We start from the raw sequence: 41,972 nt of genomic DNA, 5'->3' as shown, positions 1-41,972 counted from the left end.
GGAGCGCGGCGTGAACGTCCGGTTCGGCATCCACCCCGTCGCCGGCCGGCTGCCCGGGCACATGAACGTGCTGCTGGCCGAGGCCAAGGTGCCCTACGACATCGTCTTGGAGATGGACGAGATCAACGACGACCTCGCCGAGACCGACGTCGTGCTGGTCATCGGGGCCAACGACACCGTCAACCCCGCCGCCGCCGAGGACCCCGCCAGCCCCATCGCCGGCATGCCGGTGCTGCGGGTCTGGGAGGCCCACCACGTGATCGTGTTCAAGCGGTCCATGGCCGCCGGGTACGCCGGTGTCCAGAACCCGCTGTTCTTCCGCGAGAACACGCAGATGCTCTTCGGCGACGCCAAGGACCGCGTCGACGACATCCTCCAGGCCCTCACACGAGTGCCGGCCTGACCCCAAGGGGGCCAGGCCGGCAGGTCGGTCGGATGAGTCAGTGGGTCAGCAGCCCCAGTAGGAACGCTGGACGCGGACCTTCTTGCCGTTCTTCAGCGTGAGCACGACGGAGAGGTTCCTGGCTGTGCTCGGGATGTGCCGGACCAGGACCCTCTTGTTCGTGAAGCTGCGGACCCGCTTCAGGTTCGTGTTGCCGGCCTTGATGACGGCCGACTTCGCCTTCCGCTTCGTCAGCCTGTTGAACTTGACCACCGCGGAGTGGGAGGAGCATGACACCGCTGACGGCAGGCTCGCATAGCGCGCGCCGTTGCCGACAGCTGCACCCGACGCTGCCCCCTTGACCGGCTCCGGCTGCACGACCGTGAGCGTCCAGGCACCACCGCTGGGAGAGAACAGCGCGATCTTGACGGTGATCTTGTCACCGGCGGCGAAGGCGACCTTGTCGACGTCGATCGTGTTGGCGGCCTCCTCCTGGGTGTTGTCCGGGATGTAGTCGGCGCCGACGCATGTTCCGTTGCGGTAGACGTAGAGCACGCCGCCGTCCGTGCCGATCACGGGGCTGGTCAGGACGACGCGGCGGTTGCCCGCGATCTGTGCCGTCAGGTTGACCGTGTCGACGGGCGTGGTCGCGGTCCCGCCCCCTGGGGTCGTGCACGCCTCGGTGACGTCGTCGGGCTCGGTGATCACGGTGACGGGGTCAGTGGCCGTGATGGTGCCGGTGAACGTCTGGTCAGCGTGGGCCGGCGCTACGACGAACGCGACAGAGGCGACCGCAGCGGCAGCCGCCAGAGAAAGTTTCTTCATGGACCGCAGAGTAAAGGCCGAACGGCACGTCCCGGGCCGTTTCGGCCGGATCGGCTCGGTCGGTCACTCCGCACGGGCTACGGCTCGAGCGTCCCGTGCTCGGCGTCGTAGGTGTCCTCGGTCAGCTTCGTCTTCGCGAGGCTGATGACCGAGGCGATCGTGCCGCCGGGGGTGTCCCAGTACTCGGCCTCGTCCACGGCGACCCTGATGAGGACGGCGTTGGGGTCGCCGGGGCCGCCCGGCAGCCACGCCTCGGCGAAGGTGTTCCAGAGGTCGTCGAGCTTGGCACGGTCGTCGATGACCGCAGCGCGGCCCGTCATCGCCACCCAGGCATCCCGCGAGGAGAACGTCAGCGAGACGCTCGGGTCGCGTGCGATGTCGTCGACGTGGCGTGTGTCGCGGGCACTGATGAACCACAGCTCGGCCGTCGCGTCGACCTCCTGGCGCGCCATCGGCACGCTGCGCGGACCGTCGGGCCCGAACGTGGTCAACATGGCGATGGGCAGGTCCTTCATCAGCTCGATGAACCTCGTGCGATCGTCGGTCACGGCACTCCCTCTTCCTCAAAGCGTCTGGTCGCGACCGCTGGTACCCAGCGACGCGCTCGCGCATGGTCGGCGGCACCGCGGCGTACGGCGAAGCCGCCGACCTGCCCGGCGGCGCCCGTCTCCACCGGCCCCCACTGGCCCGAAGCGGGAGGCCGAATGCCCTGCCGGTTCGGGGCGCACGACCCTTCCGGCGTACGGCTGACGACGCCGACCGTAGTGACGCCGGCGTCGTGTGACGTCGGCGAGCGTCATGACGACAGGAGGCGGTGGCATGACGACCACGATGGCCACGAGTGAGGTGTCCACGCGCCCCTCCACCCGGAGCCGGGCCCTCACCTGGGCGCTCGTCCTCCTGGTGCCTGTCGCCACGGTGCCGCTTCTCATCGTCGGCGACGTGCTCACCGGCCCGGCGGTGATGAACGGCTCCGCGCGCGGCACCGCCCTGGTGATGCTGGGGGTGTCGCTCCCTGTCCTGGTCACCGGCACGCTCGCAGCGCAGCGCGGTTCGCTGATGGGCCGCGTCGCCGCGCTCGGCGCGCTCGCTCACCTCACCTACAACGCGATGTTGCTCGTCTACGCGACACCGTTCAACGCGCTCTTCCTCGTCCACGTCGCCTTGCTGGGCACGGCGCTGTGGTCGCTGGTCAGTGCGCTCGTCGACCCACTTCCGCGGCTCGAGCCGCCACCGGGCCTCCCGGTGCGCGGCATCGCCACCTTCATCCTCGTGGTGGTCGGTCTCAACGCCGCCGCCTGGCTGGCGCGCATCGTTCCCGAGCTCGGCACACACCCGCCGGCGTTCCTTGCGGGGACCGGCCTGACGACCAACCCGATCTATGTGCAGGATCTGGCCGTCTGGCTCCCGGCACTCGGGCTGGTCGGCGTGATGCTCGCCCGACGCCACCCGCTCGGAGTCGTCCTCGCCGGCGCCGGCCTCGTCTTCTGGGAGATCGAGGCCGTCACGGTGGCGGTCGACCAGTGGCTCGGCCACCGCGCAGCGCCGGCCTCGGACGTCGCCACGACGGGCGGATCGGTCCTCTTCGTCGTGGTCGCTGCGGTCACCGTGGTCCCCCTGACGCTCTGGTGGCGGGCGGTGCGCGGCGCCGCCGGTCGCCGAGGTGCCGGCCCGAGCGGCCGCGGCGGCTGACAGACTGGCGGCCGTGAGTGTCACGCCCGACGAGATCGCCGCCGCCGCGGGCCGCACCATCGCCCGTCGTACCCCGCTCGACCGCTCGGAGCGGCTCTCCGAGCGCTACGGCGTCGAGGTGCTGCTCAAGCGGGAGGACCTCCAGCTCGGCCGCTCCTACAAGGTGCGCGGTGCCTACCACCTGATGAGCTCGCTCGCCGCCGACGAGCTCGAGCGCGGCGTCGTCTGCGCCAGCGCGGGCAACCACGCCCAGGGCGTCGCCATCAGCGCCGCGCGGCTCGGTGCGCAGGCACACATCGTCGTGCCGACCAACACGCCGCGGCAGAAGCGGGAGCGCATCCTGGCCCTCGGCGGCTCCCACGTCACGCTCAGTCTCGTGGGCCGCACCTACGACGAGGCCAGTGCCGCGGCCCACGAGCTGGCCGAGCGCACGGGGGCGACGTACGTCCACCCCTTCGACGACCCCCGCACCATCACCGGCCAGGGGACGGTCGGCGTCGAGCTGGTCGAGCAGGCCGGCGCTCCGCTCGACACCGTCGTCGTGCCCGTCGGCGGCGGTGGGCTGCTCTCCGGCGTCGCCACCTGGGTGCGGCACACCTCACCACGGACGCGGATCATCGGCGTCGAGCCCGTCGGCGCCGCCAGCATGAGCGCGGCGCTGGCCGCCGGCGCCCCGGTCCGGCTCGATGAGCTCGACACGTTCGTCGACGGAGCCTCGGTCGGACTGGCCGGCGCCACGACGTACCCCCTCGTCCGTGACCTCGTCGACGACGTCGTCGCCGTCGAGGTCGGCGCGATCTGTGCCGAGATGCTGGAGCTCTACCAGGTCGACGGGATCATCGCCGAGCCCGCCGGAGCGCTCGCGACGGCCGCGCTGGAGCAGGTCGCCGACGCGGGCCTGCTGGGCGGCAGGGTCGGAGCGCTTGTCTCAGGCGGCAACAACGACGTGTCGCGGTATGCCGAGGTGATCGAGCGCGCGCTCGTGCACCAGGGGCTGCGGCACTACTTCCTCGTGAGCTTCCCGCAGGAGCCCGGCGCGCTGCGCGGCTTCCTCGACCACGTGCTGGCCGAGGGGGAGGACATCGTGGTGTTCGACTACATCAAGAAGTCCAACCGCGAGACCGGACCGGCGCTGATCGGCATCGACCTCGACCACGCCGACGGCATCGAGGGCCTGTTGGAGCGCATGACGGCGACCAGTCTCGTCATCGAGAAGATCCCCTACGACAGCCCGCTCTTCACCTTCCTGCATTGACGCGCTCGGACGCTGGGGACTCGCTCGCGAACAGCGCCGCCCCGACGACGCCCGCCTTGTTGAGCAGCGTGGCGGGAATGATCTCGGTGTCGATGTCGATCAGCGGGAGGAACTGGTCGCTGTCCTTCGACACCCCGCCGCCGACGAGGAAGAGGTCGGGGGAGAAGAGCCGCTCGAGCGTCCGGTAGTACTTCGTCAGGCGCTTCGCCCACTTCTCCCAGCTCAGCTCCTCCCGCTCGCGGGCGCTGTTGGCGGCCCGCGACTCGGCGTCGTGACCGTCGACCTCGAGGTGGCCGAGCTCGGAGTTGGGCACGAGGATGCCGTCGTTGATCAGGGCGCTGCCGATGCCCGTGCCGAGCGTCGTCACGATCACGAGGCCGCCACGGCCGGCGGCCGCCCCGTAGCGGACCTCGGCCAGACCGGCCGCGTCCGCGTCGTTGACCACGTGCACGTCGCGGCCGGTGGCCTCGGTGAAGAGCTTGTCGGCGTCGGTGCCGATCCAGGCCGGGTCGATGTTCGCCGCCGAGTGCACGACCCCGTGACGTACGACGCCCGGCACCGTCACGCCGACGGGGCCCTCGCTCGCGGGGAACTGCGCGAGGAGCTCGACGAAGATCTCAGCCACCGCCTCCGGCGTGGACTTCGCCGGCGTCTTGATCCGCACCCGCTCGGCCGCGAACTCCCCTTTCTCGAGGTCGACCGGAGCGCCCTTGATCCCCGTGCCGCCGAAGTCGATGCCGAACGCCCCAGTCGTCATGGCTCCAAAATAGGCGGCGCCACCCACACTCGCACTGTCACGCTAGGGGCGTGCCCACTCAGCTGACCGCCGCCTGCCACCTCGAGGGGCTCCGGGAGGCGATGCTCGCCTTCGTGCGGTACGCCGACCGAGCCGGCCTGTCCGCGCAGGTGCCGACCTGTCCGGGCTGGACCGTCCGCGACCTGATCGCCCACCAGGGCATGGTGCACCGCTGGGCGGCCGCCAACCTGCGCGGCGAGCGCGTCGATCCCGACACGCTGGAGCGAGCGGGCCTCGCCGACCCCGACCCGCTGGAGTGGCTGGCCGACGGCGCGATCGAGCTCGTCACGGCCTGGACCAAGGCGGCCGACGACGTGCGCACTGTCGTGTTCCTCCACGACGCTCCCGGTCCCAAGCCGTTCTGGGCCCGTCGGCAGTGCCACGAGACCACGATCCATGCCGTCGACGCGCTCTCGGCGGCACTCGGCAGGCCGCCGCGCGTCGACGAGGTCTGGATGAGCCCCGACCTCGCCGCAGACGGGGTGGACGAGCTCCTCTGCGGGTTCCTCACCCGGTCGAAGTCACGGCTGCGCACCGACCCGCCCGGCACGCTCGTCGTCGCACCGGACGACCGCGACGAGTGGTGGGAGGTCAGGATCTCCTCCCAGCCGGCGGTGAGCGGCCGGCGTACCGGCCCCGCGCCGCAGGACGCCGACTGGATCCTCACCGGCTCGGTGGTCGAGCTCTACCTGCGACTCTGGAACCGCGGGGCCGACGCCGTGGACGTCCCCGAGTGGACCGAGCTCGCCCGGGTCACCTGGTGAACGACGGCGTCTGGAGCGTTCCGGCGTCGGGCGGTTGGCCGAGCCTCTAGGGTTGACCGCCGGGGAGGTCCGGCATGGGTAGGCGTCACGGGGTGCGGCTGGTAGCCGCGATCCTCGGGCTGCTCGCGCTCGCGGCGTGCCAGGACACCGACGGATCGCCGTCCGCTGGCGCGGAGACCCACGCGTCCGGCCCCGCGACCGCAGGCTCGGCTGATCCTTCCGGGTCGTCCTCCGGGTCGTCCTCCGCCTCCGCGAGCACCCTGGCCTCCCCGATGGCGACGTCGTCCTCCGCCACCGCGGTGGCGGACCCGGCCCACGCCGTCGCGCCGCCCGGGCCGCGGTCCGGACCGCTCGTGCCGGCGGACGTGCTCGTCCTGGCCCAGGACACCATCCCGACCGCGGTCGTCGACCGGGTGCGCCACACCAAGGGCGTCACCGGCGTCGCGCAGATCTCGATGGCGAACCCGTCGGTCGAGGACCGGCTCATCAAGGTCGTCGCCGTCGACCCCGCGACGTACCGCAACTTCACGCCGCTGCTCTCGGCCGACAACCCGGCGCTCTGGGAGCGCATCGCCGGCGGGGAGGTGGCGGTCGACCCCAGCCTGCACAGGACGCTCGTCCCGAACGACGACGGCTACCTCAAGCTCGGGGCAGACGCGGACGCTCCCCGCATCCACGTCGGTGCCTGGGCGCCTCAGATCGCCGGTGCGGTCGACGCCGTCGTCAACCAGAAGTGGGGCAAGGCGCTCGGCATGAAGCCCGGCAACGCCCTCCTCGTCACGACCACCTCGACCGCACCGGACCGCGTCGTGGGCCCGATCCGCTCCCTCGTCGGCCCACGGGCGTCGGTGCAGCGGCTCGACGCCGTCGCCAAGTACGGCCTCGACCCCCAGGCCGTGCAGATGCCGGTGCTCTATGGCGCCGTCGCGCAGGCGGTCGGCGACTACACCTACTCCGTCGTGGGGGGCCGCGTGATCCCCTCGGCGACCTGGGTGCGCAGCCACATCACGACGCAGGTCGTCCCGATCCTCGGGCCCGTGACCTGCAACAAGGCCATCTTCCCGCAACTGAGGGGCGCGCTCGGCGAGGTCATCAGCCGGGGGCTGACCGGCAAGATCCACCGCAACCAGTACGCCGGCTGCTACTACCCGCGGTTCATCGCCGGCACCCAGTCGCTGTCCAACCACGCCTTCGGCCTCGCGCTCGACCTGAACGTCCCCGGCAATCAGCGGGGGACCGTCGGGCAGATGGACCGCAGCGTCGTCGCCATCTTCGAGAAGTGGGGCTTCACCTGGGGTGGCCGGTGGCACTACACCGACCCCATGCACTTCGAGATGAACAGAATCGTCCACCCGGGATGACCGAACGTCCGAGCCACACGGGTCGCTCGCTGACATAGGCTCACGATGTGAGCACACTTGACGACGCACGTCCCGGCTTCGATGAGTCCATCAGACCGCAGGACGATCTCTTCGGGCACGTCAACGGCACCTGGCTCGAGACCATCGACATTCCGGCGGACAGGTCCAGCTGGGGCCCGTTCGTGCAGCTGGTCGACGTCGCCGAGGAGCAGGTCCGCGCCATCATCGAGGAGCTGGCGGCCACCGACGCCGCACCAGGCTCCGAGGCGCAGAAGATCGGTGACCTCTTCGCGGCCTTCATGGACACCGACGCCATCGCGGCGGCCGGCCTGGCGCCGGCCCGGCCCCTGCTGGACGCCGTGGAGGGCGTCCGCGACGTGCGGGACCTCGCCGCCTTCCTCGGTGAGCTGGAGCGGATCGGCGGCCGCGGGCTGTTCGGCTCCTACGTCGACACCGACGACCGCAACTCCGACCGCTACGTCGTCAACCTGCTCCAAGGCGGCCTCGGGCTTCCCGACGAGTCCTACTACCGCGACGAGAAGTTCGCGGAGGTCCGCGAGAAGTACGTCGCCTACCTGGAGCGGCTCCTCGGCCTGGCCGGCGTGCCCGAGGCCGGCGAGAAGGCCCGCACCATCCTGGCGATCGACACCGCCCTGGCCGCCGGACACTGGGAGCGCTCGGAGACGCGCAACGTCCAGAAGACCTACAACCTGCGGACCTTCGAGGAGGTCGCCGCTCTGACGCCGTCCTTCGACTGGGACGTCTACGTCACCAACGTCTCGGCCGGTCGCACCAGCGCGGCTGAGCTGCTCTTCGAGACCACGGTGCGCCAGCCCTCGTTCTTCGAGCACCTCGAGGGCGTGCTGACCAGCACGCCGATCGAGGACTGGCGAGCCTGGCTGACCTCGCACGTGCTGCGCCTGGCGGCCCCCTACCTGACCGACGACTTCGTCGAGACGAACTTCGACTTCTACGGCCGCACCCTCAGCGGCACCCCCGAGCTGCGTGCCCGCTGGAAGCGCGCGGTCGCGCTCGTCGAGGGGGCGCTCGGGGAGGCGGTGGGGCGTGAGTACGTCGCCCGTCACTTCCCTCCGTCGTCGAAGGCGCAGATGGACGAGCTGGTCGCCAACCTGCTGGCGGCGTACCGCGTCTCCATCGCCAAGCTCGACTGGATGACCGAGGAGACCAAGCAGCGGGCCTTCGAGAAGCTCGACACCTTCCGGCCCAAGATCGCCTACCCCGAGAAGTTCCGCGACTACTCGGCGCTCTCGATCGTGCCCGGCGACCTGCTGGGGAACGTCTTCGCCACGTCGGCCTTCGAGACCGACCGCCAGCTCGGCAAGATCGGCTCGCCGGTCGACCGCGACGAGTGGTTCATGCTCCCGCAGACCGTCAACGCCTACTACAACCCGGGCACCAACGAGATCTGCTTCCCGGCCGGCATCCTGCAGAAGCCTTTCTTCAACCCCGAGGGCGAGCTCGCGGAGAACTACGGCGGCATCGGCGCGGTCATCGGCCACGAGATCGGGCACGGGTTCGACGACCAGGGCGCGCAGTTCGACGGCCTCGGCAACCTCAACGACTGGTGGACCGCCGACGACAAGGCCGCCTTCGAGCTGCGCACGAAGGCCCTCATCGAGCAGTACGACGCCTTCGAGCCCCGCGACGTGCCCGGTGAGCACGTGAACGGTGCGCTCACCGTGGGGGAGAACGTCGGCGACCTCGGGGGGCTGACCATCGCCCACACCGCCTTCCTCATCGCCAAGGAGGACGCCACCGTCCAGGAGCGACGGGCGCTGTTCACCAACTGGGCGTTCTGCTGGCGCACCAAGCGGCGCAAGGAGCAGGCTCAGCAGTTCCTCACCATCGACCCGCACAGCCCGCCGGAGTTCCGCGCCAACATCGTGCGGAACCTGGACGAGTTCCACGAGGTGTTCGCCACGATGCCCGGAGACGGGCTCTGGCTCGACCAGCCGGACCGGGTGCGGATCTGGTGAGCCGACTCGCTCCTCCTCGATAGCCATCCTCGATAGCCCCTCCTCGACGGCTGAGTGCCCACGCCCGGCCACCCTGCTCTCCCGTCCTGCTGGAGCGCCGGGTGGCCGGGGCCGTTCCTCAGCGAGCGACCGGTCTCATCGCCGGACCGGGACCGCGACGACCACCTCGTTCGAGGTGTAGTGGAAGTAGCCGCCGTGGGTGACTCGGTTGGTGCAGGTGATGAGCACCAGCCGACGGGCCATGGACTGGGCGAACAGCCCTCGGCGCAGGTGGCCCTTGCGGACCTTCGTGACCGTGGTGACCCGCCACTTGGTGGTGACGCCGTGGTCACGGGTCATGACGACGGTGCCGCGGTGCACGCCCCAGAGACGCTTGAACGCACCTGGTCGGTCGTGGTCGTCCGAGACGTGGCCGACGAGGACGCTCGTCCCTGCGACCGCGTCGAGCGATGCGCCACCGGACCACACCCCGCCGATCCCGATGTTCGCCGGGGGCGGCAGCTCTGAGCCGCGGAAGGCCGTCGGCGTCAGGGTGGTGCTCAGGCCGACCCTCGGGATCCGCACGCGGGCCGGTGCGCCCGCACGCTCGAGGGGGTCCGGGAGCGGACCGTGGCCGCCTGCGGTCACCGTCGGGTGTGCGGGCACCGGCACTCCTCGCGGGCGAACCGCGCTCGTCTCGGCTGGCAGGCCGGGACGCGTCCAGCCCGTTGCGACTGTGCTCGCCGAGGGAGCGAGTGACTCGCTGTAGGTGTAGCAGCCGGCGCGGGAGACCCGGTGGCTCCCGACGTCGTAGAAGCCGTCGCCTCGCACGCTGAACGAGCCTGAGCCCGCCACGCGCGCCCTCGCCCAGGAGAGTCCACGGCACCTGCCAGCGCGGGCCGCGATCGGGCCGAGCAGTCGCCAGCGCCCCGTCACCGTCGCGCCACCGGTCCTGGTGACCTGCACCCGGTCGACCAGGACGACGCCCGCTGTTGCGACCTGATGGTTGACCTGGGTCGACAGGGCCGGTGCCGCCTTGACGAGCGTCGTCTCTGTCGGAATGCCAGGCGACGTCCAGTCCGTGGCCGGCGAGCTCGGGCCTGCCTGGAGCCGCTCGACGTAGGTGTAGCAGCCGGAGCTGCGCACGGTGTGCCTGCCGACGCGGTAGGCGCCGTCACCGGTCGCCGTGAAGGTGCCCGAGGCGGCGGTCGGGGCCTTCGCCCATGCGGCGCCGGCGCAGGCGCCCCGCACCGGTGGGACCGGTCCGAGGAGCCTCCATTCGCCGGTGAGGTCCTCGCCACCGGTGTCGCTCACCTGGACCGTGTCCTCGAGCGTCGTCCCGATGCTGGCCACCTGATGGTTGACCTGGGTCGAGAGGCGAGGGCTGGTGGTCACCAGGTTGTCCCTCACCGTCACGGTGGAGGCGGCCGTGCTCGCGCCGGTCGCCGTCACGCAGGACACGGCGGTCATGAGGTCGTAGCCGTCGGGCGCCTTGGTCTCCTGGAAGCAGACCTGGGCGCCCAAGAAGACCGTCATCGTCGGGGTGAAGCCGTCCGCTGCGGCGCTCGTCAGCGTGCGCGGCAGCTCGGCCGACTGGGCCGTCCGGTCGCCGTTGCCGTCGATCCATCCGGTGAACTCAGCACCGCCGAGGGCGGCGCCCGTGGCCGCGTCGATCTTGCGGGCTCTCGCATAGGCCACCTGCGCCGGCGCGTACGTCGTCCTCTCCGCCGTGATCGTCCCCGACGACACCCCGACCCTCTGCGTGCTGTTGCCCGCGTCGTGCAGCCGGTAGCGGTAGTCGGCCGGCCCGCTGACGGTCATCGTCGCGCTCATTGCGCCTGGGTTCGTCTGCACCCACGTCAGCGTCGTCGGGCTGGTGCCGGTCGTCCCGGTCCAGACGGTGGAGGTCCCACCTCGGAACGTCGCGCCGTTGAGCGTCACCCTGATCGGGTGGCCCGGCACCCACTGCCCGGACGCCGACCGGACGCCGACGCCGGTGACGGTGCCCCAGCCGCCGGGCCGTCCGAAGGGGGTGGTCGCGCCTGTGTAGGTGATCTTCAGAGCATTGGTGTCATAGCCCTGCGTGCCGGCCGCGAAGGCGGCCGCCTCTGCGAGCATCCGGTCGTGCAGGGCCTTGACCGCCGAGTACGTCGACGCGGAGTCGGCCTTCATCTGACTGATCGAGTCGCGCATCGCCGACGGATACCGGTTGACGCCCAGATCCAGGCCGGTCGCCCACCACAGGGCCGCCGCATAGTGCGCGTCCGTCGTGGCACGTCCCATGTACGTCGACAGCAAGTAGCCGACACGTGGGTTGGTCCTCAGTGACGAGGCCGGCGTGCCGGGCGGCCACGGGTGGCTGGCGCCGGTGTCGAAGCAGACCCCGTAGGTGCCGTTGCCGAGCCGCGCGACACCCAGCTGCTGGCCGCGGGAGGTCACGACGCCCCGGAAGCCCGGGTCGGTGACGCGCCCGCCCAGGTTGATCACCGGCGCCGCCGCCGAGCCGGTCGACGCGAGCGTCACCGACACGACCGTCACCATGCCGCACACCGCCGCCACCGCCGCGATCACGGCCGTGAGGCGTCGCGGCCTCCAGGGCCGGCGCACCCGCCAGCCCATGCCCCGGCGATGCCGGGCAGTCTTCTCCTTCACGATGAGCCCTTTCAGTGGGGCTCCTTCTCCACGTCCGAACCGGCAAGTGAGTCCGCGGAGAGGAGCCAGTTGTCTGGCAAGATGCACGTGCCCTTTCAGTGGGTGGCGGGCCGGCGGGGTCCGAACCGGCAAAGTCGAGTGCCCTGCCGGCCCGCGTGCGCAGGTCGGCCGGGGCTGGAGGCCTCGGCCGGGCTGGTGCCACGTGCGAGCGCCCACACTGGCACGGCGCGCGCCGACGAGCTGGCCGCTCTCCACAGGGGCTGGCTCTCCACAGAGGCTGGGGACGGGCGCCTTCATCGTCGGCGTCGGCTGATAGACAGGTGGCCATGACCGTCACCACCCTTCGCGACCGCGCCGAGGAGCACCTGGGGGCTCTTGTCGGACGTCCCGACGCCGAGCTGCGGGAGGACCAGTGGTCCGCGATCTCCGCGCTTGTCGAGGAGAAGCGACGGGCGCTCGTTGTCCAGCGCACCGGATGGGGCAAGTCCGCCGTCTACTTCGTCGCCACCCTCCTGCTCCGCGAGATGGGCGCCGGCCCGACGGTGATCGTCAGCCCTCTTCTCGCGCTGATGCGCAACCAGATCGCGGCCGCGGAGCGGGCAGGCATCCGGGCGGCGACCATCAACTCCACCAACATCGAGGACTGGTCGACCATCGAGGAGGCCATCCACGCCGGCACGGTCGACGTCCTCCTGGTGAGCCCGGAGCGGCTGAACAACCCCGGCTTCCGCGACGCCGTGCTCCCGCGGCTTGCGGCCGAGTGCGGGCTGCTGGTGGTCGACGAGGCCCACTGCATCTCCGACTGGGGTCACGACTTCCGCCCCGACTACCGGCGGATCCGCACGCTCCTCGGTGACCTTCCCGCGGGGATTCCCGTGCTCGCGACGACAGCCACCGCCAACGCCCGGGTGACGGCCGATGTGGCCGAGCAGCTGGGGCAGAACGTCCTGGTGCTGCGCGGCTCGCTCGACCGGGAGACGCTGCGCCTGGGCGTCGTCCGGCTCACGACACCAGAGCAGCGACTCGCCTGGCTGGCCGAGCATCTCGCCGAGCAGCCCGGCTCCGGCATCGTCTACTGCCTGACGGTCGCTGCGACACAGGAGGTGGCGGACTACCTGCGCTCTCGTGGGCACCATGTAGCGGCGTACTCCGGCCGCACCGACACCGCCGAGCGCCAGGCGCTGGAGGAGGACCTGGCCACGGGCCGTATCAAGGCGCTCATCGCGACCAGCGCACTCGGGATGGGCTTCGACGCTCCGCTCGGCTTCGTCGTCAACCTCGGGGCGCCGTCGTCGCCCGTGTCCTACTACCAGCAGATCGGCCGCGCGGGTCGCGGCATCACCGGTCCGGCCTCCGTCGTGTTGCTGCCCGGCGTCGAGGACCGCGACATCTGGGCCTACTTCGCCTCGCTCGCCTTCCCGCGTGAGGAGCTGGTGCGACGCACGCTGGCCTCGCTCGAAGAGGCCGGCCGGCCGCTGAGCACCCAGGCCCTGGAGACGTACGTCGAGCTGAACCGCACCCGACTCGAGACGATGCTGAAGGTGCTCGACGTCGACGGGGCCGTCCGCCGCGTGCAGGGCGGCTGGGAGGCGACCGGCCAGCAATGGCTCTACGACACCGAGCGCTATGCCCGGGTCGCCCAGGCGCGTGAGCGGGAGCAGCGGGCGATGCTCGACTACCTCGGCACGTCCGAGTGCCGCATGAGGTTCCTGCGCGAGCAGCTCGACGATCCCGAGGCCGCCGACTGTGGGCGTTGCGACAACTGCGGCGGTCTCACGCTGTCGATGGAGGTGTCGGAAGCCGCCGTCGCCTCCGCTGGTGAGCGCCTCGCCAGGCCTGGTGTCGTCATCGAGCCGAAGAAGATGTGGCCGACGGGCCTCGATCGGATCGGCATCGCGCTGAAGGGGAAGATCGCGACCCCTCCCCAGGAGGGTCGCGCCATCGCCCGGCTCACCGACCTCGGTCATGGCCAAGCCCTCCGTGAGCTCTTCCGCGAGGAGACGCCCGATGGGCCCGTTCCGGTGTCCCTGGTGAAGGCCGTCATTGAGGTGCTGGGCGAGTGGCGCCCGCAGCTCGACGCGATCATCCATGTCGAGTCCGCCCGGCGGCCCACGCTCGTGGCCGACCTCGCGTCGGGGCTCTCCCGCTACCTCCGGATCCCGATTGCCGGCACCTATGCCATCGTCGACGAGACCGTCGAACCCGACCGCGGCGCGGTCAACTCCGCCCAGCGGGTCGCCGCCGTGGGCCGCCGCTTCTCCCTGCAGGCCGCCGTCGACCCCGGCGCGCGGGTGCTGCTCGTCGACGACCTGGTCGGCACCGGCTGGACCCTCACGCTCGCCGCCAAGGCGCTGCGCGAGGCCGGCGCCGACGCCGCGCTGCCATTGACGCTGGCCGTGTCCGGCTGACGTCCTACGGGGTGGCTGCTCTGGCGACCGCACCGTATGACGTCCGAGCGTCTGGGGCGGGCGCCCGGGAGCGGATGTCATGCGGGGTGGCTGCTCTGGCGACCCCCGCGCATGACGTCCCGGGACCGGGGCGGACAAGGTCATGCGGGGTGGCTGCTCTGGCGACCGCACCGTATGACGTCCCGGGGCCTGGGCTGAGAAGGTCATGCGGGGTGGCTGCTCTGGCGACCGCACCGTATGACCTCCGAGCGGGCGCACCGGCGTCAGGCAGCATCGGCGCGTGACCATCCCCGCGCCCTGAGCGCCTGCGCCACCTGGTCGAAGAAGTCGTCAGGGCAGACGCGCAGCCCGAGCACCGGGAGGCGGAGGACGATGTCTCCGTCGATGGCGATCGAGTTGTGGCGCAAGGAGTCGCCGACGACATTGGTCGCCCATGCGTGCTGGATGCCGTCGACCTCGACGACCACGCCCCACCGCTCCCAGCGGAAGTCCAGATAGTAGGAGCCGGCGGGCGTACGCCGCAGCGATTGCAGATCGGGTTCCGGCAGGCGGCGCTCACGGCACCCTCGCAAGACGTCGAGCTCATGAAGCGAGCCCACTCCGCCTGCGAGGTCGAGAAGCGTCGTCGCGAGAAGAATCCGCCGTCGGTCGCGTCGCACTCGGAGCAGCTCTCGGGTCATCTCCTCGACGCTCGCGAGCGACTGTTGGGAGGTCATCGTCAGAAGAAGAGCCGCCTGGCGGTCCGACCGCGCCCAGAGGGAAGCGCGGATCGCCGCGACCGCGTTGCGGGTGCGACGAGGACCTGGCCCGTCGGCCAGGTCGTCGGCACGCCAACGGCGGGTTTCGCGGATGTCGACACGGCTGCCCCGATGGCGCACACGGGCACCGCGTGGAACGGAGACGCGGATCAGGTCGACGTCGTAGTTCCTGAGTCCGGCGAGCAGCAGCGAGGCCTCACCGTCGATCTGGGCGCGTGGTCCTGCCTCGAACACCGCGACCCAGCAGTGCGCCTCGTGCGGAAGATCGCCGGTGAAGAGTGCCAGACAATGCACCCCGACCTTCCGCCACCGCTCGGCAGCGACCTGGGCTCTGACCTCGCCACGCGTGAAGCCCGCGGCATACGCCTGACGGCGCGTCACGATCATCGCCTGGCCGGCGCCGAGCTGTCGCAGATTCGCCAGCCGCTCGGCGCGGGTGGGCAGCGGGGTCTCGGGGTCGGCAGGTGCGCGGCTCATAGGCGCCACCCTCGCGGAGGTCGCCGGCGGACGGCCGCCGTACCGCTGTGGCCTGTGAGTTCATCGGATGGAGGGAGTCGCTGTGCGTGACGACTGGCCCGGAGCGGGCGACTGGCTGGCCCACCGCGGCGGAGATGTCATACGCGCTGGCGGCTGAGGGAACCACGGTGCATGACGTTTCCGGGCGGAGACGTCAGACGCCCTGGCGGCTGAGGGAACCAAGCCGCATGACGCTGCCCGGCGCAGACGTCAGACGCCTTGGCGGCTGAAGCAACCACGGCGCATGACGCTGCCCGGCGGAGACGTCATACGCCCTGGCTGCCGAAGCAACCAGGGCGCATGACGCTGCGGGAGGAGCTCGGTCAGTGGCTCATCACGGCGGCGGGGTCGACCGGCTTGGCCGCCTTGCTCCGGGGCAGGAAGAGCGCCGGGATGATGCAGCAGCCGACGAGCACCGCAGCGATCAGATAGACGTTGGCGAAGGCCTCGCCCATGTCGTTGTTCGCCTTCGTGAACAGCTGCTCCAAGGCGGTCGGGTCGATCCCGAGCTTGCTGGCGGCCTCCGCCAGGATGTTCGGGTCCTTGCTGCCGCCGGTCGCCGCGGTGATCTTCCCTGCGGCCGTGATCGCGTGGCTGCGGTTGAGGAACGCGGTGAGCAGCACCGAGAAGAGCGCCGTGCCGATCGAGGCGGCGACCTGCTGCGTGATGTTCATCAGCGTCGACCCTCGGGCGATGTTGTGGTCGGTCAGCGTCGCCAGGGCGGCGGAGAAGACCGGCATCATCGTCGAGCCCATGCCGAAGCCCATGATCACGAAGGAGATGAAGAAGTAGGAGTACGGCGTGTGGGCATCGGTGAAGGCCAGCATCGCCATGCCGATGGTGTCCAGCACCAGGCCGGTCAGCACGACCTTGCCGGGTCCGATCTTGTCGGCCAGCATGCCGGCGATCGGCATGGTGACCATGGCACCGAAGCCCTGCGGTGCGACCGCCCAACCGGACTTCACGGGGGAGTAGCCGCGCACCTCCTGGAAGTACAGCGTGAAGAGCAGCGAGGCTCCGAAGAACGCGATCGCGAACAGTGCCATGGTGATGACCGCGACGGTCATGTGGCGGTTCGCGAAGAGCCGCAGCTCGATCAGGGGGTGGATGTTCTGCTTGCGCAGCGCCCACGGGACGAACGCCGCGATGAGCACGAGGCCCACGAGCGAGGTGAGGACGACCTGGGTGGTCCAGATGGTGCCGTGGTCCTGCTTCGCCGCGGGGATCGAGGAGACGCCGTAGAGGAACAGCGCCAAGCCCGGAGAGAGCAGCAGCATGCCGACGAAGTCGAAGCTCTCCGACGGCGTGACATTGTCCTTGGGAAGCACCACCGCCGCGTAGATCAGCGCGGCGATGCCGATCGGCAGGTTGATGAGGAAGATCCAGTGCCACGAGGCGGCGTCGATCAGCCAGCCGCCGAGGATCGGGCCGAAGATCGGGCCGAGGAGCATCGGGATGCCGAGCACGGCCATGACGCGTCCGACCCGCTCGGGACCGGCCGCACGGGTCAGGATCGTCATGCCGAGAGGCATGAGCATCCCGCCGCCGAGGCCCTGCAGCACCCGGAAGGTCACCAGCAGCTCGAGCGAGTTGGCGGTCGCACACAGCACGGAGCCGGCGGTGAACAGGAAGATCGCCAGCATGTAGAGCCGCTTGGTGCCGAACCGGTCCGCGGCCCATCCGGTGAGCGGGATGACGGTCGCGAGGGCGAGCGTGTAGCCCGTCATCGTCCAGGCGACCTCCGCGGTGGTCGCGTCGAACTCCTGCTGGAAGGTCCGGAGCGCCACGGACACGACCGTGATGTCGAGGATCGACATGATGGCGCCGAGCACGACGACGCCTGCGACCACGAGCACGCGGCCGTCGAGCTTGTCCGACTGAGGCGCGGACGAATCCTGGGTCAGGTCTGTGGTCACCTGACGAACCCTAGAGGCGCCCACCGACAGGACCCAATTCGTTTTCGCGAACCGTCGGTGATTCTTCGAGGAAAGCGCGGTCAGGAGGCGGCGAGCTGCTCCTTGATGGCGCTGATGACCCGCTCGTCCTCAGGCTCGACCTGGGGGGAGAACCGCGCGACGACGGAGCCGTCGGCCGCGATCACGAACTTCTCGAAGTTCCACGTGATGTCGCCGTCGTTGCCCTTCTCGTCGGCGGTCCGCGTCAGCTCGGCGTAGATCTCGTGCCGTCCCTCGCCGTTCACCTCGATCTTCTCGGTGAGCGGGAAGGTGACGCCGTACGTCGACGAGCAGAACTCGGCGATCTCCTCGGCCGTGCCGGGCTCCTGGCCGCGGAACTGGTTGCACGGGAAGCCGACGACCGCGAGCCCGTCGTAGCTCTCGACCAGTCGCTCGAGACCGGCGTACTGCGGCGTCAGCCCGCACTTGCTGGCCACGTTCACGAGCAGCGCCGGCCGGCCGCCGGTGAGCTCGCCCAAGGTGGTGGGCGTGCCGTCGAGCCGGGCGATGGGGGCACTCAACAGATCCGAGGAGTCGCTCATGGCCCCGAGACTAGCGGGGCTGTCCGAACCGCCGGGTAGCGTCCCCTGCCATGAGCTTCGTGCCCCTGACCGGACCGGCGGTGCTGACCGTCGGCGTCCGGCCGCGGGACGGCTCGATCACCTTCCGCGACGAGCGCCGGACGCTCTCCTTGCCGATCGTCTCCGCGGTGCCCGTCCTCACCAAGGCGCTCGCGCGGGAGGCGACACATCCCTCGGTCGGGCTGCTCGGTGCCTCCGCCCACTTCGCGCTGCGGTTGGTCGCCGCGGGCAAGTTCGAACAGGAGGGGCAGGGCTGGGCGCCGGTCGTCGTCGGCGACGACGTGCAGCGGCTCAGGCTCCTGGCGGAGTCGAGGGCGTACGATGGCGTCGACAGCGAGGCCGCCGAGGCGCTGATCTGGTCGATGGTCGCCGCGGTCGTCGACGCGATGCCGGCCGGCTCGATGCAGGGTGCACGTCGGCGAGCCTCAGAGTCCGTCACGGCACCCCGTCCGCCGGCCAGGTCGATCTCGGAGCGACTCCAGGACCGGCTCCAGGAGCGCCTTCACCGCCACCGCGCTGCCGTCGAGCTCCCCGGTGCACCGGACGAGGTCTCGATCTCGCTGCGGGTGGAGGCCGACGAGGAGTCACTCACCGACGGCGTGCTGCGCGTGGTGCTGCAGGTGCACGACGAGAGCAACCTCCTGCATGTCGCCGACGCGTCGGCGCTGTGGCGCGACGAGCCGCGCGAGCACGGCTTCGGCCCGCGGACCCGGTCGCAGGTCGCGATGCGGCTCGCCGACGCCGCCCGGGCCTGGCCGCCGCTGCAGCGGATGCGCTTCCAGGCATCGCCGACCGAGATGGTGCTGGAGGGCGACGACATCGGCAGCCTGCTCGCCGACGGCGTGGCGGCGCTCAAGGAGATCGGCGTCGACGTGATGTGGCCGCGGGCGCTCGGGCGCGAGCTGACCGCGCGACCCGTGGTCGACGCGAGCCCGCGGCCCGGCGGAGGCCGTGAGGAGGCGCTCAACACGGGGCTGTTCGGGCTCGAGGACCTGTTCAGCTTCAGGTGGCAGCTCGCGATCGGGGACGAGCCGCTCACCGACGAGGAGATCGAGGAGCTCGCGCAAGCGGCCGCCCCGATCCTCAAGCTGCGCGGCTCGTGGACGATCGTCCATCCGAGCGTCGCGCGCAAGGCGCGGCAGCGGCTGCTGCGGAAGGCGACGCCGGCCGAGGCCCTGGGCGCGGCTCTCACGGGTGTCGCCGAGATCGACTCGACCGCCAGCGACGTCGTCGTCGGGGCGACGCTGGCCAAGCTGCGCGACCAGGTCGCCGATGTCGGGCAGGGCGAGCTCGTCGCCGTGCCGACTGAGCTGCAGGCGACCCTGCGCGACTACCAACGGCGCGGTCTCACTTGGCTCGCCGACCTGACCGGTCTGGGTCTGGGCGGCTGCCTGGCCGACGACATGGGCCTCGGCAAGACGATCACGCTCATCGCGCTGCACCTGCATCGGAGGGCGACCGGCTCAGGAGGCCCCACGCTCGTGGTGTGCCCGACCAGCCTCATGGGCAACTGGGAGGCGGAGGTCGCGCGGTTCGCGCCGGATGTGACGGTCCGCCGGCACCATGGCAGCGCCCGCGATCTCGACGACGTCGGCGACGGCATCGTCCTGACGACGTACGGGACCATGCGCCGCGACGCGCACCTCCTCGCCGAGGTGCCCTGGGACCTGGTCGTGGCCGACGAGGCGCAGCACCTGAAGAACCCGGCCAGCTCGACGGCGCGCAAGATCCGTCTCATCCCCAGCCGGGCTCGCGTGGCGCTCACGGGCACGCCGGTGGAGAACGACCTCTCCGAGCTGTGGGCGATCCTCGACTGGACGGTCCCCGGTCTGTTGGGCAGCCGCAAGGCGTTCCGCAAGGCCTGGGCCGCACCGATCGAGGCGGGCATCGAGGTGACGACGAAGCAGTTCGCCGACCTCGTCGCGCCCTTCCTGCTGCGCCGGCGCAAGACTGATCCCGGCATCGCCCCGGAGCTGCCCGCCAAGACCGAGACCGACCACCTGCTCTCGCTCACGAAGGAGCAGACGGTCCTCTATGAGGCGTATGTGCGCGACACGATGGCGCGCATCGAGCGCCTGCCCGGCGACGACCCCGCGCGGCGTGGCCTCATCCTCATGATGCTCACCGGGCTCAAGCAGATCTGCAACCACCCCGCGCAGTTCCTCAAGCACGGCGGTGAATCCGGGAGCAAGGGCCGGATCGCGGGTCGCTCGCAGAAGCTCGAGCTGCTCGACGAGGTGATCGAGACGGCGACGAGCGAGGGCGGCGCCGTGCTGGTCTTCACGCAGTACGTCGCCATGGCCCGGCTCCTCGAGAGTCACTGGGCCGCGACGGGGGTCGCGCATCAGTTCCTGCACGGGGGGACCTCCGTGCGGGAGCGTGAGCGGATGGTGGCGTCCTTCCAGGAGGGCGACGTGCCGGTGTTTCTGCTCTCGCTCAAGGCGGGCGGCACCGGCCTCAACCTCACCCGCGCCGACCATGTCGTGCACGTCGACCGGTGGTGGAACCCGGCCGTCGAGGACCAGGCCACGGACCGTGCCCACCGGATCGGTCAGACCAAGGCCGTCCAGGTCCACCGGCTGGTCATGAAGGGGACACTGGAGGAGCGGATCGCCCTGCTCCTGGATCAGAAGCGGTCGCTCGCCGAGGCGGTGCTGGGTCGCGGCGAGGCCGCACTCACCGAGCTGAGCGATGCCGAGCTGCGCGACCTCGTCAGCTTGCGACGCCCGGCATCGTGAGCACCGCGTCCGTGAGGGTCAGCCCTCGAGCGTGACCTTCTCCACCGCCAGCGCCTTGAGCGCCATGGCGGTGAGCACGCCGCGCATGTCCTCGTCGGGAAGCAGACCGCTGTGCGGCGTGGAGTTGATCAGCCCAAAAGAAGCGTGAGCCATCGCCCGCGCGGCGTCCACGCTCAGCGTGGGGTCCAGCGCGCGGAGCTGGTCGGCCCACAGGTCGACGTAGGACCGCTGGAGGGCGCGGACGCGTTCGCGCGAGTCTGCGGGGAGCGAGGACCAGTCGCGGTCCTGGACGACGATCAGCGCCCGGTGCCTCAGCGCGAAGTCGACGTGCCAGTCGACCAGGGAGGCCAGAGCAGCCCGAGGAGCCGATGCTCCGGTGACGCGGGACTGGCCCTCGGCCAGGAGCCGCTCGCTGATTGCGACGAGCATCTCAGCGAGCAGCGCCTCCTTCGAGGGGAAGTGCTTGTAGAGGGCGGGACCGCTGATCCCGCACGCCGCCCCGAGCTCAGCGACCGAGACGCCGTGGAAGCCGCGCGCCGCGAACAGCTCGGCGGCTGTGTCCAGCAGCTGCTGGCGCCGGGTCTGGGTCTCGGTCACATCCACGAGGTTAACGGCCGCTCACTGGGAGGCCGGCCCCGTCTCAGCGTCGAGCGGCCCTTGCCCTGGAGGTTAATGATCGTTAACCTGCGATGCGTGACCTCCCTCAGCGACCTCACGGCCGACCTGCGCGAGCGCCTGTCCCTCGTCCGGCAAGGTGGCAGCGAGAGTGCTCGGAAGAAGCACACCGACCGCGGCAAGCTGCTCCCTCGCGAGCGCGTGGACCGGCTGCTGGATCCGGGCAGCCCCTTCCTCGAGCTCAGCCCTCTGGCGGCGTACGGGATGTATGGCCGCGACCATGAGGACAACGCAGTGCCCAGCGCCGGCATCGTCACCGGCATCGGTCGCATCGCCGGCCGTGAGTGCGTGGTGGTGGCCAACGACGCGACGGTCAAGGGCGGCACCTACTACCCGATGACGGTCAAGAAGCACCTGCGGGCCCAGCAGGTCGCGGCGGACAACCGGCTGCCGTGCCTCTATCTGGTCGACAGCGGCGGTGCGTTCCTCCCGATGCAGGACGAGGTCTTCCCCGACCGGGAGCACTTCGGCCGGATCTTCTTCAACCAGGCCAACCTGTCGGCGCGTGGCATCCCGCAGATCGCGAGCGTGATGGGGTCCTGCACCGCCGGTGGGGCCTATGTGCCGGCGATGTCGGACGAGACCGTCATCGTCAAGGACCAGGGCACCATCTTCCTCGGCGGTCCGCCGCTCGTGAAGGCCGCCACCGGCGAGGTCGTCTCCGCCGAGGACCTCGGCGGCGGCCTGGTCCACGCCACCACGTCCGGCGTCGTCGACCACCTCGCCGCCGATGACGCCGATGCCCTGCGGATCGTGCGGGGGATCGTGGACACGCTGCCGCGGCCGGTGGGTCTCGATACGCTCGCTTGCGCTCGCTACTCGACCAACGGGGGCTCGGGCGGCTCGGCCTACTCGACCAACGGGGGCCCGGGCGGCTCGACCAACGACAGGTGGTTGCGGCCGGTCGAGGCCGAGGAGCCGTTGGAGGACCCCCAGGGCCTCTACGACATCGTGCCGACCGACACCCGGACGCCGTATGACGTGCGCGAGGTGATCCGTCGCATCGTCGACGGGAGCCGGCTGCAGGAGTTCAAGCAGCTGTACGGCGACACGCTGGTGTGTGGGTTCGCCCACGTCTACGGCTACCCGGTGGGCATCATCGCCAACAACGGGATCCTGTTCAGCGAGTCGGCGCTGAAGGGGGCGCACTTCATCGAGCTGTGCAACCAGCGAGGGATCCCGCTGGTCTTCCTGCAGAACATCAGCGGGTTCATGGTCGGCCGGGAGTATGAGAACCGTGGCATCGCCAAGGACGGCGCCAAGCTCGTGACCGCCGTCGCCTGCTCCGTGGTGCCGAAGTTCACCGTGGTCATCGGCGGATCCTTCGGAGCCGGGAACTACGGGATGTGCGGCCGCGCCTACGACCCGCGGTTCCTGTGGATGTGGCCCAACGCGCGGATCTCGGTGATGGGCGGCGAGCAGGCCGCCTCCGTGCTCGCCACGGTGGCCGGGCGCCCCGACGACGACGACTTCAAGGCGCCGATCCGCGATCAGTACGAGACTCAGGGCAGCCCCTACTACGCCACCGCCCGCCTCTGGGACGACGGCATCATCGACCCGGTCGACACCCGGCGCGTCCTCGGGATGGGGCTGGCCGCTGCTGCCAACGCCCCGATCCCGGCACCCACCTACGGAATCTTCAGGATGTGACGTCGTGATCGAGCGCCTCCTCATCGCCAACCGCGGCGAGATCGTCATCCGCGTCGTGCGGACCGCCCGAAGGCTCGGCATCGAGACCGTGGCGGTCCACACCGATGCCGACCGGTCCGGGCCGCACGTCCGCGCCGCCGACACCGCGCTCCACGTCGACTCCTACCTCGACGGCCAGCAGATCCTCGACGTGGCGCGGGAGACCGGCGCGACGGCCGTCCACCCCGGCTACGGCTTCCTCTCCGAGAACGCCGCCTTCGCTCGGGCTGTCATCGACGCCGGGCTCGTCTGGGTGGGGCCGCCACCGGAGGCCATGGAGGCGATGGCTCGCAAGGACCACGCCCGTGAGATCGCCGTCGCGGCGGGCGTGCCGGTGGTGCCGTCCTGGAGCGTCGGCGTCGGCGGCGATGCGGGTCTCGATACGCTCGCTGGCGCTCGCTCCTCGACCTCCGAGGCGGCCGGCGATGTGAGCTTCCCCGTCCTGGTGAAGGCCGCGGCCGGCGGCGGTGGCAAGGGCATGCGCGTCGTGCGCAGCGCCGCCGAGCTCGAGGCGGCCAAGGCGGCGGCCGCCCGCGAGGCCGCGAGCGCGTTCGGTGACGACACCCTGCTCATCGAGAAGTACGTCGAGCGGGGTCGCCACATCGAGGTCCAGGTCTTCGGCGACAGCCATGGCGGTGTCGTCCACTTCGGCACGCGTGACTGCAGCGCCCAGCGTCGTCACCAGAAGGTGGTGGAGGAGGCGCCGGCGCCGACCCTCACCGACGACCAGCGGGCCCTGGTGCAGGACTCCGCGGTCGCCTTGGCCAAGCAGGTCGGCTACGCCAACGCCGGCACCGTCGAGTTCCTCCTCGACGAGGCGAGCGGCGAGGCCTACTTCCTCGAGATGAACACGCGCCTTCAGGTCGAGCACCCGGTGACCGAGGAGACGATCCTCGTCAGGGGTCGGCGGCTCGACCTCGTGGAGCTGCAGCTCCGCGTCGCCGCCGGCGAGCCGCTCGGTCTGACGCAGGACGAGGTCGGCACGGACGGCCACTCGATCGAGGTGCGTGTCTACGCCGAGGACGCCTACCACGGCTACCTGCCGCAGGCGGGCAGGGCGACGGTCGTGGAGTGGCCCAGGGCCTTCGGTGTGCGCGTCGACCACGCCCTCGAGAGCGGCCAGGTGGTCAGCACGTCGTACGACCCCATGCTCGGCAAGGTGATCGTCCGGGCGGGCGACCGCGAGGCGGCGCGCCGGGGGCTGATCGCGGCGCTCGACGAGACGGTGATCCTGGGCATCACCACCAACACCGGCTTCCTCCGGCAGCTGCTCGCGACGGACCTGTTCGAGCAGGCGGCGATCCACACGGCGTGGCTCGACGCCAACCCGCTGGCTGCCCCGGACGCGAGCGCGGCGCGGCGAGCCGCCGCGTGGGCGTGGTATCGCCACCAACAGCAGGTCGGCGGCCCCTTCGCCTCCGACGGGTTCCGTCTGGGCGGTCCGGCCGCACCTCTCACGATCGAGCTCGACGAGCTGGTCGAGCTCGAAGGGCCGCCACCGCAGCCGACGCCGGCGGTCGTCAGCCCCCACGGCGTCGAGCTCGCCGATCGCGGACAGCGCTTCGTCTTCACTCGGCCGGACCCGGCCGCCGCCCATGAGACGGTGAGTGACGGCACGGTCGCCAGCCCGATGCCCGGGACGGTCCTCGACGTCCGCGTGGCCGAGGGGGACGCTGTGGAGGAAGGTCAGGTGCTGGGAGTCGTGGAGGCGATGAAGATGGAGCTGGCGCTCAAGGCGCCGTACGCCGGCACGGTGACCCGCGTCGGTGCGAGTGTCGGCGCCCAGGTCGCCCTCGGCGCGCTGCTGTTCGAGGTCGCCGCGAGCGAGCACCCCGCGACCGAGCACTCCGCGACCGAGCAGGCCGCGACGGAGGTGGCCGGCGATGAGTGACGGGCTGCCGATGCCGGTCGGGGAGCCGGGACTCCCGGAGCGGGTGACGATCTACGAGGTCGGGCCACGCGACGGCCTCCAGAACGAGAAGGGCATCGTCGACGTGGCGGTCAAGGCGGAGTTCGTGACGCGTCTGCTCGGCGCCGGACTCCCGGCCGTCGAGGCGACCAGCTTCGTGCACCCGACGTGGGTCCCACAGCTGGCCGACGCCGCCGAGCTCATGTCGACGCTCACCGGATCGCTCGGCGAGGCGGCGACGAGCCTGCCGGTGCTGGTGCCCAACGAGCGCGGCCTCGACCGCGCCCTCGAGCTCGGCCTGCGCCACGTGGCGATCTTCGGCAGCGCGACCGAGACCTTCGCGAGCAAGAACCTCAACCGCACGCTGGAGGGGCAGTTCGCGATGTTCGAGCCCGTCGTGCGCCGTGCTCGCGACGCGGGCCTCGACGTCCGTGCCTACGTCAGCATGTGCTTCGGGGACCCGTGGGAGGGTCGGGTGCCGATCGAGCAGGTCGTCGCGGTCGGGAGGCGGCTCCTCGATCTCGGCGCGAGCCAGCTCAGCCTCGGCGACACCATCGGGGTCGGCACGGCCGGCCACGTCACGGCCCTCGTGGCCGCCTTCGTCGAGGCGGGCGTCGGCACCGACCGGCTGGCACTGCACTTCCACGACACCTACGGGCAGGCCCTCGCCAATGCGTACGCCGGCCTGCGCGCCGGCGTGACGACGTTCGACGCCAGCGCCGGCGGGCTCGGCGGCTGCCCGTATGCCAAGAGTGCGACGGGCAACCTGGCGACCGAGGACCTGGTCTGGTTCCTCAACGGTCTGGGCATCGAGCACGGAGTCGATCTCGACCAGGTCGTGCAGACCAGCGCCTGGATGGCCGGCAAGCTCGGCCGCCCGAGCCCGAGCGCCGTGGTGCGCGCGCTCACGGGAGGCTGAGAACCACCCGCACCGGGCGGCATGGGAGACGCCGCAGCGGGCACACTCCTAGGCATGGGTGCACAGGTGTTCCTGCATGTCGGCGCGCCGAAGACCGGCACGACCTATCTCCAGGACCGGCTCTTCCTCAACCGGACGAGCCTGAGCCGGCACGGCATCAAGTACCCCACCGGGTTGCGTGAGGACATGTTCCTCGCCGCGGTCGATCTCACCGGGATCAAGTGGCCCGGGTTCGTCGGCATGGCCCACGGCGAGTGGGACGCTCTCGTACGCCGCACCAAGATCTCCGGCGGCACGGTGGTCCTCAGCCACGAGATCCTCGCGGTCGCCAAGCCGTCGCGGATCCGGCGGGTTGCCGAGGACCTCGGTGGCCCCGACACCGAGCTGCACGTCGTCTTCACCGCCCGCGACATCGCCCGTCAGCTCACCGCCGACTGGCAGGAGGGGCTGAAGATGTATGGCACCAAGACGTTCGCCGGCTACCTGCGCGAGACGATCGAGGGCGACCCGCGCATCTCGAAGCAGTGGTTCTGGCGGGCTCAGCACCTGCCGCGCGTGCTCAGCAACTGGGGAGCGATCGTCCCACCTGAGCGCGTCCACCTCGTCGTGCTGCCGCATCAGGGCGGCGACGTGTGGGAGATGTTCGCCGGAGTGATCGGCGCCGACCCGCGCTGGGCGCCACGCGAGACCGACCGGCGCAACGCCTCGCTCGGCGCCGGGCAGGCCGCGATGCTGCGCCGACTCAACAAGCGCCTCAAGCGTGCAGGGCTCGACCGGGAGACCCACCGCAGCCTGGTCCTCAACCCGATCGTCTACGACAGCCTGACCGAGAGCGACGGCCTGCCGATCGCGCTGCCGCCGGGCTGCTACGAGTGGGCGAGCGGCGTGGCGAAGGAGTGGGTCGAGTGGGTGGACGCCTCCGGCATCGACGTCGTCGGCGACCTCGCGGACCTGCTGCCGGCACCGCCGACCGACGAGGTCTGGATCGACCCGGACCGGCCCGGCCCAGCGGCCGTGCGCGACGCCGCGCTCGACGCGCTCGTCGGCGTCATCCTCGAGGCCGCCCAGCGACCGGACCCCGAGGCCAGGCTGACCCGGCGGGCCGTGCGGGCCGTGCGGCGGCTGGCCCGGCGCCCGAAGCGCTGAAGCTCACTGCCTTGTGAGGCCCAGCGTGACCCAGGGGTCACTCTGGGCCTCACAAGGAAGGCGACAAGGGCTCAGCGCCGGCGCCAGGGCAGCCGGCGCAGGGCGCTCTCGCGCAGCCGGCGGTAGGCCACGACCCCCGACTCGCCGGAGAGGATGTCGCGCCGCAGCCCCTCCTCGACGTCGACGAAGCGCCGGTCGATGAACTTCGTCAGGTAGAGCACCAGGCCCAGTCCGTGCTCGCCGACGTAGGACCGGAGCGCGGCGTCGCGGACGAGGGCGTCGTACTTGTCGTGCTCGGCGCCCACCGAGATGACGCTGTTGCCATCCGCTCCGGTCGCGCGGGGGCGCTGATGCCAGAACGCGAGCGGCTCGCCGTCGAGGTAGGTGAGCGCCCACTTCGCGAGAACCTGGACGTTGAACGCCCAGTCCTCGACGACCGGAAGGGTCTCGTCGTAGAGGCCGATCTCGTCGTGCACCTCGCGCCGGTAGAGGAAGCCGATCGGCACGAACCGGTTGAAGAGGAGCGAGTCGCTCAGCAGCGGGTCGTGGAGGTGACCCTGGAACATCTCCCGCCCGGTCTCGACGAAGGTGTCGCCGGACTGCTCCTCCCAGACGACCTCGATCCGGGAGACGACCCCGGGGGCCAGCGGGTGGGCGTCCAGATACGCTGCCGCGCGCTCGAGGAAGGTCGGCGCCCACCGGTCGTCGTCGTCGTGGAGCACGAGGTAGCCGGCACCGGCGCTCTGAGCCGCGCGCACGCCGGCGTTCGCGGCCGCCGCCCGGCCGAGCGAGGTCGGGTGGTCCAGCACGGTGATGCGAGCCCGGTCCTCGGCGGGCAGGGCCGCGACGGCCTTCGCCACGAGCGCCGGGTCGCCCCCGTCGTTGACCACGAACGCGTGCCACGCCGCGCGGGTCTGCGAGGTGACGCTCTCCAGCGCGCGGGCCAGGAAGAACGGACGGTCCTTGGTCCGGATCACGATGCCGACGGTCGTCACGGGGACGGATCCTACGTCCCCCTACGATGTCGGCATGGCTCGGCGGGTGCTGCTCCACATCGGGACTCCGAAGACGGCGACGACGTATCTCCAGGACGTCCTCTTCCGCAACTCCGACGTCCTGGCGAGGCACGGGGTGCACTACCCGGCTGAGCGCTTCGACGCGCACTTCCGCGCGGGGCTGGATCTCATCCGGCGCGAGTGGGGTGGGCTGGAGGACGAGGTGGTGGGCGACTGGGATGCCCTCTCGGCCACGGCACGGTCGCTGGACGGGACCGTGATCGTCAGCAACGAGATCCTCGCCGGAGCCACGGCGGAGCAGGCGGCGCGCGCCAGGGCGAGCTTCGGCGACGCCGAGGTGCACCTCGTCCTCACCGTGCGTGACCTGGCGCGGCAGATCCCGGCCGAGTGGCAGGAGACCGTCAAGCACTACAACAAGGAGACCTACGCGGAGTTCCTGCAGATCATCATGTCCCGGGAGGGTCGTAGCGCCGACCTCTTCTGGCGCGTCCAGGACGTGCCGGACATCCTCGACCGCTGGGTCGGCGACCTGCCGCCGCAGCATGTCCACCTGGTCACCGTGCCGCTCAGCGGCGCGCCGCACGACGTGCTGCTCTCGCGCCTTCTCGACGTGTTCGGCCTGGGCGAGGTGCCGCTCGCCTACGAGAGCGACCGGACCAACGCCAGCCTCGGCGTGCCCGAGACGGCGATGATCCGGCTGGTCAACGAGCGGGTCGTGCGAGGACCCGACATCGAGTATGCGCACTTCATCCGCGAGATGCTCGCCCACCGTCAGCTGGCGGACAGGACCCGCCGCGTGGGCTCGCCGCGCCTCGTGCTGCCGCCGGATCTTCAGCCGTGGGCGGACGGTGTCGTCGACGACTGGATCACCCGGCTCTCGGCGGGGGGCTACGCGGTCACCGGGGACCTCGCCGAGCTCAAGGGAGGCGTGCTGGAGGGCCATGTGGTGCCGACGTACGTCGACCCCGACGCCGCCGACCAGCGCGAGATGCTGTCCTCGGCGGTCGAGTCGATCGTGGCGCTGCTGTATGAGGGCTCGCGGTTCATGGTCGCCGAGCGCGACCTCCACCGCGAGGTCCGGCGGCTGCGCGACGAGCTCGCCGCTGAGCGGGCGATCCCGCTGGCCTCACGGATCAAGGGCCGCGTGGCCGCCCGTCTCGACGGGACGGCGCCGGGTCGGACCGCGCTCGCCGGCTACCGGCGTCTGCGCGGCAGGAGCTCGCGCGAGGCGTAGCGGCCGATCTGGAAGGTCTCCCACCCGTCGACCGTCGCACCCACGACCCCTCCGACGACCGGGATCTTGCGGGCGACGGTGGCCGCCATCCGCTTGCCGGCGACTCGGGTGATGAGCTCCGAGGTCACCTCCGCGGCGACGATGCGGTCGAGGTCCGGGTCGTGCACCGGCGCTGTCGCGATCGCCATCGGAGGCGCGGGCAGCTTCTTCCGCTTGACCTGCCGGTTCACCTTGTCCTCGCCGAGGAGCGTCACCAGGATCGCGTCCCGCACCCGCGGGTCGTCGAGGTCGTAGCCACGCAGGTGCGCGATGCCGGCCACCATGCGGCACTCGATGAGCGCCAGGCCCGCCACGTTGGCCGGCATCATGACCGCCGCGGTCACAAGGCCGCCGAGGTTGGTCGCGAAGCCGTTGGCCGAGGCGTAGGCCACGTGATTCTCGATGACCTCGCCGACCGCCAACTTGGCGTTGCCGCGCTGCTCCTCGAGCTGCTTCTCCGCGGCGTGCGCGGCAGGTGGCAGTGGCCCGACGCCCACGATCGCGCGGTGCAGAGCGGTCTGGACGACGCTGGAGGAGAGGCCCGGCGCGAGCTGGACGAGCTTCGGGGCGAGCGTCGTCCCCACCGCCGCCGCGACCTTCCGACTGGTTGAACCCGCCATGCTCCCGATCCTAGGGAGGCCTCGGTAACTTCAGACTCGTGCCCATCGAGCCGCCGCCGTCACCGTGGCTCTTCGCCGACCCGGACGACGAGAGGTACGACGACCTCGTCGGGCTCGGTGCCGACCTCGAGCCGGGCACCCTGCTGGCGGCGTACCGCCGGGGGCTCTTCCCCATGCCGGGCGACCGGCGGGCCGATCCGCTGCTCTGGTTCTCGCCGGTGCGGCGCGGCATCCTGCCCCTGAGCGGGCTGAAGGTGTCGAAGTCGCTGCGCCGCTCGGTGCGCGACTTCGTGATCCGGTTCGACACGGCCTTCGACGAGGTCGTCGCGGCCTGCGCCGACCCCAGGCGCCCGCAGGGCTGGATCGACGACCGCATCCGGACGGCGTACGCCGACCTCCACCGGCTCGGCTGGGCGCACTCGGTCGAGGCGTGGCGCGACGGCCGGCTGGCCGGGGGGCTCTACGGCGTCGCGATCGGCGGTCTCTTCGCCGGCGAGTCGATGTTCCACCGCGAGCGGGACGCCTCGAAGGTGGCGCTGGTGGGTCTGGTGGAGGCGCTGGGCGACGAGTTTGCCGACGATCGGCTGCTCGACGTCCAGTGGTCGACTCCCCACCTGGCGTCGCTGGGCGTGGTGGAGATCGACCGCGCCGACTACCTCGCCCGCCTCAGTGCCGCTCTGACGATCCCGCTGCCGGACGTGTTCCTCTGAGGCGCCGGGGTAGTTCGGGACGTTTCCCGCGGTCTACTGGCCGGTAACAGACGGAAACGTCCCGAACTACCCCCGCGGCCGCGCTCTCCGGGTCAGACCACGTGCGGGGGCTGCCCGGTCTCGCTGACCATCGGGCGCCCGGAGCCGGCCCACTCGAGCATGCCCCCGTCGAGGTTCGCGACCTCGTAGCCGTGGGCCGCGAGATACATCGTCGCCTGGGCCGACCGGCCGCCGATCTTGCAGACCACGAGCGTCTGGCCGTCCGGCACGTCGCCGACGCGGGCGGTGAGCTGGCTGAGGGGGATGTGGACGGCGCCCTCGATGTGGCCGTGCGCCCACTCGATGTCCTCACGGACGTCGAGGATGTTGAGGCCCTCGGGCAGCGGGTCGGGGATGTGGTCGACGGTGACGGTCGGGACGCTCACGGGGCCATTCCAGCACGCGGCGCCGAGGAGAGAAAACAGACGATCGGACATGTCGGACCCGCGGCGTCCGGGTACCGTCGAGTCGACCGACGCGCTGCGGCCGGGAGGGGCCTCATGACGCAGATGACCGGTGGCTACCTGGCCAGGCCAGCCCCGAGCGGGCTGGCGGACGTGCTCGACATCGTGCTCGACAAGGGCATCGTGGTCGACGCCTACGCCCAGGTGGGGCTGCTCGGCATCGAGCTGGTGACCCTCGATGCGCGCATCGTCGTGTCGAGCGTGGACACCTACCTGCGGTTCGCCGAGGCGACCAACCGGCTCGACCTGCAGGAGAACGGGCCGCCGTCGCTCCTCGACATCCTGGAGGAGGGGGTCGGAGAGGCGGTCGAGACAGTCGCGTCTACGGTCGTCGAGAAGAAGGTCGAGGCCGGCCTGGAGAAGGTCGAAGAAGTGGCCGGGTCGATCCTCCCGGGTGGCGACAAGCTCGTGGAGAAGGCGGCGGAGAAGCTCGGCGAGGTCATAGGGCCAGACGAGTCCGACGAGTGACGGCTCGCCGCTACTTCAGCAGCTTCGACATCCTCCGGTCGGCCAGCGGCTTGCCGCCGGTCTGGCAGGTGGGGCAGTACTGCAGGCTGGAGTCGGCGAAGCTCACCTCGCGCACCGTGTCGCCGCAGACCGGGCACGGCAGTCCGGTGCGGCCGTGGACGGCGAGGTGGGACTTCTTCTCGCCCTTCAGCTCACTGGCGGCCAGGCCGCGGCTGCGCTCCACCGCGTCGGTCAGGGTCGTGCGGATCGCGGTGTAGAGCACGTCGAGCTCGTCATCGCCTCCTGGGCCCAACAGCGTGTCCGCCGGCTTGAACGGCGACATCCTCGCCGCATGCAGGATCTCGTCGGAGTAGGCGTTGCCGATGCCCGCGATCGTGCCCTGGTGGCGCAGGACGCCCTTGATCTGCTTCTTGCCCTGTGCCGCGAGGATCTCGCGGAGCCGCTCGAGGGTGAAGTCCTCGGTCAGCGGATCGGGCCCGAGCGTGGCGATGCCGGGCACGTCCTGGGGGTCGTTGACGACGTAGATCGCCAGCGACTTCTTGGTGCCCGCCTCGGTGATGTCGAGGCCCGCGGGTCCGGTGCCGTCATCGTCGAGGACGATCCGCGCCGCCATCGTCGACTTGGTGCTCGGCCGTGGCGGCACCGGCGGGACCTCGTCGCGCCACCGGACCCAGCCGGCGCGGGCCAGGTGCAGCACCAGGTGGACGCCGGACGCCTCGAGGTCGAGGAACTTCCCATGGCGGCGTACGTCGTCGACCAGCGTGCCCTCGAGCGCGCTCAGCGGCGGGTCGTAGGTCTTGAGCGCGCTGAACTGCACCAGGTGGATCTTGGTGATGGCACGGTCGTGCAGCCGACCCCGCAGATCGAGGGCCAGCGCCTCCACCTCAGGCAGCTCCGGCACGCCGGCAAGTGTAGGGGGCCCATAGACGGCGATGGGCAGGTCGATCGTGCTCGATGCCGCTCGCTACCAATGTCTAGGACTGAGGCTAGAGAGACGGATACGGAGGCATCGATGCGACTCGCTAGCGAGATCTAAGGGTCAGCCTAGAAAGACCGATACGGTCCGATCATGGACCCGATCCGCAACCCGTACGCACCGGGTGCCGGCCAGCGCCCGCCTGAGCTCGCGGGCCGCGACGACCAGCTGCGTGCCTTCGACGTGGTGCTCGAGCGCGTGGCGCGGGGCCGCCCGGAGCGCTCGCTGGTCCTGACCGGCCTGCGCGGGGTCGGCAAGACGGTCCTGCTGAACGCCTGCCGGTCGGCGGCGGTCCGGAAGGGCTGGGGGACCGGCAAGCTGGAGGCTCGACCCGACCAGTCGCTGCGCCGCCCGCTCGGGAGCGCGCTCCACCAGGCCGTCCGCGAGCTCGCCCACCCCGAGGAGGACCAGGTCGAGCACGCGCTCGGCGTCATCCGGGGGTTCGTGCAGCGCGACGCCGGCACGGGGGCCCGGCTGCGCGACCAGTGGTCGCCGGGCATCGAGGCGCCCGTCGTGCGCGGGCGCGCCGACTCCGGCGACATCGAGATCGACCTCGTCGAGCTCCTGAGCGACGTCGGCGGGCTCGCCGCCGACGTCGGCAAGGGCGTCGGCGTCTTCATCGACGAGATGCAGGACCTCGGCCCCGACGACGTCTCCGCCCTGTGCGCCGCCTGCCACGAGATCAGCCAGTCCGGTCTGCCGCTCATCGTCGTGGGTGCCGGCCTGCCGCACCTGCCCGCCGTCCTGTCGGCCAGCAAGTCCTACTCGGAGCGGCTCTTCTCCTACCAGCGCATCGACCGGCTCAGCCGCGACGCCGCGGACCGTGCGTTGCAGGCTCCGGCCGAGGACGAGGAGGCGGAGTTCGACGAGGAGGCGCTCGCGGCGATGTACGACGCCACGGGCGGCTACCCGTACTTCATCCAGGCCTACGGCAAGGCCGTGTGGGACCTCGCCCCGCGCACGCCCATCACAGCGGCCGACGTGAGCGTCGCCGCGCCGGAGGCCGAACGCGAGCTCGCCGTCGGGTTCTTCGGGTCCCGCTACGAGCGGGCGACGCCGGCGGAGCGCGACTACCTGCGCGCGATGGCGGACGCCGCGACCGAGCTCGGCGACGACGCCGACGCCGTCGGCTCCGTGTCGACCTCCGACGTCGCCGCGGTCCTCGGCAAGAAGCCGCAGTCGCTGTCGCCCGCGCGTGACGCGCTGCTCAAGAAGGGGCTGATCTACTCCGGCGAGCGGGGCCGCATCGCCTTCACCGTGCCGCACTTCGGGCGGTATCTACGCAGCGTTTGAGTGCGCCTCCGCTTCGCTTCGGCGCGTGCCGCAGCGCTCGTGACCCTCGCCTTCCCTCCCTGCGCTCGGTCGTGCCTCCCTCGCTCCGGTCAGTCCAGACAAGGGCGCGCCGCGGCCTCTTCACCCATGTGATCCGTCAGGCCTTCTCGATCACGGTCCAGCCGGTCCAGCCCCGCTCGGCCAGCAGCTTGCGGAGTCGCTCGACCATCTGGTGGCCGTCGGCGAAGGAGTCGACCAGTGCGACGAAGCCCTCGTCGGAGAACTGGTTCTGGCGCGCGAGGGCGCCGTCGGCCTCGGCCTGCTCGAACATGGCGACCAGCAGGTCGGCGGTCTCTGTCAGCAGCTCCTGGCTCTCGCCGTCCTCGATCATCTGCCCGATGAGTCGGTAGAGCCGGAGGGTCCGTGGGTCGGTGAGCTGGGCGACCTTGTCCGCCATCATCTCGGGCATCGCCTCCGGCCACCGCGCAGCCATGAGGATCCAAGCGTCCCGCTCGGCGTCGACGAGGATCGCGGGCACACCCGCCGCGCGCAGCCGGTCGAGGTAGTCGACGACCTCGGAGGGGAGCGCCAAGGAGTCGCCGGCGGCGAGCTGAGCGATGAGCCGGCGGTGACGCTGCAGCTCGCGGATGTCCGCTCGCAGCCGGGCATCGATCTCGGCGATCGCGGCGGCGAACGTGTCCGCGTCGGCATCGAGGAGCTCCTGGACCCGCACGAGCGGCACACCGGCATCGCGCAGGGTGCGGATCCTGATGAGCCGGACGACCGCCGGAGCGTCGTACGTCCGGTAGCCGGAGGCGTCCCGCTCAGGCTCCGGCAGCAACCCGACCTGGTGGTAGTGCCGCACCGCGCGGATCGTGACCCCTGCGTACGACGCCAGCTGACCGATGGTGAGCACGACCTCAGCCTTCCGCGCCCGTCAAGCGATCTTGCGGTGGTAGATGGACATCGCGAGGCCGTACGCGAGGACGAGCAGGCCGACGCACCAGGCCAGGGCGGTCCACAGCTCGTGGCCGACGGCCTCGTGAGCGAACAGACCGCGGATCGTGTCGACGATCGAGGTCACCGGCTGGTGCTCGGCGAACGCGCGCACCGGGCCGGGCATGCCCTCGGTCGGCACGAACGCGCTGCTGATGAAGGGCAGGAAGATCAGCGGGTAGGCGAACCCGCTCACCCCGTCGACCGACTTCGCAGTCAGGCCCGGTATCACCGCCAGCCATGTCAGCGCGAGGGTGAAGAGGACCAGGATGCCGGCGACGACGAGCCAGTCGAGCACACCCGCGCTGGTGCGGAACCCCATGACGAGGGCGACGGCCACGACGATCGCGAGTGACGCCAGGTTGGCGACAACCGAGGTCAGCACGTGCGCCCAGAGGATCGACGAGCGCGCGATCGGCATCGAGCGGAGACGCTCGAAGATCCCGCCCTGCATGTCCATGAAGAGCCGGTAGGCCGTGTAGGAGATCCCGGATGCGACCGTGATCAGCAAGATGCCGGGCACCAGGTAGTTCACGTAGTGGTCCGAGCCGGTGTTCAGCGCTCCGCCGAACACGTAGACGAAGAGCAGCATCATCGCGAGCGGCGTGATCGCGGTGGTGATGATCGTGTCCGGGCTGCGCAGGATGTGGCGCAGGGAGCGGTTGGTCAGGACGACGGTGTCGTGGAGGAAGTGGGTGCGCATCGGTGGTCCTCACCCGCCGGTCCGGGGTGCGGCTGCGTCGATGTGGCGGTCGTGGCCGATGACGGCGAGGAAGATCTCCTCGAGGGTGGGCTTCTTCTCGACGTACTCGACGCGCGCCGGCGGAAGCAGCCGCTTGAGCTCGGCGAGGGTGCCGTCGGCGATGATCCGACCCCCGTGCAGGATCGCGATCCGGTCGGCGAGCGCCTCCGCTTCCTCGAGGTACTGCGTGGTGAGAAGCACCGTCGTGCCGCCGGCGGCGAGCTCCTTGACGGACGACCACACCTCGAGGCGGGCCTCGGGGTCGAGCCCGGTGGTCGGCTCGTCGAGGAAGATGACCGGCGGGTTCCCGATCAGGCTCATCGCGATGTCGAGGCGCCGGCGCATGCCTCCCGAGTACGTCGCAACGCGCCGGCCACCCGCCTCGGTCAGCGCGAAGCGGGCGAGCAGATCGTCCGCGACCGCGCCCGCCTCGGCGAGGTGCCGGAGCTTGCCGACGAGCACAAGGTTCTCGCGGCCCGTGAGGATCTCGTCGACGGCGGCGAACTGGCCGGTCAGGCTGATCGACTCACGGACGTGCCCGGCCTGCGTGGCGACGTCGAAGCCACCGACTGTCGCCTCACCCGCGTCGGCGCGTATGAGCGTGGACAGGATGCGGACGAGTGTGGTCTTCCCGGCCCCGTTGGAGCCAAGCAGGGCGGCCACGCTGCCCGAGCTGACCGTCAAGTCGACGCCGCGCAGGACATGCAGGTCCCCGAACGACTTCTCCACGCCTCGGACGTGGATGGCGACGGAGCGGGATGTGGTCATGACGTCCAGCGTGGAGGGTTGACGCTGCGTCAAGGTCAAGCCTCGGTTCGGTGCCACCTCCTGCCGGGATCGGAGCTGATCGGCGACAATAGGAGTCATGAGGCCGCAGGTCGTCGCACACCGCGGCGCCAGTCACGAGATCGCCGAGCACACGCTGGGGGCCTACGTCGAGGCGCTCGACGTCGGCGCCGAGGCGGTGGAGTGCGACGTCCGGCTCACCGCCGACGGACATCTGGTCTGCGTGCACGACCGCACGTTGCGGCGTACGGCGCAGACCCCGGGCGTGGTGTCGACGATGGAGCTGGCCGACCTGGCCGAGCTCGACTTCGCCAAGTGGAAGAACCCCTGGATCGACCTCGACGACGAGGCGCCCGACCGCGAGGAGGAGCTCGACCGGGTGCTCACCCTGCGCACGCTGCTGGAGACCGTGCGCGGCTACTGCGAGCGGACCGGCCGCCCCGTCGAGCTCGCGATCGAGACCAAGCATCCGACCCGCTACGGCGGGCTCGTCGAGAAGCGGCTGGTCGAGCTGCTCTCGGAGTTCGACTGGACCGGCCGGGAGGCGCCCGTGCGGGTGATGAGCTTCAGCCACACCGCCCTGCAGCGGGTGGAGCGACTCGCTCCTGGTCTCCGGTTGGTGCAGCTCATCGACCACGCGCGCAACTGGGCGATGCTCAGCCGCGTCATCGGGCCGGACTGGATCGTCGGCCCCGGAATCGAGGCGCTGCGCGACCACCCGAAGCTGGGTCCCCGGATCACCGCCGCAGGGCATGACATGCACGTGTGGACGGTCAACTCCAAGCGGGATCTGCGCCTCTGCCTCGAGCTCGGGGTCAAGGCCGTCATCACCGACCGGCCGGCCTACATGCTGGAGCTGCTCGACGGGTAGGGTCCGCGGGTGGCCAAGAAGTCCCGCAACCGCGTCGAAGCCCCCCTTCCCCTGTTCGATGGCAAGGTCGTCGGCCCGCGCGAGCCGTGCCCGTGCGGCAGCGGCAAGCGCTACAAGGCCTGCCATGGGGTGGCCGGCGCGACGACGTTCGTGAAGCGGCCCTTCGCGGGCCTGCCGAACGAGTGCGACCTCGTCGCCATGCGCGAGCTGGTCCCGGCGGCCACCGCCCCGCTGACGATCAAGGGCCATGAGGACCGCACCGTGCTGCTCGCCACGCTGCTGCCGCTGGCCGCCCCCGCGATGGCCCGCGACAGCGGGCAGGTGTGGGCCGGGCTGCAGGTCCAGCACGGGTTCGGTGACCCGTCTCGCGAGGTGGCGTCCGCGCTGCTGACCGCGCTCTCGGCCGAGGAGTCCGGGATCATCGGCATGCTCGAGGCGCCCGGGCCCGGCCCGCGGCTGCAGGACATCGTCCTCAACTCCTCCCTCGAGGTGACGGTGCACGACGGCTTCGACTTCTGGGTCGGCGACATCGAGGACCGCACCGGCCTCGAGGACGCGCTCCAGCAGGCCAACGAGGCGGCCACTCCGACGGCTCGGCTGACCGGCGTCGAGGCGGCGTACTGGACCAACGTCGGCACCAAGGAGCATCTGCGCTGGGTGATGCCTGAGCCCGAGGACGACCTCCTCACCGCACTCGCGCGGCTGCACGTCTCGCGCGCCGACGTGCTCGTGCCGGGGGCGCGATTCGTCGGGATGTTCCGAGCCCTCGGGCTGCTGGCGCCCGTCTGGGACCTGCCGGTTGGCACCGGCGCCGAGGCGCTCGAGGAGCCGGCCGCGGCGTTCAAGGCGGCGCTCGACGAGGCCCTCGCCGCCGGCCCCGACCTCAGCGCTGACGAGCGGTCCGCTCGCGCTGGCCTCGCGAACCGGCAGGTGACGATCCGCTAGCTTGCCGCCGGGTCTCGATACGGCCTCGCCCAGGGGCTCGGCCTACTCGACCAGCGACGGGTTCGGTGGTCGAGTGGCGAGCGCCAGCGAGCGTATCGAGACCCGATCGGGGCCCCTCAGCGCACCCGGCGCAGCGCGAACGGCTGCAGCCGGGAGTAGCCCTTGACCGACGTACGCCGGAGCCGGACGAGCGAGTAGCCGCCGGTCAGCACGTCGGCCGCCGCCTCGTCGACGACGACGGTGCCGGGGCGCGCGACGGAGGTGAGTCGGGACGCGATGTTCACCGTCGGCCCGAAGACGTCGCCGAGCCGGGGGACGACGTCGCCGTAGGCGAGCCCGGCGCGCACGCTCGGGAACGGGTCCTCCGGGTCCTGTCCGCGCTCGGTGACGGCGAGCGCCACCTCCGCGGCGGCGACGGGGTCGTCGCAGACGAAGAGGACGGCGTCGCCGAGCGTCTTGATGACCCGACCGCCGTGGTCGACCACGAGCAGCGCGCAGGCGTCCTCGAACCCCTCGATCCATGCCACCAGCTCCGCCTCGGTGAGCGAGCGGCTGCGAGAGGTGTAGCCGACGATGTCGACGAAGCAGACCGCCATCGCGGCGACCCCGGCCTCGGTCCCCGTCTCTGCTCCGACCTCGGTGGCGAGCAGGCGCGTGGCCGCGCTCGCCGCGTGCCGACGCCAGACATAGGACTGGAGCGCTTCGAGGTCGGGCACGACACCCGCGGCCAGCGTGGCGAGCTCGTCCACCGTGTCGCCGGGCCGCTCGAGGGCGAGCTCGGCGAGCAGGGCGGTCTGCCACTCCGCCAGCCGCGCGAAGGACCGTCCCCAGGTCCGCACCAGCGCGGCCTGCCGGTCGGGGCTCAGGATCCCGAGGCTGACGAGGTGAGCGGTCCGGCGCAGCGCCGCGACGTCCGCCTCGGTGAACGCGGCCTCGTCCTCGTCGGACAAGGGGAAGCCGAGGAGCCGCCAGAGCTCGTTGGCCAGCTCCACAGGCACGCCCGCGGCGTCGGCCACCTGCTGCTGGGTCAGCGTCGGCGCCTCTCCGAGGAGGACGGTGTCGACCAGCTCGCTGAGCGCCGCGCCGTCGTGCCCGCTCAGCTGGACCTGAACCTCTCCGCCGTGACTGTCTCCAGCGCGTCGGCGAACCGCGGCATCTCGACCGCGAGCCGTCGCATCGACTCGGCCGAGAGGTGGATGAGCTCGAGCGGACTGAGGGCGACGATGCTGGCGGTGCGCAGGGAGTTCTTCATGATCGCGGCCTCGCCGACGATGTCGCCCTCGCCGAGTTGGGCGACCTCCTGACCGTCCTTGCGGACCGACACGGTGCCCGAGAGGATGATGTAGGCCTTGTCAGCCGGGGTGTCCTCCCAGATCGGGGACCAGCCCGCGGGCAGGGTCACACGTGTGCCGGACGCGCTGATCCTCGCGATCTCCTCCGGTGTGAAGAGCGAGTAGAACGACGCGGATGTTGTCACGCGGACCCCTTGTGGACGAGCGGCAGCTACCGGGACAACGAGCGAGGTCCGCTGGGGGTACGCCGGCCACGTACGCCGCCCGCCGATGCTGCCGCCTATGCCGCCCGGAACGGGTCGGCCGGGTAGACGCCGATCACCTTCACGTCGGTGGTGAAGAACGCCAGCTCCTCGAGCGCCCGGGCGAGCGCCGGCTCGTCGGGGTGGCCGTCGACCTCGGCCAGGAACTGGGTGGCGGCGAACTCGCCCCCGACCATGTAGGACTCGAGCTTGGTCATGTTGACGCCGTTGGTGGCGAACCCCCCCAGCGCCTTGTAGAGCGCGGCGGGCAGGTTGCGGACGTTGAAGATGAACGTCGTGACGACCGGTCCGTTGCCGGCCGGCGCCTGCACGAAGTCGCGGGAGAGCACGACGAAGCGCGTGGTGTTGTGCTCCTCGTCCTCGATGTCCTCCGCGAGCACGTCGAGCCCGTAGATGCCGGCCGCCAATGGCGGGCTGATGGCCGCCATCGTCGCGTCGCCGGCCTCGACGACCTCACGTGCCGCCCCCGCGGTGTCGCCGGAGATGACGGGGGTGAAGCCGTGCTCGCGGATGATCTTGCGGCACTGCCCGAGCGCGTGGACGTGGCTGTGCACGGTGCGGATGTCGTCGATGCGCGTGCCCGACAGGCCCATCAGGTGGAACCGGATGCGCAGGAAGTGCTCGGCGACGATGTGCAGCGACGAGGTCGGCAGGAAGTGGTGGATGTCGGCGACGCGCCCGGCGATCGAGTTGTCGATCGGGATCATCGCCAGGTCGGCCTCTCCGCCCTCGACGGCCGCGAAGACGTCCTCGAACGAGGCGCACGGCACCGCCTCCGCGTCGGGGTAGTGCTGCACGCACACCTGGTGGGAGTTGGCGCCGGGCTCGCCCTGGTAGGCGATCCGCTTCACGTTCTCAGGCACTCGATGAGTCTAGGGTCGTGACCGTGCTCGCCCTCACGCTTCTCAGTCTGCTGACAGCCGTCGCCGCCCTGGTGCTCGCCGGGCTCACCTGGCGCCGTGCGCCTCACGATGCTGGTGACGGCCTGCCCCACGACGTCCGCGCCGACATCCTGGGCCTCCGGCAGGAGGTCGCGGCGCTCTCGGCCGAGTCCAAGCAGACGTTCCGGCACCTGGCGGTGGTGCGGTACGACGCCTTCGGCGACATGGGCGGACACCTGTCATGGTCCCTGGCGCTGGTGGACGACGCGGGCGACGGGGTCGTCCTCACCAGCATTCACGGCCGGTCCGACGCCCGGAGCTATGCCAAGAGCATCGGCGGGTGGACCTCCGACGCGCAGCTGTCGCCCGAGGAGGAAGAAGCGATCGCCTCCGCGCGGCCCAGGGGCTGATGCTTACTCACATGCCCCATCGAAAAGGTTGCATCTCTCTCGAACAGATGTTTGAATAAGTCTAGATCTTCGGTCGCTCCCTCGTAGGGCGGCCTCCCTCCACGTTGATCTACCCGATCTGCTGTCTGTCGTGTGATCCGTGGAGCCCTGATGACTTCTCCTGCTGTTGAGCCGCCGCGTCGGCCGGCTGTGACGCGGTCGCATCAGGTGCATCGGTTCCTGGGCCGGCTGGGTGAGGTGTTGGACGAGGTCAGTACTGACACCGTCTGGGCGTTGAGCCAGCAGGAGCTGGCCGAGTCGCTACGCGAGGCCTACGCCGTCCAGGCGCGGTTGCAGGCGTTGACGTTGCGGCTGGTCGCGCAGGCTGACCTCAACGATCTGGCCTCCCACGAGGGGGCGGTGAGCCTGCCGGCCTGGCTGCGGGTGCAGGTCCGGCTGGCCCCCGGGGAGGCGAAACGCCAGGTCAGGCTCGCGAAGGCGTTAGAGGCCCATGAGGTGACCCGGGAGGCAGTGGCGGCGGGTGGGTTCCCGGCCGCGTCGGCGGCGGTGATCACCGAGGCCGTCGACGCGCTGCCCGACGAGATCGACGCGGCGATGAAAGCACAGGCTGAGGAGTTCTTAGCTGGGGAGGCCCACCTCCACGACACCGCCGCGCTGCGCCGGCTGGCGGCGCATGTGGAGGAGGTCATCGACCCCGACGGCGCCGAGGAACGCCTGGCCGAACAGCTCGCCCGCGCCGAGGAGAAGGCCGCCCGGCAGGCGTGCTTCACCCTCGGCCACGACCAGGCCACCGCCGCCAGTCAGGGACGGTTCAAGCTGCCCCTGCTCAGCGGGATCAAGCTGGAACGGATGCTGCAAGCCCTGCTCAACCCCAACCGGCCCGACCCGATCGGATTCGAGGATCCTGAGACCGGGCGGCCCTACACCGCCGAGGAACGCCGCGGCCGGGCG

At 70.9% G+C, this 41,972-nt stretch carries 38 protein-coding genes; 20 read left to right on the top strand and 18 right to left on the bottom strand.

Annotated elements, in window-relative coordinates:
- On the top strand, window positions 1-403 hold a 403-nt coding region (locus tag ACYQ1K_RS25330; RefSeq protein WP_459986295.1), incomplete at its 5' end, for an NAD(P)(+) transhydrogenase (Re/Si-specific) subunit beta.
- Window positions 404-448: 45 nt separating this feature from the next.
- Here the strand turns inward: ACYQ1K_RS25330 and ACYQ1K_RS25325 are convergent.
- Together ACYQ1K_RS25325 and ACYQ1K_RS25320 are read right to left on the bottom strand one after the other, a co-directional pair.
- Window positions 449-1,207, bottom strand: a complete 759-nt coding sequence (locus tag ACYQ1K_RS25325; RefSeq protein WP_459986294.1) for a hypothetical protein — start codon at window positions 1,205-1,207, stop codon at window positions 449-451.
- Window positions 1,208-1,284: 77 nt separating this feature from the next.
- A complete protein-coding gene (locus ACYQ1K_RS25320; RefSeq protein ID WP_459986293.1) occupies window positions 1,285-1,755 on the bottom strand; it encodes a pyridoxamine 5'-phosphate oxidase family protein in 471 nt (156 codons plus the stop codon).
- 271 nt (window positions 1,756-2,026) lie between these two features.
- Between ACYQ1K_RS25320 and ACYQ1K_RS25315 the strand changes: the two genes are divergently transcribed.
- Window positions 2,027-2,899, top strand: coding sequence for a hypothetical protein (locus ACYQ1K_RS25315; protein ID WP_459986292.1), 873 nt, complete (start codon window positions 2,027-2,029; stop codon window positions 2,897-2,899).
- 13 nt (window positions 2,900-2,912) lie between these two features.
- On the top strand, window positions 2,913-4,154 hold the full coding sequence (gene ilvA / locus ACYQ1K_RS25310; RefSeq protein ID WP_459986291.1) for a threonine ammonia-lyase IlvA: 1,242 nt from the start codon (window positions 2,913-2,915) through the stop codon (window positions 4,152-4,154).
- On the opposite strand, the gene ppgK is transcribed toward ilvA, so the two are convergent.
- Entirely contained in the window at window positions 4,138-4,911 is a 774-nt protein-coding gene (ppgK, locus tag ACYQ1K_RS25305; RefSeq protein ID WP_459986290.1) for a polyphosphate--glucose phosphotransferase, read from the bottom strand. The genes ilvA and ppgK overlap by 17 nt on opposite strands.
- Window positions 4,912-4,961: 50 nt before the next feature.
- Here ppgK and ACYQ1K_RS25300 point away from each other — a divergent pair, with 50 nt between their 5' ends.
- The 3 genes from ACYQ1K_RS25300 (at window position 4,962) to ACYQ1K_RS25290 (ending at window position 9,072) form a co-directional block, all read left to right on the top strand.
- The gene (locus ACYQ1K_RS25300) at window positions 4,962-5,714 is read left to right on the top strand and encodes a maleylpyruvate isomerase family mycothiol-dependent enzyme (protein WP_459986288.1); all 753 of its coding nucleotides are present in this window, start codon (window positions 4,962-4,964) and stop codon (window positions 5,712-5,714) included.
- A gap of 74 nt (window positions 5,715-5,788) precedes the next feature.
- Window positions 5,789-7,075 carry a M15 family metallopeptidase gene (locus ACYQ1K_RS25295; RefSeq protein WP_459986287.1) on the top strand — a complete coding sequence of 429 codons (1,287 nt, stop codon included), beginning with the start codon at window positions 5,789-5,791 and terminating at the stop codon, window positions 7,073-7,075.
- A gap of 47 nt (window positions 7,076-7,122) precedes the next feature.
- On the top strand, window positions 7,123-9,072 hold the full coding sequence (locus tag ACYQ1K_RS25290) for a M13 family metallopeptidase (RefSeq protein WP_459986286.1): 1,950 nt from the start codon (window positions 7,123-7,125) through the stop codon (window positions 9,070-9,072).
- Window positions 9,073-9,207: 135 nt separating this feature from the next.
- Here the strand turns inward: ACYQ1K_RS25290 and ACYQ1K_RS25285 are convergent, their stop codons facing one another.
- Window positions 9,208-11,703 (bottom strand): class F sortase, encoded by a 2,496-nt coding sequence (locus tag ACYQ1K_RS25285; protein WP_459986285.1) that lies wholly within the window; start codon window positions 11,701-11,703, stop codon window positions 9,208-9,210.
- Between the two features lie 326 nt (window positions 11,704-12,029).
- Here ACYQ1K_RS25285 and ACYQ1K_RS25280 point away from each other — a divergent pair, with 326 nt between their 5' ends.
- Entirely contained in the window at window positions 12,030-14,111 is a 2,082-nt protein-coding gene (locus ACYQ1K_RS25280) for a RecQ family ATP-dependent DNA helicase (RefSeq protein WP_459986284.1), read from the top strand.
- Window positions 14,112-14,374: 263 nt separating this feature from the next.
- Here the strand turns inward: ACYQ1K_RS25280 and ACYQ1K_RS25275 are convergent, their stop codons facing one another.
- From ACYQ1K_RS25275 to ACYQ1K_RS25265, 3 genes are all read right to left on the bottom strand, one after another.
- A complete protein-coding gene (locus ACYQ1K_RS25275; RefSeq protein WP_459986282.1) occupies window positions 14,375-15,346 on the bottom strand; it encodes a DUF559 domain-containing protein in 972 nt (323 codons plus the stop codon).
- A 362-nt stretch (window positions 15,347-15,708) separates the two neighbouring features.
- A complete protein-coding gene (locus ACYQ1K_RS25270) occupies window positions 15,709-17,301 on the bottom strand; it encodes a DHA2 family efflux MFS transporter permease subunit (RefSeq protein ID WP_459986281.1) in 1,593 nt (530 codons plus the stop codon).
- A gap of 80 nt (window positions 17,302-17,381) precedes the next feature.
- Window positions 17,382-17,882, bottom strand: a complete 501-nt coding sequence (locus ACYQ1K_RS25265) for a glutathione peroxidase (protein ID WP_459986279.1) — start codon at window positions 17,880-17,882, stop codon at window positions 17,382-17,384.
- Between the two features lie 50 nt (window positions 17,883-17,932).
- Here ACYQ1K_RS25265 and ACYQ1K_RS25260 point away from each other — a divergent pair, with 50 nt between their 5' ends.
- On the top strand, window positions 17,933-20,659 hold the full coding sequence (locus ACYQ1K_RS25260; protein ID WP_459986278.1) for a DEAD/DEAH box helicase: 2,727 nt from the start codon (window positions 17,933-17,935) through the stop codon (window positions 20,657-20,659).
- An 18-nt stretch (window positions 20,660-20,677) separates the two neighbouring features.
- Here the strand turns inward: ACYQ1K_RS25260 and ACYQ1K_RS25255 are convergent, their stop codons facing one another.
- Complete coding sequence (locus ACYQ1K_RS25255) at window positions 20,678-21,256, bottom strand: SACE_7040 family transcriptional regulator (RefSeq protein WP_459986276.1); 579 nt, start codon at window positions 21,254-21,256, stop codon at window positions 20,678-20,680.
- Between the two features lie 96 nt (window positions 21,257-21,352).
- On the opposite strand from ACYQ1K_RS25255, the gene ACYQ1K_RS25250 reads away from it, so the two are divergent.
- Genes ACYQ1K_RS25250 through ACYQ1K_RS25235 form a run of 4 tightly spaced genes read left to right on the top strand, consistent with a single transcriptional unit; the run spans window position 21,353 to window position 26,997 of the window.
- On the top strand, window positions 21,353-22,984 hold the full coding sequence (locus ACYQ1K_RS25250; RefSeq protein WP_459986275.1) for a carboxyl transferase domain-containing protein: 1,632 nt from the start codon (window positions 21,353-21,355) through the stop codon (window positions 22,982-22,984).
- 4 nt (window positions 22,985-22,988) lie between these two features.
- On the top strand, window positions 22,989-24,914 hold the full coding sequence (locus ACYQ1K_RS25245; protein ID WP_459986274.1) for an acetyl/propionyl/methylcrotonyl-CoA carboxylase subunit alpha: 1,926 nt from the start codon (window positions 22,989-22,991) through the stop codon (window positions 24,912-24,914).
- A complete protein-coding gene (locus ACYQ1K_RS25240) occupies window positions 24,907-25,851 on the top strand; it encodes a hydroxymethylglutaryl-CoA lyase (protein ID WP_459986273.1) in 945 nt (314 codons plus the stop codon). The genes ACYQ1K_RS25245 and ACYQ1K_RS25240 overlap by 8 nt, the downstream gene beginning before the upstream one ends.
- A 54-nt stretch (window positions 25,852-25,905) precedes the next feature.
- Window positions 25,906-26,997 carry a hypothetical protein gene (locus ACYQ1K_RS25235; protein WP_459986271.1) on the top strand — a complete coding sequence of 364 codons (1,092 nt, stop codon included), beginning with the start codon at window positions 25,906-25,908 and terminating at the stop codon, window positions 26,995-26,997.
- 71 nt (window positions 26,998-27,068) lie between these two features.
- On the opposite strand, the gene ACYQ1K_RS25230 is transcribed toward ACYQ1K_RS25235, so the two are convergent.
- Window positions 27,069-27,992, bottom strand: coding sequence for a glycosyltransferase family 2 protein (locus ACYQ1K_RS25230; RefSeq protein WP_459986269.1), 924 nt, complete (start codon window positions 27,990-27,992; stop codon window positions 27,069-27,071).
- Window positions 27,993-28,026: 34 nt separating this feature from the next.
- Here ACYQ1K_RS25230 and ACYQ1K_RS25225 point away from each other — a divergent pair, with 34 nt between their 5' ends.
- The gene (locus tag ACYQ1K_RS25225; protein ID WP_459986268.1) at window positions 28,027-29,247 is read left to right on the top strand and encodes a hypothetical protein; all 1,221 of its coding nucleotides are present in this window, start codon (window positions 28,027-28,029) and stop codon (window positions 29,245-29,247) included.
- Here the strand turns inward: ACYQ1K_RS25225 and ACYQ1K_RS25220 are convergent.
- Window positions 29,208-29,906 (bottom strand): EcsC family protein, encoded by a 699-nt coding sequence (locus tag ACYQ1K_RS25220; protein WP_459986267.1) that lies wholly within the window; start codon window positions 29,904-29,906, stop codon window positions 29,208-29,210. The two genes, ACYQ1K_RS25225 and ACYQ1K_RS25220, sit on opposite strands and share 40 nt — an antisense overlap.
- A gap of 38 nt (window positions 29,907-29,944) precedes the next feature.
- On the opposite strand from ACYQ1K_RS25220, the gene aat reads away from it, so the two are divergent.
- On the top strand, window positions 29,945-30,616 hold the full coding sequence (gene aat, locus ACYQ1K_RS25215) for a leucyl/phenylalanyl-tRNA--protein transferase (protein WP_459986266.1): 672 nt from the start codon (window positions 29,945-29,947) through the stop codon (window positions 30,614-30,616).
- Between the two features lie 92 nt (window positions 30,617-30,708).
- Here aat and ACYQ1K_RS25210 read toward each other — a convergent pair whose 3' ends face one another.
- Entirely contained in the window at window positions 30,709-31,041 is a 333-nt protein-coding gene (locus ACYQ1K_RS25210) for a rhodanese-like domain-containing protein (RefSeq protein ID WP_459986265.1), read from the bottom strand.
- 114 nt (window positions 31,042-31,155) lie between these two features.
- Here ACYQ1K_RS25210 and gvpJ point away from each other — a divergent pair, with 114 nt between their 5' ends.
- The gene (gvpJ, locus tag ACYQ1K_RS25205) at window positions 31,156-31,587 is read left to right on the top strand and encodes a gas vesicle protein GvpJ (RefSeq protein ID WP_459986263.1); all 432 of its coding nucleotides are present in this window, start codon (window positions 31,156-31,158) and stop codon (window positions 31,585-31,587) included.
- A 10-nt stretch (window positions 31,588-31,597) separates the two neighbouring features.
- On the opposite strand, the gene ACYQ1K_RS25200 is transcribed toward gvpJ, so the two are convergent.
- Window positions 31,598-32,488 (bottom strand): Fpg/Nei family DNA glycosylase, encoded by an 891-nt coding sequence (locus ACYQ1K_RS25200; protein ID WP_459986261.1) that lies wholly within the window; start codon window positions 32,486-32,488, stop codon window positions 31,598-31,600.
- 168 nt (window positions 32,489-32,656) lie between these two features.
- On the opposite strand from ACYQ1K_RS25200, the gene ACYQ1K_RS25195 reads away from it, so the two are divergent.
- Window positions 32,657-33,856 carry an AAA family ATPase gene (locus tag ACYQ1K_RS25195; RefSeq protein WP_459986259.1) on the top strand — a complete coding sequence of 400 codons (1,200 nt, stop codon included), beginning with the start codon at window positions 32,657-32,659 and terminating at the stop codon, window positions 33,854-33,856.
- Window positions 33,857-33,992: 136 nt separating this feature from the next.
- Here the strand turns inward: ACYQ1K_RS25195 and ACYQ1K_RS25190 are convergent, their stop codons facing one another.
- From ACYQ1K_RS25190 to ACYQ1K_RS25180, 3 genes are read right to left on the bottom strand one after another with little or no spacing between them, the layout of a single operon-like run.
- On the bottom strand, window positions 33,993-34,751 hold the full coding sequence (locus ACYQ1K_RS25190; protein ID WP_459986258.1) for a MerR family transcriptional regulator: 759 nt from the start codon (window positions 34,749-34,751) through the stop codon (window positions 33,993-33,995).
- A gap of 21 nt (window positions 34,752-34,772) precedes the next feature.
- On the bottom strand, window positions 34,773-35,534 hold the full coding sequence (locus ACYQ1K_RS25185; protein ID WP_459986257.1) for an ABC transporter permease: 762 nt from the start codon (window positions 35,532-35,534) through the stop codon (window positions 34,773-34,775).
- A gap of 9 nt (window positions 35,535-35,543) precedes the next feature.
- Entirely contained in the window at window positions 35,544-36,341 is a 798-nt protein-coding gene (locus tag ACYQ1K_RS25180) for an ABC transporter ATP-binding protein (protein ID WP_459986256.1), read from the bottom strand.
- Window positions 36,342-36,438: 97 nt separating this feature from the next.
- On the opposite strand from ACYQ1K_RS25180, the gene ACYQ1K_RS25175 reads away from it, so the two are divergent.
- Window positions 36,439-37,230, top strand: coding sequence for a glycerophosphodiester phosphodiesterase (locus ACYQ1K_RS25175; RefSeq protein WP_459986255.1), 792 nt, complete (start codon window positions 36,439-36,441; stop codon window positions 37,228-37,230).
- Window positions 37,231-37,239: 9 nt separating this feature from the next.
- Complete coding sequence (locus ACYQ1K_RS25170) at window positions 37,240-38,175, top strand: DUF5926 family protein (RefSeq protein ID WP_459986254.1); 936 nt, start codon at window positions 37,240-37,242, stop codon at window positions 38,173-38,175.
- A gap of 116 nt (window positions 38,176-38,291) precedes the next feature.
- Here ACYQ1K_RS25170 and ACYQ1K_RS25165 read toward each other — a convergent pair whose 3' ends face one another.
- The 3 genes from ACYQ1K_RS25165 to ACYQ1K_RS25155 form a co-directional block, all read right to left on the bottom strand.
- A complete protein-coding gene (locus tag ACYQ1K_RS25165; protein ID WP_459986296.1) occupies window positions 38,292-39,242 on the bottom strand; it encodes an adenylate/guanylate cyclase domain-containing protein in 951 nt (316 codons plus the stop codon).
- Between the two features lie 29 nt (window positions 39,243-39,271).
- Complete coding sequence (locus tag ACYQ1K_RS25160; RefSeq protein WP_459986253.1) at window positions 39,272-39,652, bottom strand: Crp/Fnr family transcriptional regulator; 381 nt, start codon at window positions 39,650-39,652, stop codon at window positions 39,272-39,274.
- A 95-nt stretch (window positions 39,653-39,747) separates the two neighbouring features.
- Window positions 39,748-40,593 (bottom strand): prephenate dehydratase, encoded by an 846-nt coding sequence (locus tag ACYQ1K_RS25155; RefSeq protein WP_459986252.1) that lies wholly within the window; start codon window positions 40,591-40,593, stop codon window positions 39,748-39,750.
- A gap of 17 nt (window positions 40,594-40,610) precedes the next feature.
- Between ACYQ1K_RS25155 and ACYQ1K_RS25150 the strand changes: the two genes are divergently transcribed.
- Both ACYQ1K_RS25150 and ACYQ1K_RS25145 read left to right on the top strand, forming a co-directional pair.
- The gene (locus ACYQ1K_RS25150; protein ID WP_459986251.1) at window positions 40,611-41,021 is read left to right on the top strand and encodes a DUF4446 family protein; all 411 of its coding nucleotides are present in this window, start codon (window positions 40,611-40,613) and stop codon (window positions 41,019-41,021) included.
- A gap of 150 nt (window positions 41,022-41,171) precedes the next feature.
- Window positions 41,172-41,972, top strand: an 801-nt coding sequence (locus tag ACYQ1K_RS25145; protein ID WP_459986249.1) for a DUF222 domain-containing protein, incomplete at its 3' end; no start/stop codon positions are given.

This window comes from Nocardioides sp. AN3, assembly GCF_054653495.1.
The sequence above is the reverse complement of the archived record's forward strand: the minus strand, read 5'-3'. Positions and strand labels throughout refer to the sequence as shown.

Bases quoted from the DNA above. Each gene is read 5' to 3' on its own strand.
- ACYQ1K_RS25325 (WP_459986294.1), bottom strand. From the start codon at position 1,207: ATGAAGAAACTTTCTCTGGCGGCTGCCGCTGCGGTCGCCTCTGTCGCG.
- ACYQ1K_RS25315 (WP_459986292.1), top strand. From the start codon at position 2,027: ATGACGACCACGATGGCCACGAGTGAGGTGTCCACGCGCCCCTCCACC.
- ppgK (WP_459986290.1), bottom strand. From the start codon at position 4,911: ATGACGACTGGGGCGTTCGGCATCGACTTCGGCGGCACGGGGATCAAG.
- ACYQ1K_RS25295 (WP_459986287.1), top strand. From the start codon at position 5,789: ATGGGTAGGCGTCACGGGGTGCGGCTGGTAGCCGCGATCCTCGGGCTG.
- ACYQ1K_RS25280 (WP_459986284.1), top strand. From the start codon at position 12,030: ATGACCGTCACCACCCTTCGCGACCGCGCCGAGGAGCACCTGGGGGCT.
- ACYQ1K_RS25275 (WP_459986282.1), bottom strand. From the start codon at position 15,346: ATGAGCCGCGCACCTGCCGACCCCGAGACCCCGCTGCCCACCCGCGCC.
- ACYQ1K_RS25265 (WP_459986279.1), bottom strand. From the start codon at position 17,882: ATGAGCGACTCCTCGGATCTGTTGAGTGCCCCCATCGCCCGGCTCGAC.
- ACYQ1K_RS25260 (WP_459986278.1), top strand. From the start codon at position 17,933: ATGAGCTTCGTGCCCCTGACCGGACCGGCGGTGCTGACCGTCGGCGTC.
- ACYQ1K_RS25240 (WP_459986273.1), top strand. From the start codon at position 24,907: ATGAGTGACGGGCTGCCGATGCCGGTCGGGGAGCCGGGACTCCCGGAG.
- ACYQ1K_RS25235 (WP_459986271.1), top strand. From the start codon at position 25,906: ATGGGTGCACAGGTGTTCCTGCATGTCGGCGCGCCGAAGACCGGCACG.
- ACYQ1K_RS25225 (WP_459986268.1), top strand. From the start codon at position 28,027: ATGGCTCGGCGGGTGCTGCTCCACATCGGGACTCCGAAGACGGCGACG.
- ACYQ1K_RS25220 (WP_459986267.1), bottom strand. From the start codon at position 29,906: ATGGCGGGTTCAACCAGTCGGAAGGTCGCGGCGGCGGTGGGGACGACG.
- gvpJ (WP_459986263.1), top strand. From the start codon at position 31,156: ATGACGCAGATGACCGGTGGCTACCTGGCCAGGCCAGCCCCGAGCGGG.
- ACYQ1K_RS25195 (WP_459986259.1), top strand. From the start codon at position 32,657: ATGGACCCGATCCGCAACCCGTACGCACCGGGTGCCGGCCAGCGCCCG.
- ACYQ1K_RS25185 (WP_459986257.1), bottom strand. From the start codon at position 35,534: ATGCGCACCCACTTCCTCCACGACACCGTCGTCCTGACCAACCGCTCC.
- ACYQ1K_RS25180 (WP_459986256.1), bottom strand. From the start codon at position 36,341: ATGACCACATCCCGCTCCGTCGCCATCCACGTCCGAGGCGTGGAGAAG.
- ACYQ1K_RS25175 (WP_459986255.1), top strand. From the start codon at position 36,439: ATGAGGCCGCAGGTCGTCGCACACCGCGGCGCCAGTCACGAGATCGCC.